Origin of the sequence: Nocardioides sp. URHA0032, from assembly GCF_000620645.1 — a bacterium.
In the GTDB taxonomy this organism is placed as follows: Bacteria; Actinomycetota; Actinomycetes; order Propionibacteriales; family Nocardioidaceae; genus Nocardioides.
On record NZ_KK211159.1, the window covers coordinates 508810 to 564596 of the forward strand.

Consider the following 55787-nt stretch of genomic DNA (forward strand, 5'->3'; position numbering starts at 1 on the left):
CATGTCAGCCAATCTAGGAGGGGGTCGATCCGGGAGCAGGACTGAGAGTGTGGTCACGCGTGTCGTCGGCGTGCGACCCTCGTTACGAATTGAAACACGTTCCATTTGGTGAAGGGGAGGCTCATGGAGCGGCTGTCGGGACTCGATGCGAGCTTCCTGTACCTGGAGACGCCGGCGCAGCTGATGCACGTCTGCGGCGTCATCGTGCTGGACCCGGGGACGATGCCGGAGGGCTACTCCTACCCGGCGTTCCGCGACGAGCTCGAGCGGCGGGTCCGCGACGTCCCGGAGTTCACCCGCAAGCTGCGCCGGGTGCCGATGGGCATCGACCACCCGGTCTGGGTGCAGGACAGCCACTTCGACATCGACCGCCACGTGCACCGGCTCGCGCTGCCGTCCCCGGGCGGGTACGCCGAGCTGGTGGAGCTCACCGGCCACCTCGCCGGCCTGCCCCTGGACCGCTCGGCGCCGTTGTGGGAGATGTGGGTGATCGAGGGCTACCAGGACGACAAGGTCGTGGTGTTCTCCAAGATGCACCACGCGACCGTCGACGGCGTCTCCGGCTCGAACCTGATCTCGCACCTCTGCAGCCTGGAGCCGGACGCCGACCCGATGGTGTCCGCCGAGCCGCGGTCCGCCGGCCACGAGCCGGGCCACGCCGAGCTGTTCGGCCGCGGAGTGCTGGGCCTGCTGACCCGGCCGCTCGCCGCCGTACGCCTCGTCGCCCCGTCGGCGCAGCTGGTCACGAAGACGCTCGGCCGGGCCCGGGCGGGCACCGCGATGGCGGCCCCCTTCTCGGCGCCGCGCACGTCGTTCAACGGCACGATCACCGGGCACCGCGCGATCGCGCTGGCCGACATGTCGCTCGACGACATCCGGCAGATCAAGAACGCCACCGGCACCACCGTCAACGACGTGGTGCTCTCCGTCGCCGGCGGCGCGCTGCGCGCGTACCTCGAGGATCGCGACGAGCTGCCCTCGCACTCGCTGCTGGCGACCGTGCCGGTCTCGGTGCGCGAGCAGTCGCAGCGCTCCGGCGGCGCCAACAAGGTCTCGGCCCTGTTCGCCAAGCTCGGCACCGACACCGAGGACCCGCTCGAGCGGCTGCGAGACCTCGCCGAGCGCAACAAGTTCGCCAAGGAGCACCACTCCGCGATCAGCGCCGACTCGCTCCAGGACTGGGCGGAGTTCGCCGCGCCCCGGACCTTCGGCCTCGCGGTGCGCACGTACGCCAGCCTGAAGATGCCCGAGTGGCACCCGGTCGTGCACAACCTGGTGATCTCCAACGTCCCGGGCCCGCCGGTGCCGCTCTACTTCATGGGGGCCCGGATCGAGGCGCTCTACCCGCTGGGCCCGGTGTTCCACGGCGCAGGCCTCAACGTCACCGTCATGTCGAACAACGGCCGGGTGCACGTCGGGATCATCGCCTGCAAGGAGTCGGTGCCCGCCGTCGACGACCTGGTGCAGCGGTTCCCGGCCGAGCTCGCCGCGCTCAAGGCCGCCGTGGTCGCCGCGGACACCCCGACGCCGATCCGGCGGGCCCGCAGGTCCGGTGCGAAGAAGGCGGCCGCCGCGAAGGCGTGAGCTCAGGCCGACTCGGAGGAGGACGGGGGTGAGGGGCTCCGGCGCCGGAAGTCGCGGCGCCGGGCGTTGACGGTGCCGACGGCCTCGACCAGGGCCGGTACGAACAGCCCGGACTCCAGCACGCACGCGGCATGACCGGCCGGGATGTCGTGGATGGTCGCCCCGGGGATCCGGCGCGCGAGCCCGACCTGGTTCTCCGCCGGGAGCACCTTGTCCTTGAGCGTCACCACGACCGCCGTGGGGACGTCGATGCGGTGCAGCCAGGGGCGCGAGTGGTGCCGCCCCAGGGCGGCCACCGCCTGGCCGACCGCCCAGGGCGAGGTGCTGCGGAACTCCTCCACCGCCCAGTCGTGGATGTCCAGCGGTGCGATGCCGAGGGTGCGGTTCGTGGCCCGGCCCGCGGCCCGCGCGGCGCGCGCCGCCGTGCGGTTGCGGGACAGCCCGCGCGTAGCGAGCATCGTGAGCTCCATGCTCGCGTGGAAGCTCCGCTCGGCGACCGTGGAGCGGAACCGGTCCGTGGTCGCGCACAGCACCAGCCCCCCGATCCGGTCCGGGTGCTGGCGCCAGACCCGCTGCGCGACGATCGAGCCCATCGAGAAGCCGGCCACGATCGGCTCGGACAGCCCGAGCTCGTCGATCAGGGCGGCCACGTCGTCGGCACAGTCGACGAGCGAGAACTCGGGCGACTGGATGCCGCGGCCGTGCCAGCGCTGATCCATGGTGACGACGCGGAAGCGCTGCGAGAGCGCCTCGATGGACGGGAACCAGGTGAGCAGACCGGTGCAGCCGACCGCGTGCAGCAGCACGACGGCGGGGGAGTCGGGGCTCGGCCCGGGGGTGTCGGTCACGAAGGTCGACCCGCGCCCCGGGAGGTCGATCATCCGCCCCTGGGGGATCCGCACGTACGGCACGTACACGCGGCTCTTGAGGAGGCCACGCGGGGACAGCATCAGGAGCCTTCTCACTCTCGACGGGCATACGGTTCTGGAGTAGAACAGGTTACAGTTTCGCACGGCAGGTATCCGAACTGCGGCAGGAGATGCTGGTGACCGACGAAGTCGAGGCCGTCCGCTCGGTCGTGCGCGAGGTCCTGGGCCGCGCCACCGACGACGCCGAGGCGACCTGGGCGGCGCTCGGCGCTGCCGGGCTGCTCGCCCTCCCGGTCCCGGAGGCACAGGGGGGCGAGGGGCTCGGGCTGGCCGAGGTCGCCGTGCTGCTCCGCGAGAGCGGTCAGCAGGCGCGGCCGCTCCCGATCTGGGAGACGCTCTGCTGCGGCGTGCTGGCCCTCGCCGCGGCTGCCTCCGAGGACCAGCGGGCCGCGCTGCTGCCCGGCGTGGCCGCGGGCGAGACGCTGCTGACGCCGGCGCTGCGCGACGTGGCGGGCGGGAGCACGACGTACGCCGACGGCACCGTGCGCGGCCGCAAGATCGGGGTCACGTACGCCGACCGCGCGGCCCGGCTGCTGGTGACCGCGTCCTCGGCGGACGGCCCCGTGGTCGCGCTCGTCGACCCGCACGGTCCCGGCGTCGAGCTGCTGGAGTCGATGTCGAGTCTCGGCACGCCGCAGCACACGGTCGTGCTCGACGGCGCGCCGGCCGAGCCGCTGCCGGGAGCGAACGCCGCGCGGGTGCTCGAGGAGCTCGCCGCCGCCGGCCTCTGCCTGACCGCCGCCGGCCTGGTCGCCGGGGCGCGCGACCTCACTGCGACGTACATCAAGGGCCGCACGCAGTTCGGCCGGGCGCTGGCGGAGTTCCAGGCCGTGGCGATGCAGATCGCGGACGTCTACATCGCCTCGCGGACCGTCGACCTGGCCGCGGAGAACGCCGCCTGGCGGATCACGAACGGCCTGGACGTCACCGACGACCTCGCGGTCGCGGCGTACTGGGTGTGCCACGAGGCGCCGGGCGCGATGCGCACCTGCCACCACCTGCACGGCGGCATGGGCGTCGACATCACCTACCCGATGTCGCGCTACTTCTCGTGGGTCACCGACATCGTGCACGCGCTCGACATCCGCCCGGAGGAGGTGCAGGTCGAGGACCCCACCACCAAGAACCTCGAGCTCACCGAGTCCCAGCGCGCGCTCAAGGCCGAGCTGCGCGCGTACTTCACCGGCCTCGCGGACGAGAACGAGCACCGCGACATGGCGCTCGACCGGCACGGCGAGACCTACCAGCGCGTCGTCCGCCAGATGGGGGAGGACGGCTGGATGGGCATCGGCTGGCCGAAGGAGTACGGCGGCCACGGGCTCGGCGAGATCGAGCAGACGATCTTCGCGAACGAGGCCCAGCGCGCCGACGTGCACCTGCCGGCGGTGACGCTGCAGACCGTCGGCCCGACGCTGATCCGGTACGGCACCGAGAAGCAGAAGGACCTGTTCCTGAAGCGGATCCTGGCCGGGGACGTGCACTTCGCGATCGGCTACTCGGAGCCGGACGCCGGCACCGACCTCGCGTCGCTGCGGACCACCGCCAGGCGCGATGGTGACCACTACGTGGTCAACGGGCAGAAGCTGTGGACCACCGGCGGCCACCAGGCCGACTACCTGTGGCTCGCGGTGCGCACCGACCCGGACGCCCCGAAGCACCGGGGCATCTCGATCCTGATCGTCGACACCACGGACCCGGGCTACTCACACACCCCGATCATCACCGCCGACGGGTCGCACCACGTCAACGCGACGTACTTCAACGACGTACGTGTCCCCGTCGACATGCTGGTCGGTGAGGAGAACCAGGGCTGGAAGCTGATCACCACCCAGCTCAACCACGAGCGCGTGATGCTCGGCCCGGCCGGCCGGCTCGAGGGCCTGCGGGACCGGGTGGCGGAGTGGGCCACCAAGGCGGGGGTCGTCGACCGGCCCGACGTACGCCGAACGATGGGCGGGGTGACGGCGGTGTTCCGCGTCAACGAGCTGCTCAACTGGGAGGTCGCGCGAGCCGCCGCGGTGGGCGAGATCTCCGTGGGCGACGCGTCGTCCTCGAAGGTGTTCGCGGCCGACCAGGTCCAGCACCTCGCGGCCGACCTGGCCGGCATCGTGCACCGGTACGGCGACCCGTCGGACGAGGAGACCGACCAGCTGATGAGATACCTGGACGGGCAGGCCAAGCGGAACCTCGTCCTCACCTTCGGTGGCGGCGTGCAGGAGGTGCAGCGCGAGCTGATCGCGATGTTCGGCATGGGCCTGCCGCGGGTGCCCCGATGAGTGGCGACGCGAGCACGGACCGGCACCGGCGGATCATGGCCGAGGCCGAGCGGATCAAGGCGCTCGGCGAGGCCTCGGAGTCGATGGCACCGTACGAGGTGAACCAGCCGACGATCGGCACCTGGCTGGACGCGATGGGCTACGAGAACGACCGGTTCCGCAAGGGCGAGGCGCCGCCGTCGATGGCGCAGGTGTGGACGATGCCCGGGCTCGGGCGCCGTCGTCCCGACGACGACCCGCTGAGCCGGATGATGGAGGTGCTGACCGCCGAGGGCTACACCGCAGTGCTCGGCACCAACTGCGAGCAGACCTACGAGCGCTACCTGCGCGTGGGCGAGGAGCTCCGGGTCACCACGGCGCTCGACTCGGTGGCCGGGCCGAAGAGCACCGCGATGGGCGAGGGCTACTTCGTGACGTCGCGGAACGCCTGGTACGTCCGCCATCAGGACGGGCAGACCGAGAAGGTCGCCTCGATGCTGTTCCGGGTGCTCAAGTTCGTCCCGAGGGAGAAGGCATGACCGCCGGCGTCATCCGGCCCATGATCGGGCAGGACTCCCGGTTCTTCTGGGAGGGGACGGCGCTCGGCGAGCTGCGGATCCAGACCTGCAACGCGTGTGGCCTGCTCCGCTTCCCGCCGGGGCCGGCCTGCCCGTCGTGCGGCGCCCTGGACCGCGGCCACGTGGTGGCCGCCGGCACCGGCACGGTCTTCTCGTACGTCGTGCACCGGCACCCGCCCGTCCCGGGCAAGGAGCTGCCGATCGTGATCGCGCTGATCGACCTCGACGAGGGCGTGCGGATGGTCGGCGAGGTCGTGGACGTGGCCGACGACGAGATCGAGATCGGGATGCCGCTGCGGGTGGACTACCGGCGCATCGACGACGAGCTGACGCTGCCCGTGTGGAGGAGAGCATGAAGGTGGGCGAGACGATCCCCGAGTGGTCGCTGCCGATGACCCCGACGACGATCGTGAGCACCGCGATCGCGACGCGGGACTGGCAGGACGTCCACCACGACCGCGACGTCGCGCAGGCGGCCGGGTCGAAGGACATCTTCATGAACATCCTGACCACCAACGGCCTGGTCGAGAAGTACGTCGTCGACTGGGCCGGCCCGGACACCGAGCTCAAGGGCATCGCGATCCGGCTCGGGGCGCCCGCGCACCCCTACGACACCCTGACGTTCAGCGGCACCGTCGACTCCGTCGAGGACGGGATCGCGACGATCTCGGTCGTCGGCCGGGTCTCGCTCGGCGACCACGTCACCGGGACCGTGCAGGTGGCGGTGTGAGCCTCTACCGCAGGGCCGCGATCGCCGGTATCGGCGCGACCGAGTTCTCCAAGGAGTCCGGCCGCTCCGAGCTCCAGCTCTCCGTCGAGGCGGTGCAGCACGCGCTGGCCGACTGCGGGCTGACGCCCGCGGACGTCGACGGGTTCACGACGTTCACCATGGACACCTCCTCGGAGATCGCGGTCGCCCGCGAGCTCGGCTGCGGCGAGCTGCGGTTCTTCAGCCGGATCAACTTCGGCGGCGGCGGCGCGTGCGCGACCGTGCAGCAGGCCGCGATGGCGGTCGCCACCGGCGTGGCCGACTGCGTGGTGGCGTACCGCGGCTTCAACGAGCGGTCCGGCTCGCGCTTCGGCCAGTTCTCGGTCGCGGCGGCGACCCAGGTGAACACCAACGGCCTCGACAACGCCTGGACCTATCCGATGGGCCTCGGGACCCCGGCCGCGACGGTCGCCATGCAGGCGCGGCGCTACCTGCACGAGTACGGCGCCACCTCGGAGGACTTCGGCCGCGTGGCCGTGGCCGACCGGAGGCACGCCGCCACGAACCCGAACGCGTTCTTCTACGGCAAGCCGATCACGATCGAGGACCACCAGGCCTCGCGGATGATCGTCGACCCGCTGCACCTGCTCGACTGCTGCCAGGAGAGCGACGGCGCGGTCGCGCTGGTGATCGTCTCGGCCGAGCGCGCCCGCGACCTCGCCCGGAAGCCGGCGTACGTCTCGGCGGCGGCCCAGGGCAGCGGCGTGGACCAGTTCGTGATGACGTCGTACTACCGCGACGACATCGGCATCCCGGAGATGGGCGTCGTCGGGCGCGAGCTGTGGCGGCAGAGCGGACTCGGCCCCGACGACATGCAGATGGCGATCCTCTACGACCACTTCACGCCGTACGTCCTCATGCAGCTCGAGGAGCTCGGCTTCTGCGGCCGCGGCGAGGCGCCCGGCTTCGTCGCCGACGGCGCCATCGAGATCGGCGGCAAGCTCCCGCTGAACACCCATGGCGGCCAGCTCGGGGAGGCCTACATCCACGGCATGAACGGCATCGCCGAGGCCGTCCGCCAGGTCCGCGGCACCTCGGTCAACCCGGTCCGCAACGTCGAGCACGTCCTCATCACCGCCGGCACGGGCGTCCCCACCTCGGGCCTGGTGCTGTCCGCCTGACCGGGTCGTCCGCCTCTGGGCGGTGAATACGCCGCCCTCAGGCGGACGACCCGAAGCCCGGACCCGCGTCGACCAGGCGTTCCACGTCCGCGAGGTCCAGGTCGAAGGGACCCACCCGGGTGAGGACCCAGGACGCGCCGCTGTCCAGCCACGGCTCGTGGTCCTGGTCGGCGCGCAGGTCGACGACCAGGTCGTACGGCGCTCCCGGCACCTGGTCGGCCACCGTCGTCACGTCGGCCGGCGAGCCGAGCCCGATCACGAAGAACCCGTCGTACGCCGCGGCCCGGCGCATCGGAGCGGCGTTCGGGAACCGGCCCGCGAGCCAGATGGGCACCCGCGGCGCCGGGAGGAACCGCACGTCGCGCGCGACGTAGTGGGGACCCTCGTGGGCCACCTGTCCACCCGACAGGAGATCGGTGAGCACCGCGAGGCCGTCGTCGAGCATCTCACCGCGGACCCGCGGCGAGGCCTCGTCGCCGAACGCGCTGAACTCGCCCACCCAGTCGTCGCCGAGGCCGAGCCCGAGGACGAACCGGCCCTCGGAGAGCACGGCGAGCGAGGCCGCCTGGCGGGCCAGGACCTGCGGCCGCCGGCGGGCCAGGGGAGTGACCATCGGGCCGAACAGGACCGACGAGGTGCGCATGGCCACGGCCGCGCAGCAGGTCCACACGTCCGCGATGGCCGACACGCGCTCGCCGTACTGCAGGTGGTCCCAGAGGAAGAACCCCTCCCAGCCCGCCGCCTCGGCACGAGCCGCGAGATCGCCGACCACCCGCGGGTCGGCGAGGGCGTCGAACGGCGCGACGAACAGTCCGCGGCGGATCACGAGAGCTTCTCGCCGAAGAACGCCAGTACGCGGTCGACCGCCTCCTGGGAGCGGTGCTCGGTGACGGTCGAGTGACCCCTGCCCTCCAGTTCGACCCGGATGAACGCGTCACCGATCTCCCGGGTGAGGGTGTCGAAGCGGGTCCCGACCGCGGGGTCCTTCCGGTAGCGCAGCCCGAGGACCTCGCAGCCGCCGGCGGCCCGCGAGCGTACGGCGGCCAGGTCGCCGGCCGACAGGTTCAGGTCGGCCGCGCGGCGGCGGCCCACGGCGAACGGCAGCGACGGCTGCGCCAGCACCGGCGCCGCCACGGAGGTGTCGACCATCATCGCGAGCGCGAACCCCCCGGTGAAGCACATCCCGAGGGCGCCCACGCCGGGTCCGCCGAGCTCCTCGTGGAGCGAGCGGGCCAGGCTGCGCAGCCAGACCGCGACCGGCGATGTCTCGCCACGGGCCATCGTGGTGAACTCGCGGCTGACGCACGTCCGCGGCAGGACCTTGAGCACGTTGACCGCCGTCATCGGCGCCTCGGGCGTGCCGAGCAGCTGCGGCATCACCACCGTGTAGCCGGCCGCGACCACCTCCTCGCCGAACCCGATGACGCCCGGCGTCAGTCCCGGCATCTCGTGGATCACGATCACGCCCGGGCCGGTCCCCTTGCGGTACGTCGGGTGCGTGGTCCCGTCGTCGCTGTGGGTGCCGTGCGTCCAGCTCGACAGGAGGCTCATGGGGACGAGTATGTCGGGCCGCGATGAGTTCGCGGCTCCGCCCGGATCACAGGAGACGAGGGCAGCAGCAGAGGCTGCCCCTTCCGGGAGGACACCATGCTCGACGCTCGACACCGCCGGTGGGTCATCGTGCTCACCTCGATCGGTTCCTTCATGGCCGCGATCGACACCCTCGTGGTCGCGACGGCCATCCCGACCATCCGGGGCGACCTGCACGCGTCGCTGCCGCAGCTCGAGTGGACCGTCAACGCCTACAACCTCAGCCTCGCCGTCCTCCTGGTCCCCGCCGCCGTCCTCGGCGACCGGCTCGGCCGGGCGCGCTGCTACGCGGCCGGCATCGGCCTGTTCGCCCTGGCCTCGCTCGGCTGCGCGGTCGCGGACGGAGCGGGCGTGCTGATCGCGATGCGCGCGTTCCAGGGCGCCGGTGGTGCGCTGGTGCTGACGCTCGGGCTCGCCCTGCTGACCGGCGCCTTCCCGGCGGAACGGCGCGGCCAGGCGGTCGGCCTGTACAGCGCGGTCACCGGCATCGCGGTCGCGTGCGGGCCGTTGCTCGGCGGCCTGGTGGTCGGCGGCCTCGACTGGCACTGGATCTTCTGGGTCAACGTCCCGATCGGGCTGGTCGCCGTACCGCTGGTGCTGCGGTACGTGCCGGAGGTACGGGTGCCGGACAGCACCCTCGACGTCCCGGGCGCGGCGCTGCTCGGTGCCGGCTGCTTCGCGCTGGTCTGGGCGCTGGTCCGCAGCGCGACCGAGGGCTGGAGCGCGCCCGAGGTGCTCGGGATCACCGGCACCGGCGTGGTCCTGCTCGGGTCCTTCGCGGCCTGGGAACGCCGGGCCGCGCACCCGCTCATCCCCGCGGCCCTGCTGACCAGGCGCGGCTTCTCCGCCGGCAACGTCGCCGCGTTCCTGACGTTGGCCTCGCTGTTCTCCGCAGTCTTCTTCTACGGGCAGCTGCTCCAGTTCGGGTACGGCGACAGCGCCCTCGAGGCAGGTGCGCGGCTGATGGCGTGGACCGGGACGTTCATCGTCGTGGCGCCGTTCGCCGGGGCACTGGCGGACCGGATCGGGGAGCGGCCACTGCTCGCGACGGGGCTCGCGATCCAGTCGCTCGCGATGCTGTGGTTCGCCACCACGGTCACCGCCGGCGGCGACTACCTCGATGCGCTCGGGCCGTTCGTGGTCGGCGGCATCGGCGTCTCGATGGCGGTTCCGTGCGGCCAGAGCGCGGTCGTCGGGTCGGTCGAGGACCGGGACGTCGGCACGGCGTCCGGGGTGAACGCCACGATGCGCGAGCTCGGTGGCGTGTTCGGCGTGGCGCTCACCGTGGCGGTGTTCGGGGCGTACGGCGGCTACGGGTCGCCGCAGGACTTCGTGGACGGCTTCCGGCCGGCCCTGCTGACCGCGGCGGGACTCTCGGCCCTGGGCGCGCTCACCGGGCTCGCCCTGCCCGCCCGCCGACGGTCCGTCGTCCCGGCGGTCGTGGCGGTGGCGTCATGAGCCGGATCATGGTGCGGTACCGGGTCCGGCCCGACGCCGCCGCGGAGAACGAGCGGCTCATCGGCGAGGTGTTCGAGGAGCTGGCCGCCGAGCAGCCCGAGGGGTTCACCTACCAGTCGATGGTGCTCTCCGACGGCGTGACGTTCGTGCACGTCGTCGACGGCGACAGCGCGGCGCTGCCGACCTCGGCGGCGTTCCAGCGGTTCGCGTCGACTGTCGGCGATCGGTGCGAGGATCCTCCCCAGCAGACATCGGTCCGGATCGTCGGCAGCTACGAGGGGAGGACGGCGTGACCGCCATCGACACCACGACGTTCGACGAGCTCGTCGCACCGCTGCGCCCCGGCCTGCTGCTGCACTGCTACCGGATGCTCGCGTCGTCCCACGACGCCGAGGACGCCGTGCAGGAGACGTTGCTGCGCGCGTGGCGGAGCATCGACCGGTTCGAGGGCCGCAGCGCCCTCAACACCTGGCTGGTCACCATCGCCACGAACGTCTGCCTCCGCGAGATCGAGCGCCGGGGCCGCCGGCTCCGGCCGGTGGACCTCTCGCCCGCGGGAGACCCCGTGGCCGGCCTCGGCGCGCCCCTCACCGAGACGGTCTGGCTCGACCCGCTCCCGGCGGCCGGGCTCACCTGGTCGGCGACCCCGGCCGACGCGGTCTACGAGCAGAAGGAGGCGGTCGAGCTCGCGTTCGTCGCCGCGCTCCAGCACCTCCTGCCGCTGCAGCGCGCCGTGCTCGTGATGCGCGACGTCCTGGCGATGTCGGCTGCCGAGGTCGCCACGGCGCTCGAGACGTCGACGGCCGCGGTCAACAGCGCGCTCCAGCGCGCCCGGGCCGGGATGCAGGAGCGGCTGCCGGACCGCAGCCAGCAGCGCGTGCTCCGCGACCTCGGCGACGAGACCGTCCGGGCCAGGGTCGGGGCGTTCGTGGCGGCGTGGGAGCGCGCGGACGTCGACGCCGTGGTGGCGCTGCTCGCCGACGACGCCGTGATCACGATGCCGCCGTACGCCGAGTGGTACGCCGGCCGGGAGGATCTCCGCTGGTTCCTCTCGCACGTCCCGCTGCAGCCGGGCCGCCGGTGGTCGTGCACGCCGACCCTCGCCAACGGGCAGGTCGCCGTCGAGAAGCGGCTCTGGGACGACGGGATCGGCGCGCTCCTCTCGCACAGCGTCAACGTGCTGACGTTCGACGACCGTGGCGACATCCTGCGGATCGACGCGTTCCTGGACCCGGAGCTGGTGCGCTGAGGACGGTCACTCGCCGACCAGGGTCGCCACGTGGTCGGGCACGTAGGTCGCCTGGTCGCGTGGCGGCCGTTCGTACCCGGTGCCCGGCGGCCGCTCCGGCACCTCGATCTCCGGCTGGTCGACCTGGGTGTAGGGGATCGTGGAGAGGAGGTGGGCGATCATGTTCAGCCGCGCCTCCTTCTTCACGTCGCCCTCGACGACGTACCACGGCGCCTCCGGGATGTCGGTGTGCGTCATCATCTCGTCCTTGGCGCGCGAGTAGTCCTCCCAGTGGGTGATCGACTCGAGGTCGGTCGTGGAGAGCTTCCAGCGGCGCATCGGGTCGTCGATCCGGCCTCGGAACCGTCGCTGCTGCTCCTCGTCGCTGACCGAGAACCAGTACTTCCGCAGCATGATCCCGTCCTCGACGAGGAGCCGCTCGAAGGTCGGGCACTGGTGCAGGAACCGCCGGTGCTCCTCGGGCGTGCAGAAGCCGAGCACGTGCTCGACGCCGGCGCGGTTGTACCAGGACCGGTCGAACAGCACGACCTCGCCGCGGGCCGGGAGCTGCTCGACGTACCGCTGGAAGTACCACTGCCCGCGCTGCCGCTCGCTCGGCGTCGGGAGCGCCGCGATGCGGACGACCCGCGGGTTCAGGTACTGCGTGATCCGCTTGATCGCCCCACCCTTGCCGGCGGCGTCGCGGCCCTCGAAGACCACGACCACGCGCTCGCCCTCGGCGCGCACCCACTCCTGGACCTCGACCAGCTCCTGCTGGAGCCGGAACAGCTCGGCCTCGTAGGCCGCCGACCCCAGGCGCTTGCGCTGCTTGCCCATGGGGCAGCCTAGGCACGTGACCGACCTCCCCGTGCTCGATCCCGAGGAGCAGCGGGTCCTGGGCAGCCTGCTGGAGAAGCAGCTGACCGTCCCCGCGACGTACCCGCTCACCCTCAACGCGCTGCGGACGGCGTGCAACCAGAGCAACAACCGGGACCCGGTCACGGAGTACGACGAGCAGACCGTCGAGCAGGTCGGTCGCCGGCTCAAGGACCGCGGGCTGGTCCGGATCGTGTGGTCGGCCAGCGGCCGGCGCACGCTGAAGTACCACCAGGTCCTCGACGAGGTGCTCGACCTGGCCGAGGACGAGCGCGCCCTGGTCACGGTGCTGCTGCTGCGCGGTCCCCAGGCGCCGGGCGAGCTGCGCACCCGCACGGACCGGCTGCACGCCTTCGCCGACCGGACGGCCGTCGAGGAGACGCTGGGCCGGATGGGCGCTCGTGGCCTGGTCCGCGAGCTGCCCCGGCGCGGCGGCGACCGCGACAGCCGCTGGACGCACCTGCTCGGTGCGGACCCCGCGCCCGAGGAGCCGAGTTCCACGGTGGAGGTCGCGCGAGGCGTGGAGCGGGACGACCGCGTCCGGGCCTCCTACGACGCGGTCGCGACGGCGTACGCCGACAGCCTGCTCACCGAGCTCGCCGGGCTGCCGTTCGAGACCTGGCTGCTGGACCGGGTCGCCGCGCACGCCGACGGCGGCCCCGTCGTCGAGGTCGGCTGCGGGCCCGGGCACGTGACGGCGTACCTCGCCGCGGCCGGCGCCGCCGCGATGGGCATCGACCTGTCGCCGGGGATGGTCGCCGAGGCCCGGCGCCGGTTCCCCGACGGCACCTACGAGGTCGGTGACCTGCGCACGCTGATGCGGCCGACGACGGCGGCCGGCTGGGCGGCCGTGCTCGGCTGGTACTCGCTGATCCACCTGGCACCGTCCGAGCTCCCGGCCGCGATCGAGGCGCTGGCCCGGCCGCTCGACGCAGGCGGCTGGCTGGTGCTCGCGATGCACGCCGGCACCGAGGTGCGCCACCACGACGAGTGGTTCGACGCCCCGATCGACCTGGACTTCGTCCACCACCAGGAGGACGAGGTCGTCGCGCTGGTGCGGGCGGCCGGCCTGGTCGACGTCGAGTGGTACCGCCGGGGCGCCCTCGAGCACCGCGGGGAGACCTCGAACCGCCTCTACGTCCTCGCCCGCAAACGTTGAGACGGTCAGGCGAGGGTGAGCAGGACGTCGGCGAGGACGGGGGCGCCGTCGCGGTCACCGCCGGCGACGCTCGCGGCGGCCAGGATCCGGCCGTCCTCGCACCAGCCGCGGACCCGGATGGTCTCGCCGGGGTAGACGACGCCGGCGAACTTCACGCCGAAGCCACCGACCCGCGCGGCGTCACCGTCGAGCAGCGTGTCGGTGAGCGTGTGGAGCACGATGCCGTACGAGCAGAGCCCGTGCAGGATCGGCGCCGGGAACCCGGCGGACTTCGCGAAGTCCGGGTCGGCGTGCAGGGGGTTGCGGTCACCGCACAGCCGGTAGAGCAGCGCCTGCTGGGGGAGTACGTCGTACGTCGTGTCGACGTCCGGGTCCCGATCGGGCAGCTCGAGCGGCGTCGCGCTGCCGCGGTCGCCGCCCCACCCGCCCTCGCCGCGCACGAAGATCGAGGAGCGCGTGGTCCACAGCCGCTCACCGGAGGGCGCGGTGGCGACGCCCTCCTGCCAGATGACAGCGGCCCTGCCCTTGTCCCAGATCTCGCTGATCCGGGTGGTCACGCTGGCGGCTCCCGACGTCGGCGGCGGCGCCTCGACGGAGATCGACTGGGAGCCGTGCACGACCTGGGCGAGGTTGATGTCGCACCCCGGCAGGTCCAGCGGCGGCGGGTCGGTCATGTGGAAGGTCGGCGCGACCACGCCGAAGGACGGCAGCACCTGCAGCGCCGGACCCTCCAGCGTGTACGAGAGGTCGGTGGCGCCGATCGCGAGGTGGTAGAGCAGCACGTCGCTCTCGGTCCAGGAGAACTCGGTCGTGCCGAGCTCGGCGCCGATCGCGACGTCCGGGTCGATGGGCATCAGGCGCTCTCCTGCGAGATGGTCTCGGCGGCCAGGTAGCCGAAGGTCAGGGCGGGACCGATGGTGGCGCCGGGGCCGGCGTACGTGCGGCCCATGACGGCCGACGAGCAGTTCCCGGCGGCGTACAGCCCCGCGATCACCGAGCCGTCCGGCCGGAGCACCCGCGCCCGCTCGTCGGTGACGAGGCCACCCTTGGTGCCGAGGTCGCCGGGCACGATCCTCACGGCGTAGAACGGCCCGTCGTCGATGGGGTGCAGTGACGGGTTCGGCTTCACGGTGGGGTCGGAGTAGTACTTGTCGTACGCCGACTCCCCGCGGTGGAAGTCCTCGTCGATCCCGGCCCTCGCGAAGCCGTTGAAGCGGGTCACCGTCTCGGTGAGCGCGCCGGGCGGCAGGTCGATCTGCTCGGCGAGCTCCTCGAGCGTCGCGGCCTTCCTCACGGTGCCGTTCTTGTACCAGCGGCCGGGGAAGGGCTGGCGCGGCGAGAGCCCGGCGAACAGGTAGCGGTTGCGGTAGCGCTGGTCGATGACCATCCAGGCAGGCACATGGCCGACGCCGGTGGCCTCGCCCCTGTAGATCTCGTGCACCGCCTCGACGTACGGCAGCGCCTCGTTCATGAACCGCCGGCCGGCCTGGTTGACGATGATCGACCCGGGCAGGTTGCGCTCGGCCAGGCAGAACCACGGGCCGGACGGCAGCGGGATCGTCGGCCCCCACCAGGCGTCGTCCATCAGGTCGACCTGCGCACCCGCGGCGATGCCGGCGAGGACGCCGCCGCCGGTGTTGAACTGCGAGCCGGTCGTCCAGTCGACGGAGGTGGGCTGCGGCTGGTACTTCTCGCGCATCTCGAGGTTCTTCTCGAAGCCGCCGCTGCCGAGGATCACCCCGCGGCGGGCGCGGACCACGACCTCGGCGCCGTCGCGCCGCACGCGTACGCCGACCACCCGACCGTCCTCGAGGACGAGGTCCAGGAGCTCGGTGTCGTAGTGGACGGGTACGCCGGCGTCCATCAGGCCCTTGCGCAGGCCGATCGCGATCGCGTTGCCCATCGCGAACATCTTCTGGCCGCGGACCAGGCTCACGACCCGCCGGACCAGCACCTTGAGCATCGTCAGCGGGCCGCGGACGGTGCGCAGCCCCAGGCTGATCTTCCGGTAGTCGGCCTGCGTCACGATCAGGTTCGCCGGCGCCTTGGTGTACTGCGGATGCAGCCGCTCCAGCTCCTCGCCGAGGAACCGGGCATCCATCGGGATCGGCTCCGCCGACCGGCCCGCGGCGCGGCCGCCGGGCGCCTCCGGGTGGTAGTCGGCGTACTGCGGGACCCAGGTGAACCGCAGCGGCGTCCGCTCCTTGATGAAGTCCAGGACCTCGGGGCCGCGGTCGAGGTAGGTGTCGCGCCGGACCTTCGGGACGACGTCGCCGACGATCGAGTCGAGGTAGAGCCTCGAGAGCTCCGGGTCGTCGCCCTGCCCGGCGGCTCTCAGCGCGTAGTTGTTGGGGATCCAGACGCCCCCACCGCTGCGTGCGGTCGACCCGCCGAAGTACGAGCTCTTCTCGAGGAGGACGGTGTCGAGGCCGCGCGCGGCGGCCGCGAGCGCGGCCGTCATGCCGGCACCGCCGGCGCCGACGACCACAACGTCGACGCTCTCCGATTCCCGGGGAGGAAGGGGGGTCGTCATGGCCAGAAACTGTAACAGGTTCTACTATCGTCACGTGACGTCCCAGGACTCGATCTCCGCCGCCGTGCGGCGTCTCTCGGAGGCGCAGGCGACCCGCATGCCGTGTGCTCCGGTGCGTGACCTGATCGGCACCGACGACCTCGACGCGGCGTACGCCGTGCAACAGGGTCTCGTGCAGGCGCGGATCGCCGGGGGAGCGCGCGTCGTCGGCCGCAAGATCGGCGCGACCTCGGAGGCCGTGCAGACCCAGCTCGGCGTCGACCAGCCGGACTTCGGCTACCTTCTCGACGACATGGACGTCTCCCCCCGGGACGGCCGGAGCGGCCCGATCTCGATGCGCACGCTCCTGCAGCCCCGGGTGGAGGCCGAGGTCGCGTTCGTGCTGGCGCGTGACATCGACGACGAGGACATCACGCTGGACGTGGTGCGGGACGCGGTGGACGTCGCGCTGCCGGCGTTGGAGATCGTCGACTCGCGGATCGCCGACTGGCGGATCGGCTTCACCGACACGGTGGCCGACAACGCGTCCAGCGGGCTGTTCGTCGTCGGCGCCGACGGGCAGAAGCTGGATGACCTGGAGCCCCGCGACGTCACGATGTCGCTGACCATCAACGGCGAGGAGCGCTCGGCCGGCACCGGCGCCGCGTGCCTGGGTGACCCGCTCGAGGCGCTGCGCTGGCTCGCCGTGCAGGCCCAGCGGTTCGGCGACCCGCTGCGCGCCGGCCACCTGATCCTGTCCGGGGCCCTGGGCCCGTTCGTGCCGTTCGCCCCGGGGGACCGGGTCGAGGCGACCATCAGCGGCTTCGCGCCGCTCCGCGTCACCTTCGAGGAGTGACTGGATGTCCAAGAAGACAGCTGCCATCGTCGGACCCGGCAACATCGGCACCGACCTGATGTACAAGCTCCTCAGGTCCGAGCTGATCGAGCCACGCTGGATGATCGGTGTCGACCCGTCCAGCGAAGGCCTGCGGCTGGCGACCGGGGAGGGGCTCGAGGCCAGCCACGAGGGCGTCGACTGGCTGCTCAAGCAGGACGAGCTGCCGGACCTGATCTTCGAGGCGACCTCGGCGTACGTGCACCGCGAGTACGCGCCGCGCTACGAGGAGGCCGGCATCCGGGCCGTCGACCTGACGCCGGCTGCCGTCGGTCCGGCCGTGATCCCGCCGGTGAACGGCGAGGAGCACGTCGGCGCGATGAACGTCAACATGATCACCTGCGGCGGCCAGGCGACGATCCCGATGGTCGCGGCCGTCTCCCGGGCCGCCACCGTGTCGTACGCCGAGATCGTCGCCTCGGTCTCGTCGGTCTCCGCCGGGCCGGGGACCCGCGCCAACATCGACGAGTTCACGCGAACGACCGCGGCCGGCGTCCAGTCGATCGGGGGCGCCCAGCAGGGCAAGGCGATCATCATCCTCAACCCCGCCGAGCCGCCGATGATCATGCGCGACACGATCTTCTGCGCCGTACCACCGGACGCCGACCGGGACGCGATCGTGGCGTCGGTCGTCGCGATGGAGAAGGCCGTGCAGGAGTACGTGCCGGGCTACCGGCTGCTGCAGGAGCCGCAGATCGACGACCCGTCGCCCGCGACCCGCGGCCAGACCAAGGTGTCGATCTTCGTGGAGGTGGAGGGCGCCGGCGACTACCTGCCGCCGTACTCCGGCAACCTGGACATCATGACCGCCGCCGCCACGCAGGTCGGCGAGAACATTGCGAGGGCGATCGCATGACCGACATCAACGCACTCACCCGCACCTGGTCCGGCACCCACGGCACCGAGCCGTGGGGCGCGCTCGACCTGCGACTGACCGACACGTGCCTGCGCGACGGGTCGCACCACAAGCGACACCAGTTCACCGCGCAGGAGTGCCATGACATCGTCGAGGCGCTCGACGCCTCCGGCGTGCCGGTCATCGAGGTCACGCACGGCGACGGCCTCGGCGGCTCGTCGTTCAACTACGGCTTCTCCAGGACGTGGGAGCAGGAGCTGATCCGGATCGCGGCCGAGACCGCGAAGCGCGCGAAGATCGCGTTCCTGATGCTGCCCGGTGTCGGCACCAAGGACGACATCCGTGCGGCCCAGGAGAACGGCGGCCAGATCTGCCGGATCGCCACCCACTGCACCGAGGCGGACGTCTCGATCCAGCACTTCGGGCTGGCGCGTGAGCTCGGGCTGGAGACCGTCGGCTTCCTGATGATGAGCCACACCCAGCCGCCCGAGGTGCTCGCGAAGCAGGCCCGGATCATGGTCGACGCGGGCTGCCAGTGCGTGTACGTCGTCGACTCCGCCGGCGCGCTGATCATGGAGCAGACCGCGGACCGGGTCGCCGCGCTGGTCGCCGAGATCGGCGACGTGGCCGACGTGGGCTTCCACGGCCACGAGAACCTCGGCCTCGGCGTCGCCAACACGATCATCGCGGCCCGCGCGGGCGCGACCCAGATCGACGGCTCTGTCCGCCGCTTCGGCGCCGGTGCCGGCAACACGCCGCTCGAGGCGTTCATCGGCGTCTGCGACAAGCTCGGCTGGGAGACCGGCGTGGACTTCCTCCAGATCGTCGACGCCTCCGAGGACGTCATCAAGCCGGCGATGCCCGAGGAGTGCCAGCTGGACCGGATGACGCTGATGATGGGGTACGCCGGGGTCTACTCCTCGTTCCTCAAGCACGCCGGCAACGCCGCCGACCGGTACGGCGTCTCCGGCGCGAAGATCCTGCTCGAGGCCGGCCGCCGCAAGCTGATCGGCGGCCAGGAGGACCAGCTCATCGACATCGCGCTGATGCTCAAGGCCGATCAGGAGAAGGAAGCGGCGAACTCCACGGCGTGAGGAGACGTCTCGCCCGGTTGTCGCGCCGCGACCGGTGCCTGCGACCCTGAGGGCGTGACCCCGACCGGGCTGCGGCCCACCACCCGATGGCTGTGGCCGCTCATCGCCGATCTCGCGTGCGTGCTCGCCCTCGCGCTCGGCGGCAAGAGCTCGCACGAGGCGAGTGACTCCGACTGGGTCGTGCTCGTCATCGTGTGGCCCTTCGCACTGGCCGTCGGCCTGGCGCACGTGGTGCTGGCCCGGCGTGGCCGTCCCGCGGGTCCGCTCTGGCCCGAGGGGGTCCTGGTCCTCGCGGTCACCTACGGGCTCGGCATGCTCCTGCGTGGACTCTCCGGCCGCGGTCTCGCTCCCGGCTTCCTCGTCGTGGCTGCGGTGTTCCTCGCGGTGACGATGCTGGGTTGGCGGGTCGTGGTCGGGCTCGTCGTGCGACGCGGTCGTGTGACGTAGGAGCTTGCGCCCGAACCCTGCCGCGACCGGCGGGCCCGGGTGTTGCCAGCGAGCTCGCGTCCCTCACCAGGGCGTTTCGCTCTGCGCGTGCGGCGGGCACACTGGATGCCCGATCACGAGGCACCTCGTGTGCCCCGACAGTGGAGCGTCCACATGTCCGCCCCAGCGCCTCCTCCCACTCCGGCTCCCGCTCCGGTGGGTCCGCCGACCGTGCCACCGGTCGCGCTGCGGACGTACACGGCGATCCGCATGGGCGTGGTCGTCGTCATCGTCGCCTTGGCGTTCGCGGTGTGGCGGGAGATCGTGAACGACCCCGAGGGGTGCGTCCAGCGATCATTGAGCGCGTACTACTACACACCGGTCCGGCCGGTGTTCGCCGGCGCGCTGATCGTGATCGGGTTCTCGATGGCAGTCATGTGGGGCAAGACGTTCCTCGAGGACGCGGCGTTGAACCTCGCGGGGCTGCTGCTGACCTTCGTGGCGCTGAATCCCACGTTGGACGCGGCCTACTGCAACATCGATGAGGCGACGGCGGGAGGGACGGCTCCCCACAGCGACGAGACCCACAAGATCACGCCCAGCGAGCTGATCGATGCCAACGCTTCCACCATCAGCCGCGGAGTCTTCACCCTCCTCGTCGCGCTGACTGCGCTCCTGATCGTGATTGCGATCGCCGGCGAGGTGGTGCGTCGCCGGGCGGAACGGGACGCCAGGGCCTTCCCGTCGGGCCTCGTGAAGAACTACCGGATCACGTGGGTGCTGGCTGCCTCGGCCGTTGTCGTGTACTGGGTGCTGTTCCTGGACGCCAACAACCGGCTCTCCTTCTCGGCGGACGGACCGACCGGCACGGCGAACGAGGGCAGCTGGTTCTACCACGGCGCGCACGGATGGTCGGCGAACATCGCGGTCATGCTCGTCTTCATCGCGGTGGTGGCAGCCGCTCGGGAGAAGCTGCCTCCGGCTCCGGCCCAGCCGTCCTCACCCTGGTGGCACGTCTGGGTCTGGCTGATCCGAGCGGCGAAGTTCGCCTGGCGGAACAAGAATCCGCTGACCTGGGAGGTCTGGTCGAACACGTGGGCGTGGATGTACACGACGTGTGCGATCGCGATGGCGGTCGTCGCCGTCGTGGTGAAGGCCGGCGACAAGCTCGGTCTGTTCTCGTGGTGGCCGTGGGTCGATGAGCACGCCACGTTCGTCGTGGAAGCGATCCTGATCACCCTCATCGGCGTGTTCTGGATGATCCAGACGTTCGATCGGCGGAGGGAAGGAGCTCCTCGGTACTGACCGACCCTGCGGACGCGCGATGGAGGGCGAGGGGCAGGAACTCGCCTCGCGGTCGCCGTACCCGGGCGACCCAACTCGTCGACGATGCCGCCCGGTCTCAGCGCCGCGTCTGATTCTCGCCAGCATCCGCCGCGTCCGCTTGATGGGCTTGCTCCACGTGGCCGCTCGACACGACGGTCGCGAAGCCATGGAGAGAGGACCTGATCGTGAAGATCGCGCTCGTCACCGGCGCCAACCGAGGGATCGGTCTGGCTGCCGCTCGGCGGCTCGCACGCGAATGCGGCCACGTGATCCTTGCCGCCCGGAAGGCCGACGCCGCTTCCGAGGCGGCAGATCGGCTGGTGCGTGAGGGGTTCTCATCGAGCGGCATCACCATGGACGTCACCGACCGGGCGTCTGTGCGTGCTGCCGCTGTTGAGGTCTCCGAGCGGTTCGGGCATCTCGACGTGCTGGTCAACAACGCGGGGATCCTGCCCGAGGCAACCAACCCGGAGCCGCAGGAGGTGCTCGACCTGGCGATGTTCGAGCAGACCTACCCGGGCCGCGACCCTCAGCACCGACGACCCGACCGGAACGTTCATCGACGCCAACGGGCGCGTGAAGTGGTGAGACCACGCCGGCGTCTGGTCAGCCGCCATCCGTGCCCGTCCCCCCGGCGTGCTGTTCCGCGGCGGACGTCAGGCGTCCGCCTGCGGGTCAGTACTCGCCCTTGATCACGAAGAACGAGCCCCGGATCGTGCCGGCCAGCTTCGACTTCTGGCGGGCGAACTTGAACCGGTCCGCGAGCTCCTCGGGGACCTCCATGCCGTCGGAGAGCTTGAACCCGACGGCGCGCTTGCCACCGTCGGCGACCGTGTACATCACGTTGATCGAGAGGCCGGACCGGTAGAAGACGTAGGCCATCCGGATGCCGTCGACCTCGAAGGCCGTCGCCTCGAGCGGGGGTGAGCTGATGACGAGGTCGCGCTCCTCGGCGAGGATCCGGTGCACGTACTCGACGACCTCGGCCGCCTCGTCCGCCGGCTCGACGGTGAAGACGTGGTCGTACTTGTTCTTGAAGTACCGCGCCTCGTTGGCCCGCAGGCCGGCGAGGGCATCGGCGACCGGGGACGACTCCAGCCCGGTCGTGGAGACATCCACGAAGTCGACGACGTAGCTCATGGCGCCACGCTAGTGGCTAGCGTGGGCGGCGTGACGGGTTGGACACGACGGGCGGTCCTCGGCGCGGGCGCCGTCGGGGCGCTGTCGGCGTGCTCGTCGGACGGCGACCGTCCGTCGCCGTCGCCCACCCCGAGCGGGTCCTCGCCGACGACGAGCGGCAAGATCCGCTGGGGCCGCCTCGAGCGGTCGGTCCGGGGCACGCTCACGCGCCCAGGTGACCCGGCGTACGACCAGGTCCGCCTGCTCCAGAACCCCCGGTACGACGGCGAGCACCCGCTCGCGGTCCTCTCGGTGGCGTCGGAGCAGGACGTCGCCACGGGCCTGATCTTCGCGCGTGACCACGACGTCCCGGTCGCGCTGAGGTCGGGCGGGCACAGCTACCCCGGCTGGTCCGGCGGCGGTTCGCCGCGCGCTCTCGTGCTCGACTGCCGGCCGCTCGACCAGGTGCAGCTGGACGGGGCGACGGCCACCGTCGGGGCGGGTGCCGCGCTCGCGCACGTCTACGAGGAGATCGGCCGGCGGGGGCGGGCGATCGCGGCCGGCTCCTGCGCGACGGTCGGCATCGCTGGGCTGACGCTCGGCGGCGGGGTAGGCGTGCTCACCCGCGCCCTCGGGCTCGCCTGCGACGCGGTCACCTCGATGCGGGTGGTGACCGCGGACGGGAAGCTGCGCACCGCCACCGCCGACGAGGAGCCCGACCTGTTCTGGGCGCTGCGCGGCGGCGGCGGGGGACACCTCGGCATGGTCACGTCGTTCGTCCTCGACACGGTCGCCGCGCCGACGATCAGCTCGACGTTCCTCTCCTGGCCGTTCCCGGCCGCGGCGCAGGTCGTCGAGGCGTGGCAGCAGTGGGCGCCGACGGCCGACGACCGGCTCTGGTCGACCCTGAAGATGCTGGGCGGCGCCACGCACCCGGGCGAGCCGACGCTGCTTCTCTCGGGCACCTGGACGGGACCCACGGCCGAGCTCGACGGCCAGCTCGCCGGCCTTCTCGACCACGTGCCGAGCCCGAGCGTCCGCTCCGACCATGTCCGCGGCTACCTCGAGGCGATGCAGGCGTACGCCGGCTCGGGGGAGCGCGAGTCGCTCGCGGCCACCTCGCACGTGATGTACGACGCGCTCGACGACGACGGGATCGCGGACCTGCTGGACCAGGTGCGGGCCGCGCAGTCCTCCGGCCTGAAGGAGGCCGGCATCTCGATGGACGCGCTGGGCGGCAAGGTCGCCGACCTGGCGCCGGCGGACACGGCGTTCGTGCACCGCCGGGCACTCGCGACGGTGCAGTACACGGCGACGTTCCCGCCCGGCAGTCCGAGGTCCGCCGACGACTACGTGCGCGGCTTCCGTGCGGCGATGCTGCCGCACTGGGGCAACCACGCCTACGTCAACTACGCCGACCCGACGATCGAGGACTACCTGACGGCGTACTTCGGTGCGAACGCCGACCGGCTCACCCGGGTGCGCGGGCAGTACGACCCGGACGGCTTCTTCACCCAGCCCCAGGGCTTCTAGCCGGCGAGCGCGGCGAGGTCGCGCCACCACGAGAGCCGGTTCGGCCGCCCGTCGTAGTCCTTGCGCTGGTTCGCCCCGCTCACGCCGGGCAGGACGAACACCTGGGCCGGGCCGAGGAACCAGTCGGCCGGGCCCAGCCCGGGACGCCGTACGCCGAGCGCCCGGGCCGCCTCGTGAGCGACCGTCTTGCTGGTGAACGCGAGCCAGTCGGGCCGCCAGCCCTCCAGCTTCTCCACGAGCGCGTCGATCTCGACCCAGCGCGGGTCCCAGTGCCCGACCAGGTCGGTCAGGCCCAGGCCCAGCTCGGCGACCCGGGCGTCCTCGTCGGGCCGCAGCCGCCGCGGCGCCAGGCCACTCAGGTGCAGCGACTCCCAGAAGCTGTTGCCGGGAGTCTCGTAGTAGTGGTCGCGCAGCCTGGTGCTCTCCGCGCCCGCCAGCCCGCAGAAGACGATGCGCGGCTCGGGCGCCACGATGTCGGGCAGGACCTCCACCCGGACAGCGTCTCAACCGGACCAAGGGCGTGGGTACGCCGGCACCGGTCAGGCCGGGTACGCGCCCGTCGCCAGGAGCCACGCGCGGGGATCGGTGTCGTCCTCGTAGATGCTGCCGCCGAAGGGATGCACTTCGAAGTGGAGGTGGCAACCGGTGGCGTTGCCCTCCTGGCCGACCCGGCCGATGGGGGCGCCCGACACGACGGGTTGGCCGTCGGCGACCTCGAGAGCCTGCAGGTGGGCGTACCAGGTGGTGAGCGACCCGGTCGCCGTGCTGACCATCACGAGCCAACGACCCGACCAGGCCTGGTCGGTGCGGACCATCACGGTCCCGCCGTTGGCGGCGACGACGAGCGAGCCGCAGGCCGCGGCGAGGTCGTCACCGGTGTGGGTGGACTGCCAGCGACCGCTCCGGGCTCCGAAGTTGTCGAGGTCTCGGAACGGCGTGCCTGGCGCGAGGGGGAACGTGATCGCCCCGCGGTACCCGTCGGCGAGGGCGTCGCGCACGACGCGGTCCTCGCGTGCGAGCTCCGCGAGCTCCGACTGCGCCGAGCGCACCTCCAGGAGGACGGACCGGTGCGCCCGGTCCGCCGCGGCCAGCGCCTCGCGGGCGGCTCCCAGTCGCCCGTCCGCCTCCCGCGCCGCCACGTCGAAGGCGAGCTCGGCGACCGCGAGCTCATCCCGGGACCGGTCCGCGGCCTCGACGGCGGCGACCTGGCTGCGGCCGAGCTCCTCCAGGCGGGTCAGGTCCTCGAGGACGCTCGCGTCGTCCGCGGTCAGCGCTGCCGCGACCGGCGCGAGCTGCGTCATCGTGTAGCTGCCGGTGAGCGCCGAGACGAGGACGTCGCGGTCATGACGGTACTGCTGCTGAGCGGCACCCAGGGCAGCCCGCGCCGCCCGCAGCTGCGCGTCGGCCGCGCGTGCCGCGGCGCCGGCCGCCCACGCGGCCTCCTGCGCCGCGTCGTACGCCGTCGTGCGGTCTCGCAGCCGGGTGGCGAGGTCGGCCAACCGTTGCCGGGCGGCGGCCGTGCCCGCGCTGTCGGTCGGGTGGGGTCGCAGGAGGCGGGGGGAGACGTGCCAGGTGGCCGCGGCCGCGACCGTGCGGGCCAGGACCTGTGCCTGTCTCCGGTCGGCCGAGCGGGAGGCGGCCGGGACCAGCGCCGTCATGCTGTCGGCCGGTGCCAGCTGGAGTGCGATCCGCTGGGCGTGCGCGGGCCCGGCCGCCGCCCCCACCGTCACGACGGCGACGACGGCCGCACCTGCACACACGCGCGCCGCGGCGCGCTTCCCCCGATTCCCCACGCTGGACAGCGAACGGCGTCGGCGCCGCCGCTGGTGGTTGCGCCCGGGGCGTCTCCCCAAAATTGGTGGTGCGGAAGGACCCGATCACCCCCTCTGGTCCAGTCCACCCCGGGCCGAGCCCGACGAGGCCCCGCGTCTGGCCCGAAACGAGAACGTGTTCTAGTATCGACCTGTCCGTACACGTGACAGGAGATGCGATGTCCCAGGCTGTTCTCGACGGCGTCCGTGATCTGCTCCCCGGTATCCGGGAGCGGGCCGACGAGGCCGAGCGACTTCGCGTGGTTCCCGAGGCCTCGATCAAGGAGCTGGAGGAGGTCGGGTTCTTCCGGCTGCTCCAGCCGCGCCGCTTCGGCGGCCACGAGGCCGACCCCGTCGACTTCTACACCGCCGTCCGCGACATCGCGGGCGCCTGCGGCTCGACCGGCTGGGTCTCCAGCGTGGTGGGCGTGCACCCGTGGCAGGTCGCGCTGTTCGCCGACGAGGCGCAGCAGGCCGTCTGGGGTGCCGACACCACGACCCGGCTGAGCTCGTCGTACGCGCCGACCGGCAAGGCGGTGCTGACCGAAGGCGGCTACACGCTCTCCGGCAAGTGGAGCTTCTCGTCCGGCTGCGACCATTGCAGCTGGGTGCTGCTGGGCGGGCTGGTGTTCAACGCGGACGGCAACGTCGTGGACTTCAAGACCTTCATGGTGCCGCGCGAGAACTACACGATCGTGGACGTCTGGAACGTCGTCGGCCTGGCCGGCACCGGCTCGAACGACATCGTGGTCGAGGACGTGTTCGTGCCGGAGGCCTTCACGCTGTCGATGAGCGACACCGGCCGGTGCTTCGGCCCGGGCCAGGAGCAGAACACCTCCGACCTGTACAAGCTGCCGTTCCACTCGATCTTCACGGGCACCATCACCACGCCGATCATCGGCATGGCGGCGGGCGCGTACGCCGAGCACGTCGACATGCAGCAGAAGCGCGTGCGGGCGGCGTACCTCGGTGAGAAGGCGTCGCTCGACCCGTTCGCGGCGGTCCGGATCGCGAAGGCGTCCTCCGAGATCGACGCCGCGTGGGCGCTGCTGGTCAACAACATCCGCGAGGAGCAGGCCTGCGTCGCGCGCGGCGAGAAGATCCCGCTGCAGCTGCGGCTCAAGGTGCGCCGCGACCAGGTGCTCGGCACCCAGCGCGCGATCGACGCGATCGACTCGCTCTTCGAGGCGTCCGGCGGCCGGGCGCTCGCGACCGGCTCCTACCTCCAGCGGGCCTGGCGCGACGCGCACGCCGGCCGGGTGCACGCCGCGAACGACCCGGAGCGGGCGTTGCAGATGTACGGCGCCCACGAGTTCGGGCACAAGGTCGACCCGGGGATGTACTGAGTTGGCCGACATGGTGACGATCACCAAGGAGAGCGTCCGGCGATCCGCCAACGCGAAGGACATCACGCTCACCTACTACGAGGCCGGCCCCGCGTCGACGGAGCCGACCGGCCCGGGCGGTGGACTGCCACTCGTCATGCTGCACGGCGGTGGGCCGGGGGCATCGGCGTGGTCGAACTTCGGCAGCGCGCTGCCGACGTTCGCCGCGTCGTTCCGGACCCTGCTCGTGGACCAGCCCGGCTTCGGCGGCTCCGACAAGCCGCCGGTCGTCGGCAACTTCTACCGCCACGCCGCCGACCACGTGGTCGCGCTGCTCGACGAGCTCGGCATCGAGCGCGTCCACCTGCTCGGCAACAGCCTCGGCGGCGGTACGGCGATGCGCCTGGCGCTCACCTACCCCGACCGCGTCGGCCGGCTGATCCTGATGGGCCCGGGCGGCCTGTCGCTCAACCTGTTCCACGCCGACCCGACCGAGGGCGTGCAGCGGCTGATGGACTTCGCCGCCGAGCCGACCCGCGAGAACCTCCGCGCGTTCATCTCGACCATGGTCGTCAACCAGGAGCTGGTGACCGACGAGCTGGTCGAGGAGCGGTTCGCGGACGCGACGGCGCCCGGCGCGCAGGACGCGATGCGCTCGATGGGCATGTCGTTCTGGAACCCGGACACCGCCGAGGACGGCATGCTGTGGCGCGAGGCGCACCACCTGCGCAAGCACACGCTGCTCACCTGGGGCCGCGAGGACCGGGTCAACCCGCTCGACGGGGCCTTCACCGCGCTCAAGCTGATCCCCAAGGCGCAGCTGCATGTCTTCCCCAACTGCGGGCACTGGGCGCAGATCGAGGCGGCGGATGAGTTCGCCGAGATCTCCACCGCGTTCCTGGCCCGCCATGTCGAGAGGAGCCGCGCGTGAGCATCGACGTCAAGTCCATGGGCTATGTCCGGGTCGCCAGCACGGACCTCGCGCAGTGGGAGACCTTCGCCGGCAAGGTCCTGGGGCTGGCGAAGGGCCGCGGGCCGAACCCTGACCACCAGTACTGGCGGATCGACGAGGTCTCCGCGCGACTGGTCGTCGTACCGTCCGACGTCGACCAGCTCGACTGCGTGGGCTGGGAGCTCGCCGACCACCGCGCCCTGCAGGAGGCGCGGGAGCACCTCCAGAAGGCCGGCGTCGACTTCGAGGAGGGCACGAAGGAGGAGCTCGACGAGCGCCGCGTCCAGGAGCTGATCCGCTTCTCCGACCCGTTCGACAACGTCTTCGAGCTGTTCCACGGCATCACCTACGAGTCGCGGCCGGTCGTCACGCCGTACGCCGCCACGTTCGTCACCGGCGACCAGGGCATGGGCCACATCGTGCTCCCGGTCCTCGACGACGTGGAGGCGCTCCGCTTCTACACCGACGTGCTGGGCTTCCGGCTGCGTGACTCGATGAGCATGCCGGGGGAGTTCGTCGGCAAGGAGCCGGGCTCGAAGGTCTGGCTGCGGTTCCTCGGCGTGAACCCGCGGCACCACTCGCTGGCGTTCCTGCCGATGCCGAACCCGGCCAAGTGCGTGCACATCATGCTCGAGGTCGACGAGCTCGACCACGTCGGTCGAGCGCTGGAGCGGGTGCGCAAGCACCAGGCGCCGCTGTCGGCGACCCTGGGGCGGCACATGAACGACGAGATGGTCTCGTTCTACGTGAAGTCGCCGGGCGGCTTCGACGTCGAGTTCGGCACCGACGGCCTCACCGTCGACGACGCGCGCTGGGTGGCGCGGGAGTCGACCGCGGTGTCGTACTGGGGCCACGACTTCGGTGCTGGAGCCCAGTGACTTCCGACGCGGTGGAAGACTGACGTCATGGCCTCGGACCGTGGAGCTTCGGACGATGAGATCCCCGACGGGATGAGCCCGGACGCGCGGGAGACCTGGCCGAGCCCCGAGCTGATCAACTCCTGGCTGGGCGACCAGGACATCGACTTCGAGTTCCGTCCGGGTGAGGACGTCGCTGTCCACGACGACCCCGAGCACGTCGCCGCCGCGCGGCGCTTCCGCGACGTCCTGGGCCGGTTCGCCTCGGGCGTCACCGTCGTCACCGGTACGTCGGGCGGCGAGCCGGTCGGCCTGACCTGCCAGTCGTTCTCCAGCGTGTCGCTCGAGCCCCCGCTGGTGGTCTTCATCCCGGCGAAGTCCTCGCGGGCATGGCCGCTGATCCAGCGCTCGGGCAAGTTCTGCGTGAGCTTCCTGGCCGCCGACCAGGCCGAGCTGTCGAACACGATGGCCAGCCGCGGCGTCGACAAGTTCGCCGACGTGAAGTGGACCCCGTCGCCGGAGACCGGCTCGCCGATGCTGGACGGCGCGCTCGCCCGGGTCGACTGCACCATCCACGCGGTGCACGAGGCCGGCGACCACTACGTCGTGATCGGGCGGGTCGTGGACCTCGCGATCCAGGACGACGGCGACCGGGACCCGCTGCTGTTCTACCGCGGCGAGTACCGGACCACCGGTCCGCGTTGAGGCGGCTGTTCGCCGTCGAGTGACGTGAGATGGCTCCAAAACGGGCCGTTCTCCAGCCTTTTCGCGTCACTCGACGACCCCGGCGCAGCCGGGCACTGGTTCCGGGTCAGGCGAGCGCGTCCAGCAGGAGCGTGGTGACCTCGTCCGGCCGCTCGAGGTTGGGCAGGTGACCCGCCCACGGCAGCACGGTGCGGCGCGCGTCAGGAAGTCTCTGCGCAAGAGCGTCGGCCACCAGCGCGAAGTAGTCGAGGTCACGAGCCCCGCTGACGACGTACGCCGGCATGGTGGCCCGCGTCAGGTCGATGGGGGGACCCGGCTCGCTGGGCACGTCGTCGCCGGCAGCGAGCTGGACCTCGAACGCGGTGCGCTGCATCTCGCGGACCAGCGTCCGCGTCGCGGTGCTCGCCTCCGGCCCGAGGAAGGTCTCGACGTTGAGCTCCACCGCACCGGTGACGTCACCCGCCTCCAGCAGCGCCTCCTCGCGCTCGGCGAACGCCCGCGCCGCCGGTGTCGGGTCGACGTCGTCGGCATCAGCGCACAGCAGCACCAGCCGGCTGACTCGGCCCGGCCATGCCGAGGCAACCTGCTGGGCGATCACGCCGCCGGCCGAGGAGCCGACCAGGGCCGCCTCCTCGATACCGAGCTCGTCGAGCAGGCCGATGACGTCCTCGGCGTCGGAGTAGGCGGCAGACGGTTCCGTGGGCAGCGGGCTTCGGCCCCAGCCGCGCCGGTCGTAGCGGACCACGCGGTGGTGGCTGGCGAGCGCCTCCCACTGCGGATCCCACTGCCGCAGATCGGTGACGCCGGAGTGGAGGAGGAGGACGGTCGGGCCCCGGCCCGCGGTCTGGTGGTGAAGAGGGCTCATTGCCGAGAGCATCTCGGACAACGCGCTCCCTCGGCCACTCGTTTAGACCCGGTCAGTACGACGGCAGCCGGTCCGCGTCGCTCTTGGCGAACCCCGTCCACGTCGTACGACGCGGGTTGGCGACGGTGGCCGGTGCCTGCTCCTGGCGGTCGCCGACGCCGTCGAAGTGCGGCTCGAGGTGCAGGTCGAGGTCCGACGGGTTGGTCATGAAGGTCGTCATGGCGACGACGCTAGGAGTGACGGGTGTGACTGAGGAGGTTTCCGCCCGAACCGGGCCGATCGGTCCAGAGCGGTCGGTAACGAGTGGTCCACGAGACGTGCACAGCCCCGGAACAGCCCTTGACTACGGGCGCCAGTCGCGCCCGAACCAGCGCCGTACCCGGTCCGTCCCGAACGCCGCCTTGTCCGCCGCGAGCGCCCGACTGGGGCCTTCCAGCGCGCCGGTCGGCGCCTGCCCGCTCAGGAACGTCACGTCGACCTTGCCGACCTCGCCGCCGCCGAACTCCAGGTAGCAGATGCCGTGGCCGTCGTACGTCGCCGCGGACGACTCGCCGCGCGCCCGGGCGACCAGCTGGGCCGCCACCACTGCCGCCTGGCCCTCCGCGAACACACCCGCCTTCGGCGTGCCGACGCTGGTGACGTCGCCGACGGCGTACACGTCCTCGAAGCGGGTCCGCAGGGTCGAGGGGTCGACCGGGATCCAGCCGTCCTCGGTGAGCCCGGCCGCGACCACGACGTCGGGAGCGCGGTGCACGGGGACGCCGAGGAACAGGTCGAACGCGAGCTCGGCGCCGTCGGCGAGGACGGCCACCCGGCGCTGGGGGTCGAGCGAGCGCACCGTCGCGCCCGGGTGCCAGGCGATGCCGCGCTCGGCGAACTCCGCCAGCAGCGCGGCCGAGGCGGACGGCGACGGCGGGATCGGCGCGCCGAGTGGCATCGCGAGCGAGACGGTCGAGACGTCCAGCAGGCCGCGCCGGCGGAGGTGGTCGTGGACCAGGAGCGCCGTCTCGCTCGGCGCCGGCGGGCACTTGAACGGCGTGGACGTGACGGCGACGACCACGCGCCCGCCGGGGAAGGCGTCGATGACGTGGCGGAGCGCGAACGCCCCGGCGACCGTGTAGAACTCGTGGCCGGCCTCGAGCAGCCCGGGCGTCGCCTCGGGGTGCAGGTCCGCGCCGAGCGCGACGACCAGGACGTCGCCGTCCAGCGAGCCGGCGTCGGTCTCGACGCGGCGGGTGACCGGGTCGATCGACGTGACGGTGGCCTGGACGAACCGGACGCCGTTCGGGACCCGGTCGGCGTAGCGGTGCACGACGTGCTCGGCGGTCGCCCGGCCGAACATCACGTCGAGCTTGGAGTACCCGAAGACGAAGCCGTCGGCCCGGTCGACGAGGGTCACCTCGACGGCAGCGCCGAGCGCCCCGTCGAGTGCCGTGGCCAGCTCGAGCCCACCGAAGCCGGCCCCCAGGATGAGGACACGCATGACTGGACGCTAGTGGTCGCGACGGTGCGGCGCAGGCGCTTCGGCGACGTTGACGGTCGGGGTCCCGCCGCCGACCCGGGCGATCACGGCGAGCGACGGCTCGCCGGCCGGGTTGCTCTCGCGATGGACCGTGTACGCCGGCACGTGCACGAAGTCGCCCGCGACCGCGTCCAGGTAGCCCTCGTGGCCCTCGAACTCGAAGCGCAGGACCCCGCGCACGACGTACAGGCTCGACTCGTTGCGGTCGTGGTGGTGCCAGCCGGACACCGCACCGGGCGCCGTCTCGACCTGCCCGGCCCACAGCAACGGCAGCTCGAACGCGCGCTCGCGGTCCATGCCCGGCGTCGGGTCGGCCGGCACCAGGTCCGCGGGACCGAGGACGCGCACCGGCCGGGGGAGCTCGAGACCCATGGCCTCAGAGTGTCACGCGGGCGCGGTGCTCGCGGGGCGATCCGTACAGCTGGCCGAGGGCGTGCGCGCGCTTGAAGACCAGGTGCGCGTCGTGCTCCCAGGTGATCGCGATGCCGCCGTGCAGCTGGATGGTCTCGCCGGCGATCGTGGCGAGCGCCTCGCAGCAGTAGGACTTCGCGACGTGGGCGAGCTCCTCGGCGTCGTCGGCGTGCGTCGCGACGGCGTATGACCCCGCCCAGGACGCCGACCGCGACATCTCGGCCAGCACCAGCATGTCCGCCATCCGGTGCTTGAGCGCCTGGAAGGACCCGATCGGCCGGCCGAACTGCACCCGCTCCTGCGAGTAGGCCACCGTCATGTCGAGGGCGCGCGCCGCGCACCCGGCGGCCAGCGCGGCACAGCCGACCGCACCGACCAGGCGCGCCCGGTCGCGGGCCGCCGGGCCGTCACCGATCCGGGTGCTCGTGCCGCCCGTCACCGTCGCGAGACGGATCGTCTGGTCCATGCTCGGGACCCAGGCGCGCTCGGCGTCCTCGACCTCGAAGAGCCCGTCGTCCGTGGCGACCACGACGATGCTCGCGAGGTCACCGTCCAGCACGGGGCCGGCATCGTCCAGGGCTCCGTCGACGAGCGCCGCGACCTCGCCGGCCGCGATGCGGGGGAGCAGCCGGGCCTTCGCGTCGTCGTCCGCGCCGGCCAGCAGCGCCTCCGCGGTCACCACCGAGCTGAGCAGCGGCGACGGGACGAGCGAGCGGCCGATCTCCTCCAGCACGACGGCCGCCTCGAAGAGCGAGGCGCCGAAGCCGTCGTGCTCCTCCGGGACGGCGAGGGCGGCCACCCCGATCTGGTCGCACAGCGTCTGCCAGAGCTCCTCGTCGTACCGCTCGACCCGGGGGTCGCCGCGCCTGTCGAGCAGCGAACGCACCGTCGAGGCCAGCTCCTGCTGCTCCTCCGAGAGCGCGAACTCCATCAGAGCAGCCCTGCCAGGACCCGGCCGCGGTGGTACGCCGGGGTGCCCCAGGCCGTCACCAGCGCGCGCACCTTGGTCAGCCAGATGCTCAGGTCGAACTCCTGGGTGTAGCCGATCGCGCCGTGCACCTGCAGCCCCGTGCGGGACGCGAGGTACGCCGCGTCCCCCGCTGACACCTTCGCGGCCGAGGCCGGCACCTCGCCGAGCGCCGCGCCCAGCACGAGCGGACGGGCGAAGTCGAGGGCGATGCGGACGTCTGCGAGCGCGTGCTTGATCGCCTGGTAGGACCCGATCTCGCGGCCGAACTGCTTGCGCTGCTGCACGTACGTCACCGAGTCCGCGAGGATCCGCTCGCCGGCGCCGAGCAGCTGGGCCGCGGTCGCGAGCACGGCCAGGTCGAAGGCCTCCTCGTGCACCTCGCCGTCGCCGCTGACGGGGAACAGGTGCCGGGTGCGGTCGACCGAGCCGACCCGCTCGCCGACGGACGTCGCGGGCGACGAGCCGACGTACACCCGGTCGGCGACGTCGGCGTCGAGCGCGTACGGCACGTGTGGCGGCAGTGCCACGGTGGCCACCCCGTCGACCTCGCGCCCCAGCGCCACCGGGAGGTACGCCGCGGACTCGACCCACGGGCCGGGCACGGCGTGCCGGCCGAGTGCTTCGAACGCCAGGCAGACCTCGACCGGCGTCGCGTCGGTCGCGAGCGAGGTGACGCCGAGGTCGGCCAGCCGGGCCCAGAGCTTCAGGCCCGGGCCGTGGTCGTCCTCCGCCCACGCCCGCGCGGCGCCGACCGGGTCGGCTGCGGAGAGCAGGCTCTCGAGCGCGGCGGCGAAGTCGCGCTGGTCGTCGTCGAGCTCGAACCTCACCCGCGCACCTCCCGAGGCAGGCCGAGGATCCGCTCGGCGACGATGTTGCGCTGGACCTCGTTGGTGCCCGCGTAGATCGGCCCGGAGAGCGAGAACGTGTAGCCGTCGAGCCACCTCGACCCGACCTCGGCCTCCGGCCCGAGCAGGTCGAGCGCGGTCTCGTGAAGGGCGACGTCCAGCTCGGACCAGAACACCTTGTTGACCGAGCCGGCGGCGCCCATGTCGCCGCCTCCGGCCAGGCGGGTGACCGTCCCCCAGGTGTAGAGGCGGTAGGCCTGCGCACCGAGCCAGGCGTCGACGACACCGTCCCTGAACGCCGGGTCGGGGCGCTCGCGGTAGAGGTCGACCAGGCGGTCGGCGGCGGCGCAGAAGCGGCCGGGGGAGCGCAGCGACAGCCCGCGTTCGTTGCCGGCCGTCGACATCGCGACCCGCCACCCGTCGCCGGGGGCGCCGAGCACGTCGGCGTCGGGCACGAACACGTCCTCGAAGAAGATCTCCGCGAACCCGGCCTCGCCGTCGAGCTGGGCGATCGGGCGGACGGTGATGCCGTCGGCGTCGAGGGGGAAGAGGAAGTACGTCAGGCCGTGGTGCCGCTGGGCCTCCGGGTCCGAGCGGAACAGCCCGAACCCCCAGTGCGCGAACGTCGCCCGGGAGGACCAGGTCTTCTGGCCGTTGAGCACCCAGCCGCCGCGTTCGTCGTCGCGACGTGCGGTCGAGCGGAGCGAGGCGAGGTCGGACCCGGCCTCGGGCTCGGACCAGCACTGCGCCCAGACCTGCTCCCCGGTCGCCATCGACGGCAGGAACCGGTCCTGCTGGTCCGGGGTGCCGTGGTCGAAGAGGATCGGCGAGAGCAGGAAGATGCCGTTCTGGCTCACCCGGCCGGGCGCACCGGCGCGGTAGTACTCCTCCTCGAACACCACCCACTCGACCAGCGACGCCTCACGGCCGTGGTGCGCCTCGGGCCACGACACCACCGACCACCGGGCATCGGCGAGCTTGCGCTCCCACGCCTGGTGGGCGAGGAAGCCCTCGGCGGTGTCCATCGAGGGCAGCGGCTCGCCCGGCACGTTGGCCGCGAGCCACTCGCGTGCCTCGGCCTGGAAGGCGAGCTCCGACTCGCTCAGCGTCAGGTCCATCCCGGTCAGGCTTCCTTCTCCGTGTTCGGTGGTCGAGTAGCCGCCGAGGGACGAGGAGGCGTATCGAGACCCCTCAGCTCCGTCTTCAGCACCTTGCCGGACAGGTTCCGTGGCAGCGCGTCGACCAGCTCGACGTGCCGCGGCACCTTGAAGTTCGCCAGCCGCTGCCTCGCGAAGGCGATGACGTCGTCGGCGGAGACCGACCCGACGACGTACGCCATGCCGACCTCGCCCATCCGCTCGTCGGGCACGCCGACCACGGCGACGTCGCTCACGCCGTCCATCCGGGCGAGCGCCTGCTCGACCTCGGCGGGGTACACGTTGAATCCGCCGGAGATGTACATGTCCTTGAGCCGGTCGGTGATGGTGAGGTTGCCGTCCTCGTCGAGCACGCCCACGTCGCCGGTGTGCAGCCAGCCGTCCCCGTCGATCGCCTCGGCGGTCGCCTCCGGGTCGTCGAGGTAGCCGAGCATCACGAACTCGCCGCGGACCAGGAGCTCGCCGTTCTCGGCGATGCTCGTCTCCATGCCGGGGATCGCGCGCCCGCAGGTGGTCGCGACCGTCTCGGCGGAGTCACCCTCGCGGCACATGGTCACGACCACCGCCTCGGTCATGCCGAAGGCCGTCACGACCTGGTCGATCGCGAGCTCCTCCCGCATCCGCTCGATGAGCACGACGGGGACGACGGCGGCGCCGGTGACCGCGAGGCGCAGCGACGAGAGGTCGCGCTCGGTGCGTCCGGGAGCGGCGAGCAGGGACTGGTAGATCGTCGGCGCGCCGGGCAGCACCGTGATCCGCTCGGCCTCGATCAGCCGCATCGTCTCGTCGAGGTCGAAGGTCGCGAGCGGGTAGAGCGTCGCGCCGGTGAGCAGGCCGGTGACGATGCCGACCTTGTAGCCGAAGGAGTGGAAGAACGGGTTGACCACCAGGTACCGGTCGTCGCTGGTCACGCCCCCGAGAGAGCCCCAGGCATCCGCGACGCCGACCGTCTGCCGGTGCGCGGACATCGCACCCTTGGGGCGACCGGTCGTGCCCGAGGTGAACAGGATGTCGGCGACGTCATCGGGCGAGACCGCAGCCGCCACGGTGTCGATGTCTCCCGCCTCCGCCTCGACCGACGAGAGGTGCGCGATGTCGACGACCTCGCGCACGGTGGCGAGGTCGCTGGCGGCGCGCAGGTCGGCACCCTGGGTGCGCCCCAGGAAGCCGTCGGCGACCACCACGAGGACCGCGCCGGTGCGGTCCGCGAGGTCGGCGACCTCGTGCCCGGTGTACCGGGAGTTGGCAGGCACCAGCGTGCCGCCGGCGTACGACACGGCGAGCGCGGCCACCACCCAGTCGACGCTGTTCGGCGCCCAGACGACGACGCGGCCGCCCGGGGCGAGGCCGCGGAGCCGGTAGCCGGCCGCGGTGCGGCGCACCCGCTCGAGGAGCCCGGTGAACGAGAGCGACGCCCCGGCCTCGACGTACGCCGCCTCGTCGCCGAAGCGTGCCGCGGCAGCACGGAGCACCCCGGGGACCGTGGTCCTCATGTCACCTCCGCAGGCCAACCAAGCAATTGCTTGGTAGAGTATCACCCGTGGACCTGACCTACTCCGAGGAGGACCAGGCCTTCCGCGCCGAGGTGCGGGGCTGGCTCGAGGAGCACCTGACCGGCGACTGGGCCGCGCTGCGCGGCCTCGGCGGTGCCGGTCGCGACCACGAGGCCCACGACGAGCGGCTCGCGTGGAACCGGCTGCTCGCGGAGCACGGCTGGACGTGCGTCGGCTGGCCGGAGGAGCACGGCGGCCGCGGGCTGAGCCTGGTCCAGCAGATGGTCTTCCACGAGGAGTACGCACGTGCGGATGCGCCGGTGCGGGTCAACCACCTCGGCGAGGAGCTGCTCGGGCCGACGCTGATGGCGTTCGGCACCGAGGAGCAGCAGCAGCGCTTCCTGCCCGAGATCGTGGCGGTCGAGGAGCTGTGGGCCCAGGGCTACTCCGAGCCGAACGCCGGCTCCGATCTGGCCAACGTGCAGACCAAGGCCCGGCTCGAGGGCTCCCCGGACGACGGGGAGTGGGTCGTCGACGGCCAGAAGGTGTGGACGTCGAACGCGCACCTCAGCCAGTGGGCGTTCGTCCTGTGCCGCACCGAGCCGGGCAGCCAGCGCCACCACGGGTTGTCGTTCCTGCTGGTGCCGCTCGACCAGGACGGCGTCGAGGTCCGACCCATCGAGCAGCTCACCGGCGGCTCGGAGTTCAACGAGGTGTTCTTCACCGGCGCGCGGACGCGGGCCGACCTGGTCGTGGGCGAGCCGGGGGAGGGCTGGCAGGTCGCGATGGCGCTGCTCGGCTTCGAGCGGGGTGTCTCGGTGCTCGCCCAGGTGGTGGGCTTCACCCGCGAGCTCGCGGGCGTCGTCGACCTCGCCAGGGACAACGGCGCGATCGACGACGCCCTGTTCCGCGACCGGCTCGCGGAGCTCCGGGTCGAGCTCGACGTGATGCGCTTCCAGGCGCTGCGCGGGCTCTCCACGGACGGCGGCGGCGGGGCGTCGATCTTCAAGCTGGTCTGGGCGAACTGGCACAAGCGGCTCGGGGAGGTCGCGATGGACGTCCTCGGCGCCGAGGGCTTGACCGCGGGTGCGCCGTACGAGCTGGACCGCTGGCAGCGACTCTTCCTGTTCTCGCGCTCCGACACCATCTACGGCGGCAGCGACGAGGTGCAGCGCAACATCCTCGCCGAGCGGGTGCTCGGGCTGCCCCGCGAACCCAAGGGAACCCCAGCCACCAGAGAGGCACGCGGATGACCGCTCCTACCTACGTTCCCGGCCACGACCTGCTCGCCGGCAAGGTGGTCGCCGTGACCGCGGGCGCCGGCGCGGGCATAGGCGCGTCCGTGGTACGGCGGGCGCTCGAGGAGGGCGCGAAGGCCGTGGTCTTCAGCGACACCCACGAGCGCCGGCTCGCGGAGGCGGAGGCGAGCCTGGCCGAGGAGTTCGGCACGGACCGGGTGCGGCAGCTGGTCTGCGACGTCACCGACGAGGTCCAGCTCTCCGCGTTCCTCGACGTCGCGGACGAGCTCGGCGGGCTCGACGTGATGGTCAACAACGCCGGCCTCGGCGGCACCGCCAGCATCCTGGAGATGACCGACGACCAGTGGTCGAAGGTCCTCGACATCACGCTCACCGGCACGTTCCGCTGCATCCGGGCCGCCGGGCAGCGGATGGTCGCCGCCGGCAAGCCGGGCGTGATCGTCAACAACGCCTCGGTGATCGGCTGGCGGGCCCAGGAGGGCCAGGCGCACTACGCCGCGGCGAAGGCCGGCGTGATGGCGCTGACCCGGTGTGCGGCGATGGACCTCGCGCCGCACGGGATCCGCGTCAACGCCGTGTCCCCGAGCCTGGCGATGCACCCCTTCCTCGCCAAGGTCACCTCCGACGAGCTGCTCGACGAGCTCAAGGCGCGCGAGGCGTTCGGCCGGGCGGCGGAGCCGTGGGAGGTCGCGAACGTGATGGTGTTCCTGGCGAGCGACTACTCGTCGTACCTCACCGGTGAGGTAGTCTCCGTGAGCAGCCAGCATGCCTGAGCCGGCGCCGGCCACGCGTCGGGAGGAGCTGCTCAGGATCGCGGCCGGACTCTTCGCGGAGAAGGGCTACAAGTTCACCACGGTCCGCGACATCGCCGACGCCGCCGGCATCCTGTCCGGGAGCCTGTACCACCACTTCGACTCCAAGGAGTCGATGGTCGACGAGATCCTCCGCACCTTCCAGGAGGAGCTCTTCGGGCAGTACGACGAGATCCTCGCCGGCGACCTGGACCCGCTCGCGAAGCTCGAGCAGGCGGTGCTGGTCTCGTTCGACGCGATCGACCAGCACCGCGACGAGGTGGCGATCTACCAGAACGACGCGGCCCACCTGCTGACCTTCGACCGGTTCGCCTACCTCGGCGAGCGGAACCGGCAGTCCCGGGAGGTCTGGCTGACGCTGCTGCAGAACGGCATCGACGCCGGCGTGCTGCGCGACGACCTCGACCTCGAGCTCACCTACCGCTTCATCCGCGACACCGTCTGGGTCGCGGTCTCCTGGTACCGACCGGGCGGCCGCCGCACCCACACCGAGATCGCGCGGCAGTACCTGTCCATCCTGCTCGAAGGGATCCACCGTGCCTAGCTCGACCAACGAGGCCTACATCGTCGACGCCGTCCGGACCCCGGTCGGCAAGCGCGGCGGCGCCCTCGCCGGCGTGCACTCCGCCGACCTCGCCGCCCACACGATCTCCGCACTGGTCCGCCGCACCGGGGTCGACCCGGGCGCCGTGGACGACGTGATCCTCGGCTGCTGCGACACCATCGGCTCGCAGGCCGGCGACGTCGCCCGCACGGCCTGGCTGGTCGCCGGCCTGCCCGACCACGTGCCCGGCGTGACGATCGACCGGCAGTGCGGGTCCTCGCAGCAGGCCGTGCACTTCGCCGCCCAGGGCGTCATGTCCGGCACCCAGGACCTCGTGGTCGCCGGCGGGGTCCAGAACATGAGCGCGATCCCGATCTCGGCGGCCATGCTGGTGGGGCAGCGGTACGGGTTCTCCACGCCGTTCGCCGAGTCGCCCGGCTGGCAGGAGCGGTACGGCGACCAGGAGGTCAGCCAGTTCCGCTCCGCCGAGATGATCGCGGAGAGGTGGGACATCTCCCGGCAGGAGATGGAGTCCTTCGCGCTCGCCTCGCACGACCGGGCGCGGGCCGCGATCGCCGCGGGCCGTTTCAAGGACGAGATCGCTCCTCTCGCCCTCCCCGACGGGCAGGTCTTCGACACCGACCAGTGCCCGCGCGAGACCTCGATGGAGAAGATGGCCGGCCTCGAGCCGCTCGCCCCTGGTGGCCGGATCACCGCGGCGGTCGCCTCGCAGATCTGCGACGCCTCCTCGGCGATGCTGATCGCATCCCGGGCCGCCGTGCGCGACCACGGCCTGACGCCGCGAGCCCGCATCCACCACCTGTCGGTGCGCGGCGACGACCCGGTCTGGATGCTCACCGGGCCGATCCGGGCGACCAGGCATGCGCTGGACCGGTCGGGGCTCACGATCGAGGACATCGACCTGTTCGAGTGCAACGAGGCGTTCGCCTCGGTCGTGATCGCCTGGATGCGCGAGACCGGAGCCCCGCACGACAAGGTCAACGTGAACGGCGGCGGCATCGCGCTCGGGCACCCGATCGGGGCCACCGGCACCCGCCTGATGACCACCCTGCTCAACGAGCTCGAGCGCACCGGCGGGCGCTACGGCCTCCAGACGATGTGCGAGGGCGGCGGCCAGGCCAACGTGACCATCCTGGAACGTCTCTGACCCCGTTCGGGCACGCCGGAACGTTCCGGGAAACCCTGCGACAGTTGCACGTCTTCGCACTGCACATTTCCGCACGACTTCGCTGTTGACGCGATGTTCGGGCGCGGGCGACAGTTCGCGAGGTTCGTGTCTCGGGCGGTACCACACCTGAACCCTCTGCGACGTCGAGCCATCTCATCGGGGGCTCCACCACGAGCCCGACCTCAAGGAGTGTCAGTGAAACGACTCGTCGCGGGGGGCTTCACCACAGCCCTCGTCTCGGCGTTGGCAGTCGTCTCGGTGCCCAGCGGCGCCGACGCATCAGCCACGACCGGATCCACCCAGAGTGCTCCAGCAGTGAAGTCCGTGCAGGCCCACGGCTCGGCGAAGAAGCAGGCCGCCGATACGGCGCGCAAGCTCGTCGCCTCGCCGCCGGCCGTCCTCAGGGCCACCTCGCACGACGCCTTCGTCGCGCGACCGGTGCAGTCCTCCCACGGCCTGCAGTACGTGCCGTACGACCGCACCTACCGCGGCCTGCCGGTCGTCGGCGGCGACTTCGTCGTCGTCACCGACTCCGCCGGCCGCCTGCTGGAGACCAGCGTCGCCCAGACCCGGGCGGTGCAGCTGTCCTCGACCACGCCGCACGTCGCGAAGGGCGCCGCGCGCCGGACCGCGCTGCGGCAGGTGACGCACGGCGGGTACGACGGTGCGACCCGCCTCGTCGTCCTGCAGCGCGGCAGCTCCGCGCTCGCGTGGGAGACGACCGTCGTCGGCTCGCGCGCGGGAGAGGCGTCCCGGCTGAGCGTGTACGTCGACGCGGTCTCCGGCCGCGTCCTGCACCGCGTCGAGCACGTCATGGAGGGCACCGGCAACGGCGCCTGGGAGGGCACCGTCAGCATCCCGACGTCCGGGTCCGGCTCGTCGTACTCGATGACCAACTCCAACGCCGCCACGATGAAGTGCCAGAACGCGTCCGGCAGCGTGACGTTCACCGGCACCGACGACAGCTGGGGCAACGGCGACCCGACCAACCGCGAGACCGGCTGCGTCGACGCCTTCTACAGCGCGGAGAAGGAGCGCCAGATGCTGTCGTCGTGGCTCGGCCGCAACGGCATGGACGGCTCCGGCGGCTGGGTGCCGATCCGAGTCGGCCTCAACGACGTGAACGCCTACTACGACGGCACCCAGGTCCAGGTCGGCCACACCCAGACCGGTGGCAAGTGGATCGGCTCCGTCGACGTGGTGGCCCACGAGTTCGGCCACGGCGTCGACGACCACACCCCGGGCGGCATCTCGGGGAACGGCACCCAGGAGTTCGTCGCCGACACCTTCGGCGCCGCGACCGAGTGGTACGCCAACAACCCGGCCGACGCCCCCGACTACACGGTCGGCGAGGAGGTCAACCTGGTCGGCAACGGCCCGATCCGCTACATGTACAACCCGTCCCTCGCGGGCGACGCCAACTGCTACTCGTCGTCCACGCCCACCAGCGAGGTCCACTCGGCCGCCGGCCCGGGCAACCACTGGTTCTACCTGCTCGCGGAGGGCACCAGCCCGACCGACGGCCAGCCGACCAGCCCGACCTGCAACAGCACGTCGGTCACCGGCGTGGGCATCCAGAAGGCCATCACCATCATGTACAACGCGATGCTGATGAAGACCTCGACGTCGTCGTACCTGAAGTACCGGACCTGGACGCTCACCGCGGCCAAGAACCTGTACCCCGGCTCGTGCACGGAGTTCAACGCCGTCAAGGTCGCCTGGAACGCCGTCAGCGTCCCCGCGCAGACCGGTGACCCGACCTGCTCCACCTCCGGCGGGAACACGGTGACCGTCACCAACCCGGGCAGCCAGACCGGCACCGTGGGCACGGCGAAGACCCTGCAGATCTCGGCGTCCGACTCGGCGTCGGGCCAGACCCTGACCTACTCGGCCACCGGTCTGCCGGCCGGCCTGTCGATCAACGCCTCGACCGGCCTGATCTCGGGCACCCCGACCACGGCAGGTACCTACTCGTCGACGGTCAGCGCGAAGGACACCACGAACGCCACCGGCTCGGCCACGTTCACGTGGACGATCTCCGGGACCGGCGGCGGCGGCTCCTGCACCGGCCAGAAGCTGCTCAACCCGGGCTTCGAGTCGGGGGCGGCCTCGTGGACCGCGACGTCCGGCGTGATCACGACCGACAGCGGCGAGCCGGCGCACGCCGGCAGCTACAAGGCGTGGCTGGACGGCTACGGGACCACCCACACCGACACGCTGAGCCAGTCGGTCACGATCCCGTCCGGGTGCAGCGCGACGCTGTCGTTCTACCTCCACATCGACTCCGCGGAGACGACGACCTCGACGGCGTACGACAAGCTCACCGTCAAGGCCGGGTCGACGACGCTGGCGACGTACTCCAACCTCAACAAGGCCTCGGGCTATGTCCTGAAGTCGCTCAACGTGTCGTCGCTGGCGGGCCAGACGGTCTCGATCAGCTTCTCCGGCGCGGAGGACAGCTCGCTGCAGACCAGCTTCGTCATCGACGACACAGCTCTGACGCTGGGCTGATGCTGGGCTGAACCACACGGGTCGGCGTGGGTCCTCGGGGGCCCACGCCGATCTGCGTCCTACCGCAGGACGAGCACCAGCCCGACGATGCCGGGGACGGTGCCGAGCAGCAGCCAGGGAGAGAGGAACCTCTTCTGGTGGATCGCGCGGAACACCGCGATCGACAGGACGCCGAACGCCGCGGCGATGACGTTGAGGCCGATCCGCGCGCTGGGCCGGTCCTCGTCGATGTAGACCGCCGCGATCACGATGCCGACCGAGAGATGGATGATCGTGGTGAACGCCAGCGCCGAGAGCACCCACTTCTGGACCGGCTCGAGGTGCATCGGGCCCGAGTCGCCCGCCTTGCGGACCTCGCGCTGCGGGTTGGCGGGGTCCATCAGGTGCCGGCGGCGCTTCTGCTCCTTCTGCTCGGTCACGACCCCATTCTCTCAGGTGGCCGACGGCGGTCGACGGCGGGAGGGAAAACCCGGGTGCGCCGCGAGGGACGCGGGGTCATGCTCGGGTCATGGACATCCACGAGGTCGCGTGGTCGGACGAGGAGGGCGTACGCCGGTTCGCGGCCGTCAAGGAGGCCGTGCGCGCGGCCGACGCGCCCTGGGAGCACCCGGTCCTGGCCCGCCAGACGGCCGGCGTCCTGCGCTACGGCTGGGACGGGGAGCCGGCCGGGTCGTTCCTCGTGTCGGTGGACGGCGTCGACGTGGCGACGGGTGAGTACGAGACCACGTCGTACGACAACCAGCACCTCGCCTGGCTCGGCATCGACGTCCACCCCGCACACCGGCGCCGCGGGCACGGGGACGCGGTGCTCGCGTTCCTCCTGGACCGCGCGCGTGCGGAGGGCCGGACCTCCGTGGGCGGCAACACGTGGGACGCCGCGGGGCCTCGGGCGTTCGCGGCCCGGCACGGCTTCGCGATGAAGTCCGTCGAGGTGAACCGCCGCCAGCACCTGGCCAGGGTCGACCGCGTCGAGCTGGACCGGCTGCACGCGGACGCGCTCCGCCACGCGCGCGACTACGAGCTCCTGCGCCGGGTCGGCGCGACCCCGGCCGCCGAGCTGCCGGCGCTCGCCGACATGACGGCCGCGATCAACGACGCGCCGACCGACGACCTCGACATCGAGGACGAGGTGTTCCCGCCCGAGCGGGTCGCGGCGTACGAGGAAGCCCAGCTGAGCGTGGGAAAGACGCTGCTCCGGGTGTACGCGCGGCACCGGGTCACCGGTGAGCTCGCCGGCCAGACGGTCGTCGTCGTGGAGGGCGAGCGTCCCGAGGTCGCCCACCAGCACGACACGTCGGTGGTGCGGGCGCACCGTGGCCACCGGCTCGGTGTGCTCCTGAAGACAGAGATGCTGCACTGGCTCGCCGAGGAGCAACCGCAGGTCGAGACCGTCGACACCTGGAACGCGGAGTCGAACGACCACATGATCAGCGTCAACCAGGCGCTCGGCTACGAGATCATCGGCCGCGGCCTCGCGTGGCAGCGGCCCCTCTGACGGACCGGCCTACCAGGTCCGGTGGACCGGGCCGTGCCCGGTGCCCAGGAGCTGGCGGAGGAAGTCGATCTCTCGCCGGACCTCGTGGGGGAGGGTGAGACCCGCCGCGGTCAAGACGTCCTCGAGCCGTTCGAGCGACGCGAGCAGGACGACCTGGGCGGCGCGGATCTCCTGGGTGTTGCCGATCCCGCTGCGGGCGGCGTCGACGTCGGACCGCGCCCGGCGGACGGCCGCATGCAGCTCGCGGAGCCGCGCGGGATCGACTCCGGATCCTGAGGACCCCGCCGATCCCACGCCGCTCTCACGTCCGCCGGTGCTCGTGCGTCAGACGCCGCGGACGTTCTCGGCCTGGGGGCCCTTGGGGCCCTGGGTGACGTCGAACTCGACGCGCTGGTTCTCCTGGAGCGACTTGAAGCCCTGGCCGGAGATGGCGGTGTGGTGGACGAAGACGTCGGGGCCGCCGGCGTCCTGGGCGATGAAGCCGAATCCCTTGTCGTCGTTGAACCACTTGACGGTGCCCTGAGCCATGATCTGTTTCCTTGGTGTCTAGCTGTGGGGAGCGAGGTGCCCCGCACACGAGCTGAAGACATCCACACTGCCCCTGATGTCCAGCGAGACCGAAGACCAAGTACCACGAAGATGTGCCGTCGCCTGCGGCGACGGGGGAGGCGAATCGCCTACCCTCCAACACGCTCAACCTAGCACGGGGCGGCCCTTCGACCCGCGTCGCCGGCGGTTAGGCTGCGGCTCGTCCGACGGTTCTGCAAGGGTTCTGGGACAGGGGTGCTGATGATCGGGCTGCCGGCTCACGGGTTCGTGCTGCTGTCCATGCCGAAGTGCGCCTCGACGTCACTGGTGCACTCGCTCCAGGCACGGGCGGAGCTGGTGCTGCGGGTCAACCCGCGGCTCAAGCACATGAACTGCCGCTCGTTCCACAACCTGATCGTCCCGGTGCTCAACAACGGTGGCTACCAGCGCGCCGACTACGAGCTGGTCTCGCTGTTCCGCGAGCCCGTCACGTGGCTCGAGTCGTGGTGGCGCTACCGCCAGCGCCCGGCGCTGGCCCGGGAGGACGCCGCCAAGTTCACCGGCGAGATCTCGTTCGAGGAGTTCGTCGGGCGGTACGTCGACAACGACCCGCGGCCCGGCACGCTGCGCGGCCGGCCGGCGAAGTTCATCGCGATGAGCGACGGCCTCGACATCGGCGTGGACCGGCTCTTCGCGCTGGAGCAGCCGGAGGTGTGGAAGCGCTGGATCAACGAGAAGGTCGGCGGCGGGGTCGACATCCAGGTGGACAACCGGTCGAGGGTGCGCAGCGAGCCCGAGCTGAGCAGCATCCTCCGGGCGCGGCTCGACGAGTTCTTCCGGCCCGAGCTGGAGATCTACGAGCGGCTCCGGACCACGGGCGAGTGGGCGCCGCCGCGCGGCTACGTGCCCGGTGCGTCCAGCGCGTAGGAGGCGGCCCGCCGCAGGTCGTCCGCGGCCCCGGTGACGACCCGGTCGATCAGCTCCTCGCACGTCGGCAGGTCGTCGATGAGACCGACCACCTGGCCGCTGGCGAGGACTCCGGCGGACGTGTCCCCGTCGACGAGCCCGGCCTTGAGCATCATCGGCGTGTTCGCGGCCAGTGCGAGCTGGCCGAGAGTGCGGCCCTGCGCCTTCTTCATCGCGCGGCCGTCCCGGGCCAGGCCCAGCCACGACATCCCGCTGGTCCTCTTGAACTCCAGCGTCCGGCGCATCGTCGGGCCCATCCGCCGTACGGCGCTGGTCTCCTCGAGCTCGTCGACCAGCTCGGTGCGCAGCATCCGGTGCGGCATCCCGTCCACCTTGGCGGTCACGACCGTGTCGGTCAGCCCGCGCTCGATGTAGACCTGCTTGACCGCGTCGGGCACGGCCGAGTCCTGGGTCAGCAGGAAGCGGGTGCCCATGCCGACCCCGGCGGCGCCGTACGACAGCGCGGCCGCGAGGCCGCGCCCGTCGAAGAAGCCGCCAGCCGCCACGACCGGGATGTCGACGGCATCGAGCACCGTGGGCAGCAGCAGCGTGGTCGGCACCGGGCCGGTGTGTCCGCCGCCCTCGCCGCCCTGCACCATCACCGCGTCCGCCCCCCACGAGGCGACCTTGACCGCGTGCTTCGCGGCCCCGATCGAGGGCATGACGACGATGCCGTGCTCCTTCAGCGTCGCGATCAGCTCGGGCTTCGGCGCGAGCGCGAACGACGCGACCCTCACGCCGTGCTCGATGAGCAGCCGGCACCGGTCCGGGGCGTCCGCTGCGTCGGCACGGAGGTTGACGCCGAACGGCTGGTCCGTGCGGGCCTTGACCTCGACGATCGCCTGCTCGAGCTCCTCGAAGGTCATGGTGGCGCTGGCGAGGATGCCGAGCCCGCCGGCGTTCGCGGTGCCGCTGACCAGGCGCGGGCCGGAGACCCAGCCCATGCCGGTCTGCACGACCGGGTGCCGGACCCCGACCAGGTCGGTGAACGGCGTGCGCAGCAGCTGCTCAATCAACGTCCGGCACCTCCTTGAAGCGCAGGCCCTTCGGGTCGAGCACCTCGCGGATCAGGATCAGCTCCTCCGTCGTCGGCGCGCGGGTGGTCGGCACGTCGGCCGGCACGTCCAGCTCGAACCCGGTCGCCGCGCGCACCTCGTCGACGGTGACGCCGGGGTGCACGCTGAGCAGACGGAGCGTGTCGCCGGCGCCCTCCACGTCGAACACCGCCAGGTTGCTGACCACCCGGTGGATGTCGTTGAAGCGCGCGGCCGCCGGTCCGGCCTCCTTCGCGAGCCTCGGGCCCACGCCGGAGACGATGTCGACGCGCTCGACGAAGACGCGGGGCGAGTGCCTGGACACCCAGTACGACGTGCGGTTGTTGACCGTGTTGCCCGGCGCGCCGCGCGAGCCGAGGAGCTGGCGCTTCGGCTGCTTCCAGTCACCGATCGCCGAGATGTTCTGGTTGCCGTGCCGGTCCACCTGGGTGGCGCCCATCATCACGTGCCGCTTGCCGTGGGCGACCACGTCGAAGACGTTGCGGAACGGGATCCAGCCTTCGACGACGTCGGCCCTGGCGAAGAGGGGCGGCACGCCGGCGAGGAACAGGGACTCGCCGTCGGAGATCACCAGGTCGGGGTTGCTGGTCAGCTTCGCCAGCCGCACGCCGAGCATCGGCAGCATCCCCATCGGGCTGGCGAAGATCTCGCCGTCGTCCTGGAACGCGTCCGCGATCGCCGCGGCGCAGACGTCGGCACGGGTGACGTCGCTCATGATTCCTCCCCGAACGCTCGGACGGCGGCCTGGTAGGCGGCCTCGTCCCCTTGCAGGAACCGGGTGCTGAAGGCCGCCCACTCCTCGTCCGAGCCGGACGCGGCGGCGGCGTACGCCCGCTGGAACCTCTCGTCGCGCTCGTAGTCCGGTGTGCAGGTCGTGAAGTGCGCGCCGTTCGGCGTCTCGACGACACCGCTGACCATCATCCGGCTGAGCAGCAGCCGCTGGACCGGTGTGTCGACGGTCAGGCCGGCGGTGTCGACCACCTGCTCCACCGAGAGATAGGCCCTGTCGGCGGCCATGCAGAACAGGTCGTCGAAGTACGGGTCCGGGCCGAGGTACGTCGCGTTGCCGTGCTGGTCGGCGCGGTTGAGGTGCACCAGCGCCACGTCGAGGTGCAGCGCCGGTACGGCCACGAGCTCCTCGTGCTGGTCGTCGGGGCCGGCGTAGGGACTGGTGATCGTCCTGATCCACGGCTGGTTGACGAGCACGTCCGAGCCGAGGCCGGCGCGCATCGGCAGGAACGGCAGCCGCTGGGCGGCCGCGCGGAGGCCGGTCTGGAACATGCCCTCGTCGAGCTCGACCACCTCGGGGATGGTGCCCTCCTGGCGCGCCTTCTGGAAGTTCGGCTCGAGCGGCACCGAGTCGAGCGAGACGAAGGCGAAGACCAGCCTGCGGATCTTGCCGGCGCGGGCGAGCAGCCCGACGTCGGCGCCGCCCCAGCTGACGATCGTCAGGTCCTTCAGGTCGCTGCGCAGGATCGCCCGGACCAGCGCCATCGGCTTGCGTCGCGGCCCCCACCCGCCGATGCCGATGGTCATGCCGTCCGTCAGCTCACCGACGACCTCGTCGATCGTCATGCGCTTGTCGCGTGGCCCCTTCGTCACTGCGAGCCCTTCCTCTTGGCGGCCTTGTCCGTCCCCGCGAACTCGTCGCGGAGCTCGTCGCTGACACCGGCGAGGTTGAGCTCCATGGTGAAGCCCTGCTCGAACCGGTAGCTCTTGTTCACGTCGATCGGGTCGATGCCGTTGAGGCACTCCTTGGCGGCGCGGATCACCCGGGTGTCGTGCGTGGCGATCTCGCCGGCCACCGCCAGCGCGGCCTCGTCGAGGTCGGCCCGCGGGACGACCTCGAGGACCGAGCCGAACTGCACGAGGTCGGCCGCCCTGATCGTGCGAGCGGTGAAGTAGAGCGTGCGCATCATGTGCTGCGGCACCAGGCGCGCCATGTGCGTCGCGGCACCCAGCGCGCCCTGCTTGACCTCGGGTACGCCGAAGTACGCGTCGTCGCTCGCGACCACGCAGTCCGCGTTGCCGACCAGGCCGACGCCGCCCCCGAGGCAGAAGCCGTGGACTGCGGCGACGACCGGGACCGCGCATTCGTAGACCGCCTTGAAGGCCGCGAAGCAGCCCTTGTTGGCGCCGATCAGGGCGTCGAACCCCGGGGTGTCCTGCATCTCCTTGATGTCGACGCCCGCGTTGAACCCGCGGCCCTCGGCGCGCAGGACCACGACGTGCGTGCCGGCGTCGGCCCCGGCCTCGTCGAGCGCGGCGGCCACGTCGTGCCAGCCCTGGACGGTGAGCGCGTTCACGGGAGGCGCGTCCATCGTCACCACCCGGATCCCGTCCGGGCGCAGTTCGGAAGTGATCGACACGTTGGCTCCTTACCAAGCAAGTGCTTGGTAGGCTATCAGCATGACGCTCGCCGTGGACCTCACCGGACGGGTTGCGCTCGTCACGGGCGGCACCCGCGGGATCGGCCTGGGCATCACCCGGGCCCTGCTGGCCGCGGACGCGACGGTGGTGACCTGCTCGCGCTCGGACACCGACCCGGTGCCGGGTACGTCGCACCGGGTGTGCGACGTGCGGGACGCCGACGCCGTCCACGAGCTGGTGGAGTCGCTCGACCGGCTCGACATCCTGGTCAACAACGCCGGGGGAGCGCCCGCGTCGGACGCGGCGACCGCGTCGCCGCGCTTCCACGAGAAGATCGTGGGCCTCAACCTGCTCGCCCCGCTGCTCTGCGCACAGGCCGCCAACGCGGTGATGCAGCAGCAGGACTCCGGTGGCGCGATCGTGAACATCTCCTCGATCTCGGCGAGCCGGCCGGCTCCGACGATCGCGGCGTACGCCGCCGCCAAGGCCGGCCTCGACTCACTCACCGCGTCGCTCGCGATGGAGTGGGCGCCGAAGGTGCGGGTCAACGCGATCGACGTGGGCCTGTGCCGGACCGAGCAGACCGGCGACCACTACGGCGACGACGGATCGGTCGCCGCGATCGAGCGGACCATCCCGCTCGGCCGGATGGCGCGGCCTGAGGAGGTCGGGAACCTGGCGGCGTTCCTGGCGAGCGACCTGGCGTCGTACGTCTCGGGGGCGACCGTGGCCTGTCACGGCGGGGGAGAGACGCCCGCCTTCCTGTTGGTGCAGAAGTGGCCGGAGATGAAGGGACTGTCATGAGCAAGCTTCTCGAGGGTCGCGTCGCGATCGTCACCGGCGCCGGCCGCGGCATCGGCCGCGCGCACGCGCTCGAGCTCGCCCGGCACGGCGCGGCCGTGGTCGTGAACGACTACGGCGTCTCGATCTCGGGCGAGGGCACGGGTGAGACGCCCGCGGAGTCCGTCGTCTCGGAGATCGAGGCGCTCGGCGGCCGGGCGGTCGTGAACACCGCCGACGTCGCCGACTTCGAGCAGGCGGCCGCGATGGTCCGGCAGGCGATCGACACGTACGGCGGCCTCGACGTCCTCGTCAACAACGCCGGGTTCGTGCGCGACCGGATGCTGGTGAACACCTCCGAGCAGGAGTGGGACGCGGTCGTGCGGGTCCACCTCAAGGGCCACTTCGCCCCGCTGCGGCACGCCGGAGCCTACTGGCGCGCGGAGTCCAAGGAGGGCCGCCAGCGCGCCGCCCGGGTCGTCAACACCTCGTCCGGCGCGGGCCTCCAGGGCTCGGTCGGCCAGGCGACGTACTCGGCAGCCAAGGCCGGCATCGCCGGCCTCACCCTCGTGGCCGCCCAGGAGATGGGGCGGTACGGCGTGACCGTCAACGCCATCGCGCCGGTGGCGCGGACCCGGATGACCGAGGGCGCCTTCGACACCTCGGCGATGGCGCTGCCCGAGGACAACTCGCCGATCGTCGCGTGGCTGGCCTCCGAGGAGGCCGGCGACGTCACCGGCCGGGTGATCGAGATCGACGGCAGCACGATCACCGTGGAGACTGGCTGGGCGCACGGACCGGCCCGCGACCTCGGCCGCCGGTGGGAGGCCGCCGAGGTCGGTCCCGCGCTGCGCGACCTCCTCGCCGCCGCCCCCGATCCGGAGCCGGTCTACGGGGCCTGACCGCCTCCCCGGCCGGTCAGCCCAGCGCGTCGGTCCCGCAGCGGCTGAACCACGGGAGCGCACCGAGGCCGGCCCGGACCGTCACGCTCTGCCCGCCGGTACGTCGGTCGCCGCGGCCGTGCAGCAGCCAGCACCCCTGCGGCAGGTAGACCGAGCGCGAGGTCGCGCCCTCGACCACGACGGGCGCGACGAGGACGTCGTCGCCGAGCAGCCACTCCTGGTCCTGGTGCCAGCCCTCGCGGTCATCCGGGTCGGAGAACCAGAGCGGGCGGGTCGGAGGGGCCCCGGTGCGGTCCGCCTCCTTCCACAACCGCGTCAGCAGCGGCCGCGCCTGCAGGTGCAGGTTCGACATCTGCCGGTAGATGCGCACGGTCTCAGGGTCGTACGACCACGGCGTGTGGGTGCCGGACAGCCCGCTGCCGTGCAGCCGGAAGATCGGGCTGAGCGCGGCCCACTCGGCCCAGCGGATGAACAGCTCCTTCGTGGTGGGCGGGGTCGTGTAGTCGAAGTAGCCGCCGATGTCGGTCGCGAAGCCGTACGCGCCGCCGACGGCGCGGCTGAGCATGTCGGTCGTCAGCGACGCGATGCCCGACGCCCGGTCCCACCCGGTGGTCTCGTCCCCCGGGAAGTTGGCGTACTCGTACCGCGCGGAGCCCGGCAGGTCCGTGTAGCCGGCCCGGGTGAAGAACCAGGGCCGCCGGTCGGGGTGGTCGCGGTGGTAGCGCCCGAGCTCTCGCTTGGTGGCCTTGGCGTAGAGGGTGAAGTAGTCGTTGTGGCGGGTGTAGCCGGTCGTCCCGTCGGCGAACTGCATGTCGAACATGACCTGCTCGCCGTAGTCCTGCATGAAGCCGTCGAAGCCGAGGTCGAGGATGCCCCGCACCTGCTGCTGCCACCACGCGACGGCCGCGGGGTTCGTGAAGTCGACGAGCGCGAAGTGTCGCCCGCCGGAGCCCAGGATGTCGTAGGGCTCGCCCGATGCGTCGCGCACGGCGTACCCGGCCTCGACCGGCGCTGAGCCCGGCTCGAGCCACGGCCGGATGTAGGCGAGCGGGTGGATGCCGCGGGCGCGGAGCTTGCGGATCATCGCGGCCTGCGGTGCGCCGTGCACCCAGGTGTGCAGCGCGAGCCCGTGGTTGCTCCCGCCGGGGAAGCCCCAGCCCTCGATGCGGTACGCCGACAACGGCAGGTGGTGCCGGTCGATCTGGACGATGTCGTCGCGGAGCCGGGCCTCGTAGTCGGTGTACGTCTCGCCCTGGTTCTTCACCAGCCGGTCGAGCATGGTGCCCAGCGCCCACGGGGGCGGGAGGTGGTGCCGGCCGGTCAGCGCGGTGAGCGTGTCCACGGCCTCGCGAGGGGCACCGGGGGCGACGACGTAGTCGAGGTGCGGCGCGGACGCGGTGACGTTCCAGGCGTCCTCACGGTCGACGGCGAGCTTGAAGCGCGCGAGCTCGGGCTGGGGGAGCAGGAACCCGTACCGGGTCGTCCAGAACATCGCCTGGGGGTAGTACGCCGCGGAGGGGCCGTTCGGGTACATGCCGGGGTTCTCGGTGGCGGACGGCGTCGCCGCGAGGTTCTCCTGGTTGACGAAGCTCGACAGCACCCGGCCGCGCTGGTCGATCCGGTCGTGCCGGCCGCCGAACCCGAAGAAGCCGTCGTCGGCCGTCGCCTCGAAGGAGTCGCCGAGCATCGCGACGCCGTCGTCGGGCTCCGCGTGCACCCGGACCCGTACGGCGCCGTCGCCCAGCGCGCCGACCACGACCACCAGCTCGCGGCCGGACGGGTCGTTGGTCGACAGCGTGAGCCGGACGTCGTCGCCGACCTGCTCGACGCGCTCGACGTCCTGCGCGGCGTACCAGGTGCCCTCGCGCCGACCCGAGAGGAGGTTCGAGACCCACTCGTCGGAGGGCCGCTGGATCAGAGTCTCGGTGCCGACCATGAAGGACAGCGGCGCGTAGAGCGTCGTCGTGTCCTGCTTGTCGATCCCGGTGGCGGCCGGGTCGGTGGTCAGCGGCTCCGGGATGGTGTCCTGGACCGGGTGCGTGACCTCGCGGAGCACGGTCTGCCCGGTGCCGTCGGTGACGCTGAGCCGGAACGGGTGCTGCTCCACGACCACGCGCGCGCCGCCCGCGTCCACGACGATCGGCTCGTCGACCGCCCGCGGCGGCGGGGCGCCGGTCGCGGAGCCGAGGGGGATCAGGGCGAGGACGACTGCGGTGACGGCGACGGCCGAGCTGGTGCGGGACACGGCCGACACCGTAGGGCTCCGGACGTCGTCTGTCCGGATGTTGCGGGTTAAATCCGCTCGAGAACCGTCCCGGTCGCCATCGCTCCGCCTGCGCACATCGAGATCAGGGCCGTGGAGCCGTCCCTCCGCTCCAGCTCGTGGAGCGCCGTGGTGATCAGCCGGGTGCCGGTCGAGCCGACGGGGTGGCCGAGTGCGATCGCGCCGCCGTTCACGTTGACCCGGTCCAGGTCGACGCGGTGCTGACCGGCCCACGAGAGGACGACGGACGCGAACGCCTCGTTGACCTCGAACAGGTCGAAGTCGCCGATGCCCATGCCGGTGCGGTCAAGCACCCTCTGGGTCGCCTCGATCGGGCCGTCGAGGTGGTAGTACGGGTCCGAGCCCACCAGGCAGTGGGTGACGATCCGGGCCCGGGGCTTCAGGCCGAGGGCGCGGGCCTTCTCCTCGTCCATGATCAGGACCGCGGACGCGCCGTCGCTGATCTGCGAGGAGGTGCCGGCGGTGTGGAGGCCGTCCGGCAGGACCGTCCGGAGGCCGGCCAGTCCCTCGAGGGTCGTGTCGCGCAGGCCCTGGTCGCTGTCGACGAGCCGGGTCTCGCCGGTCGGCGTGCCGTCCTCGCCGAGCACGGGCGCCTCGATCGCGGTGATCTCCCGCTTGAATCGGCCCTCGTCGACGGCGACGCGCGCCTTCTGCTGCGAGGCCAGGCCGAACGCCTCGAGGTCGGCGCGCGAGAGGCCGCGGTTGCGGGCGATCCGGTCCGCGGCCTCGAACTGGTTGGGCATGTCGATGGTCCAGTCGGCGGGCCGCGGGTCGCCGGTGCCGGGGGGCACGTTGGCGCCCAGCGGGATCCGGGACATCGCCTCGACGCCGGCGGCGATGCCGATGTCGATGCTGCCCGCGGCGATCATGTCGTTGACCAGGTGCGCGGCCTGTTGGCCGGAGCCGCACTGGGCGTCGACCATCGTCCCGGCGGTGTGCTGGGCGAGCCCGGCGTGCAGCCAGGCGCGGCGGACCATGCCGTTGGACTGCTCGCCGGCCTGGGTGACGCACCCGGCCACGACCTGGTCGACCTGGCCGGAGTCGAGACCGGCGCGCGCCAGGACCTCGGCCATCGCGTGCCCGATGAGGACGGCCGGGTGCACGCCGGCGAGGTGGCCGTTGCGCTTGCCGAGGGGAGTGCGGACGGCGTCGATGATCACGGGGGTACCCATGGGACAAAACTAGAACACGTTCTCATCCCGGACAACCTTCCCTGACCTACCTTCGGTATGTAACCTGTGCCACTAGAACGTGTTCCAGATCGAGTAGGGAGCTCCCGTGACCGCATCCGACGTCCTTCCCGAGGGATTCGACTTCACCGACCCGGACCTGAACCAGCGGGCGATCCCGCACGACCAGTTCCGGATCGCCCGGCAGAACAGCCCGATCGTCTGGATCGAACAGGCGCCGGAGCAGACCAGCGGGTTCGCGCCGGAGTCGGGGAGCGGCTACTACGCGGTGACCCGCCACGAGGACGTGTCGGCGATCTCGAAGGACAGCAGGAACTGGTCGACGTACGAGAACGGCGCGATCATCCGCTTCCCGGGCGAGATGCTGCGCGAGCAGATCGAGCTCCAGCGCGTGATCCTGATCAACCAGGACCCGCCCGAGCACACGCAGACGCGGGCGATCATCTCCCGCGGCTTCACCCCGCGCTCGATCGCGGAGCTCGAGGACACCATGACGCAGCGCGCGGCGTCGATCGTGAAGGAGGCGGTCGGCCGCGGCACCGGCAACTTCGTCGAGGAGATCGCCGCCGAGCTCCCGCTGCAGGCGATCGCCGACCTGATCGGCGTACCGCAGGAGGACCGCCACAAGCTCTTCGAGTGGTCCAACCAGATGCTCGCCGGCGAGGACCCGGACTACGCGGGCAACAACGACGTCGCGGCAGCGGAGATCCTGGGCTACGCGATGATGCTGGCCGCCGACCGCCAGGCGAACCCGCGCGACGACCTGATCACCAAGCTCATCCAGGCGCACAAGGGCGAGCGCGGCCTGAGCGACGACGAGTTCGGCTACTTCGTGATCCTGCTGGCCGTCGCCGGCAACGAGACCACGCGCAACGCCATCTCGCACGGCATGAACGCATTCCTCGACAACCCCGAGCAGTGGGAGATCTGGAAGCGGGACCGCCCGGCGACCATGGTCGACGAGGTCGTCCGGTGGGGTACGCCGGTCACGGTGTTCCAGCGCACGGCCCTCAACGACGTCGAGGTCGGCGGCCACGAGTTCAAGAAGGGCGAGCGGGCGGCGCTGTTCTACGCCAGCGCGAACTTCGACGACGAGGTCTTCGAGGACCCGTTCACCTTCAACATCCTGCGCGACCCCAACCCGCAGCTCGGGTTCGGTGGCCACGGCGCGCACTACTGCCTGGGCGCCAACCTGGCCCGGCAGGAGATCCGGGTGATCTTCGACGCGCTGGCCGACCACGCGCCGGACATCTCCAAGCTCGCCGACCCGGTGCGGCTGCGCCACTCCTGGATCAACGGCCTCAAGGACCTGCAGGTCAGGTACGCGTAGCGGACCGGTCGGTCAGCACGAGCGGGCCGTCCTCGGTGATGGCGACGGTGTGCTCCATGTGGGCACCCCGGGAGCCGTCCTTGCTGCGGAGCGTCCAGCCGTCGGCGTCGGTGTAGATCTCGTCGGTCGTGTGCAGGAACCACGGCTCGATCGCGATGACCAGGCCTGGTCGGAGCTTGAGGCCGCGGCCCGGCCGGCCGTCGTTCGGCACGTGCGGCTCGCCGTGCATGGTGCGGCCGACGCCGTGCCCGCCGAACTGCAGGTTCACGCCGAGCCCCGCCGACCGCGCGACCTCCCCGATCGCGGCGGAGATGTCGCCGAGCCGGTGGCCCGGGCGCGCCTGCGCGATCC

The 55787-nt window shown here is 71.8% G+C and carries 59 protein-coding genes (2 of these 59 only partly in view); 31 read left to right on the forward strand and 28 right to left on the reverse strand.

What is annotated here, in order from left to right:
• Positions 1–3 carry the 5' end (the start) of an alpha/beta hydrolase gene (locus N538_RS0116155; protein WP_028638140.1) on the reverse strand. 1269 nt of this gene lie to the left of the window's left edge, so the window shows 3 of its 1272 coding nt (coding positions 1–3); it begins with the start codon at positions 1–3; its stop codon lies off the left edge, out of view.
• A 120-nt stretch (positions 4–123) separates the two neighbouring features.
• Between N538_RS0116155 and N538_RS25875 the strand changes: the two genes are divergently transcribed.
• Entirely contained in the window at positions 124–1584 is a 1461-nt protein-coding gene (locus N538_RS25875) for a WS/DGAT/MGAT family O-acyltransferase (protein WP_036570773.1), read from the forward strand.
• Positions 1585–1586: 2 nt separating this feature from the next.
• Here N538_RS25875 and N538_RS0116165 read toward each other — a convergent pair whose 3' ends face one another.
• Positions 1587–2534 carry an alpha/beta fold hydrolase gene (locus N538_RS0116165; RefSeq protein WP_028638141.1) on the reverse strand — a complete coding sequence of 316 codons (948 nt, stop codon included), beginning with the start codon at positions 2532–2534 and terminating at the stop codon, positions 1587–1589.
• A gap of 89 nt (positions 2535–2623) precedes the next feature.
• Between N538_RS0116165 and N538_RS0116170 the strand changes: the two genes are divergently transcribed.
• The 5 genes from N538_RS0116170 to N538_RS0116190 are packed head-to-tail and all read left to right on the forward strand — an operon-like array spanning position 2624 to position 7236.
• On the forward strand, positions 2624–4789 hold the full coding sequence (locus N538_RS0116170) for an acyl-CoA dehydrogenase (protein ID WP_036570774.1): 2166 nt from the start codon (positions 2624–2626) through the stop codon (positions 4787–4789).
• Entirely contained in the window at positions 4786–5307 is a 522-nt protein-coding gene (locus tag N538_RS29090) for an FAS1-like dehydratase domain-containing protein (RefSeq protein WP_028638143.1), read from the forward strand. Before N538_RS0116170 ends, N538_RS29090 begins: the two co-directional genes overlap by 4 nt.
• On the forward strand, positions 5304–5702 hold the full coding sequence (locus N538_RS29095; RefSeq protein WP_028638144.1) for a Zn-ribbon domain-containing OB-fold protein: 399 nt from the start codon (positions 5304–5306) through the stop codon (positions 5700–5702). The genes N538_RS29090 and N538_RS29095 overlap by 4 nt, the downstream gene beginning before the upstream one ends.
• Positions 5699–6076 carry a MaoC family dehydratase gene (locus N538_RS0116185; RefSeq protein WP_028638145.1) on the forward strand — a complete coding sequence of 126 codons (378 nt, stop codon included), beginning with the start codon at positions 5699–5701 and terminating at the stop codon, positions 6074–6076. The genes N538_RS29095 and N538_RS0116185 overlap by 4 nt, the downstream gene beginning before the upstream one ends.
• On the forward strand, positions 6073–7236 hold the full coding sequence (locus N538_RS0116190; RefSeq protein WP_028638146.1) for a lipid-transfer protein: 1164 nt from the start codon (positions 6073–6075) through the stop codon (positions 7234–7236). The genes N538_RS0116185 and N538_RS0116190 overlap by 4 nt, the downstream gene beginning before the upstream one ends.
• A gap of 37 nt (positions 7237–7273) precedes the next feature.
• On the opposite strand, the gene N538_RS0116195 is transcribed toward N538_RS0116190, so the two are convergent.
• Both N538_RS0116195 and N538_RS0116200 read right to left on the reverse strand, forming a co-directional pair.
• Positions 7274–8062 carry an LLM class flavin-dependent oxidoreductase gene (locus N538_RS0116195; protein WP_051549360.1) on the reverse strand — a complete coding sequence of 263 codons (789 nt, stop codon included), beginning with the start codon at positions 8060–8062 and terminating at the stop codon, positions 7274–7276.
• Positions 8059–8787, reverse strand: a complete 729-nt coding sequence (locus tag N538_RS0116200; protein ID WP_028638148.1) for a dienelactone hydrolase family protein — start codon at positions 8785–8787, stop codon at positions 8059–8061. Before N538_RS0116200 ends, N538_RS0116195 begins: the two co-directional genes overlap by 4 nt.
• A gap of 96 nt (positions 8788–8883) precedes the next feature.
• Here N538_RS0116200 and N538_RS25880 point away from each other — a divergent pair, with 96 nt between their 5' ends.
• The 3 genes from N538_RS25880 to N538_RS0116215 are packed head-to-tail and all read left to right on the forward strand — an operon-like array spanning position 8884 to position 11533.
• Positions 8884–10284 carry an MFS transporter gene (locus N538_RS25880; protein WP_036570777.1) on the forward strand — a complete coding sequence of 467 codons (1401 nt, stop codon included), beginning with the start codon at positions 8884–8886 and terminating at the stop codon, positions 10282–10284.
• The gene (locus N538_RS0116210) at positions 10281–10577 is read left to right on the forward strand and encodes a hypothetical protein (RefSeq protein WP_028638149.1); all 297 of its coding nucleotides are present in this window, start codon (positions 10281–10283) and stop codon (positions 10575–10577) included. Before N538_RS25880 ends, N538_RS0116210 begins: the two co-directional genes overlap by 4 nt.
• A complete protein-coding gene (locus N538_RS0116215; RefSeq protein ID WP_028638150.1) occupies positions 10574–11533 on the forward strand; it encodes an RNA polymerase subunit sigma-70 in 960 nt (319 codons plus the stop codon). The genes N538_RS0116210 and N538_RS0116215 overlap by 4 nt, the downstream gene beginning before the upstream one ends.
• A gap of 6 nt (positions 11534–11539) precedes the next feature.
• Here the strand turns inward: N538_RS0116215 and ppk2 are convergent, their stop codons facing one another.
• A complete protein-coding gene (ppk2, locus tag N538_RS0116220; RefSeq protein WP_028638151.1) occupies positions 11540–12349 on the reverse strand; it encodes a polyphosphate kinase 2 in 810 nt (269 codons plus the stop codon).
• Between the two features lie 16 nt (positions 12350–12365).
• Here ppk2 and N538_RS0116225 point away from each other — a divergent pair, with 16 nt between their 5' ends.
• Complete coding sequence (locus N538_RS0116225) at positions 12366–13547, forward strand: DUF480 domain-containing protein (protein WP_028638152.1); 1182 nt, start codon at positions 12366–12368, stop codon at positions 13545–13547.
• A gap of 5 nt (positions 13548–13552) precedes the next feature.
• Here the strand turns inward: N538_RS0116225 and N538_RS0116230 are convergent, their stop codons facing one another.
• Entirely contained in the window at positions 13553–14401 is an 849-nt protein-coding gene (locus N538_RS0116230) for a MaoC family dehydratase (RefSeq protein WP_028638153.1), read from the reverse strand.
• Complete coding sequence (gene kstD / locus N538_RS0116235) at positions 14401–16080, reverse strand: 3-oxosteroid 1-dehydrogenase (protein ID WP_036570782.1); 1680 nt, start codon at positions 16078–16080, stop codon at positions 14401–14403. The genes N538_RS0116230 and kstD overlap by 1 nt, the downstream gene beginning before the upstream one ends.
• 34 nt (positions 16081–16114) lie before the next feature.
• Between kstD and N538_RS0116240 the strand changes: the two genes are divergently transcribed.
• The 6 genes from N538_RS0116240 to N538_RS28060 all read left to right on the forward strand — a co-directional run bounded on the left by N538_RS0116240 (position 16115) and on the right by N538_RS28060 (position 21348).
• Complete coding sequence (locus tag N538_RS0116240; RefSeq protein ID WP_028638155.1) at positions 16115–16915, forward strand: 2-keto-4-pentenoate hydratase; 801 nt, start codon at positions 16115–16117, stop codon at positions 16913–16915.
• A gap of 4 nt (positions 16916–16919) precedes the next feature.
• On the forward strand, positions 16920–17810 hold the full coding sequence (locus N538_RS0116245) for an acetaldehyde dehydrogenase (acetylating) (RefSeq protein ID WP_028638156.1): 891 nt from the start codon (positions 16920–16922) through the stop codon (positions 17808–17810).
• Positions 17807–18904, forward strand: coding sequence for a 4-hydroxy-2-oxovalerate aldolase (gene dmpG / locus N538_RS0116250; RefSeq protein WP_081790526.1), 1098 nt, complete (start codon positions 17807–17809; stop codon positions 18902–18904). Before N538_RS0116245 ends, dmpG begins: the two co-directional genes overlap by 4 nt.
• Positions 18905–18958: 54 nt before the next feature.
• A complete protein-coding gene (locus N538_RS0116255) occupies positions 18959–19351 on the forward strand; it encodes a DUF3054 domain-containing protein (protein ID WP_051549363.1) in 393 nt (130 codons plus the stop codon).
• A 195-nt stretch (positions 19352–19546) separates the two neighbouring features.
• Positions 19547–20635, forward strand: coding sequence for a hypothetical protein (locus N538_RS0116260; protein ID WP_155992154.1), 1089 nt, complete (start codon positions 19547–19549; stop codon positions 20633–20635).
• A 206-nt stretch (positions 20636–20841) separates the two neighbouring features.
• Positions 20842–21348: an SDR family NAD(P)-dependent oxidoreductase gene (locus tag N538_RS28060; protein ID WP_197025366.1), complete on the forward strand. Its 507-nt coding sequence runs from the start codon at positions 20842–20844 to the stop codon at positions 21346–21348.
• On the opposite strand, the gene N538_RS0116275 is transcribed toward N538_RS28060, so the two are convergent.
• Complete coding sequence (locus N538_RS0116275; protein ID WP_028638161.1) at positions 21332–21796, reverse strand: hypothetical protein; 465 nt, start codon at positions 21794–21796, stop codon at positions 21332–21334. The two genes, N538_RS28060 and N538_RS0116275, sit on opposite strands and share 17 nt — an antisense overlap.
• 30 nt (positions 21797–21826) lie before the next feature.
• On the opposite strand from N538_RS0116275, the gene N538_RS0116280 reads away from it, so the two are divergent.
• Entirely contained in the window at positions 21827–23308 is a 1482-nt protein-coding gene (locus N538_RS0116280; protein ID WP_028638162.1) for an FAD-binding oxidoreductase, read from the forward strand.
• Here N538_RS0116280 and N538_RS25885 read toward each other — a convergent pair.
• The gene (locus N538_RS25885) at positions 23305–23799 is read right to left on the reverse strand and encodes a mismatch-specific DNA-glycosylase (protein WP_051549365.1); all 495 of its coding nucleotides are present in this window, start codon (positions 23797–23799) and stop codon (positions 23305–23307) included. The genes N538_RS0116280 and N538_RS25885 overlap by 4 nt on opposite strands.
• Positions 23800–23847: 48 nt before the next feature.
• Entirely contained in the window at positions 23848–25101 is a 1254-nt protein-coding gene (locus N538_RS0116290; RefSeq protein WP_155992158.1) for a M23 family metallopeptidase, read from the reverse strand.
• 197 nt (positions 25102–25298) lie between these two features.
• Between N538_RS0116290 and hsaA the strand changes: the two genes are divergently transcribed.
• From hsaA to N538_RS0116310, 4 genes are read left to right on the forward strand one after another with little or no spacing between them, the layout of a single operon-like run.
• Positions 25299–26465, forward strand: coding sequence for a 3-hydroxy-9,10-secoandrosta-1,3,5(10)-triene-9,17-dione monooxygenase oxygenase subunit (hsaA, locus tag N538_RS0116295; RefSeq protein ID WP_028638164.1), 1167 nt, complete (start codon positions 25299–25301; stop codon positions 26463–26465).
• Positions 26466–26475: 10 nt separating this feature from the next.
• Positions 26476–27375, forward strand: coding sequence for a 4,5:9,10-diseco-3-hydroxy-5,9,17-trioxoandrosta-1(10),2-diene-4-oate hydrolase (hsaD, locus tag N538_RS0116300; protein WP_028638165.1), 900 nt, complete (start codon positions 26476–26478; stop codon positions 27373–27375).
• Positions 27372–28274 carry an iron-dependent extradiol dioxygenase HsaC gene (gene hsaC, locus N538_RS0116305; protein WP_155992160.1) on the forward strand — a complete coding sequence of 301 codons (903 nt, stop codon included), beginning with the start codon at positions 27372–27374 and terminating at the stop codon, positions 28272–28274. The genes hsaD and hsaC overlap by 4 nt, the downstream gene beginning before the upstream one ends.
• A gap of 27 nt (positions 28275–28301) precedes the next feature.
• Complete coding sequence (locus N538_RS0116310; protein WP_231496246.1) at positions 28302–28958, forward strand: flavin reductase family protein; 657 nt, start codon at positions 28302–28304, stop codon at positions 28956–28958.
• Positions 28959–29064: 106 nt separating this feature from the next.
• On the opposite strand, the gene N538_RS0116315 is transcribed toward N538_RS0116310, so the two are convergent.
• The 8 genes from N538_RS0116315 to N538_RS25895 form a co-directional block, all read right to left on the reverse strand.
• A complete protein-coding gene (locus N538_RS0116315) occupies positions 29065–29823 on the reverse strand; it encodes an alpha/beta fold hydrolase (protein ID WP_028638168.1) in 759 nt (252 codons plus the stop codon).
• Positions 29824–29875: 52 nt separating this feature from the next.
• The gene (locus tag N538_RS28590) at positions 29876–30043 is read right to left on the reverse strand and encodes a hypothetical protein (protein WP_155992162.1); all 168 of its coding nucleotides are present in this window, start codon (positions 30041–30043) and stop codon (positions 29876–29878) included.
• 123 nt (positions 30044–30166) lie between these two features.
• On the reverse strand, positions 30167–31306 hold the full coding sequence (locus N538_RS0116325) for an NAD(P)/FAD-dependent oxidoreductase (protein ID WP_028638169.1): 1140 nt from the start codon (positions 31304–31306) through the stop codon (positions 30167–30169).
• A 9-nt stretch (positions 31307–31315) separates the two neighbouring features.
• Entirely contained in the window at positions 31316–31717 is a 402-nt protein-coding gene (locus N538_RS25890; protein WP_036570785.1) for a cupin domain-containing protein, read from the reverse strand.
• A 4-nt stretch (positions 31718–31721) separates the two neighbouring features.
• Complete coding sequence (locus N538_RS0116335) at positions 31722–32687, reverse strand: acyl-CoA dehydrogenase family protein (protein WP_028638170.1); 966 nt, start codon at positions 32685–32687, stop codon at positions 31722–31724.
• Entirely contained in the window at positions 32687–33553 is an 867-nt protein-coding gene (locus N538_RS0116340; RefSeq protein ID WP_028638171.1) for an acyl-CoA dehydrogenase family protein, read from the reverse strand. The genes N538_RS0116335 and N538_RS0116340 overlap by 1 nt, the downstream gene beginning before the upstream one ends.
• The gene (locus N538_RS0116345) at positions 33550–34689 is read right to left on the reverse strand and encodes an acyl-CoA dehydrogenase family protein (RefSeq protein WP_028638172.1); all 1140 of its coding nucleotides are present in this window, start codon (positions 34687–34689) and stop codon (positions 33550–33552) included. The genes N538_RS0116340 and N538_RS0116345 overlap by 4 nt, the downstream gene beginning before the upstream one ends.
• A gap of 5 nt (positions 34690–34694) precedes the next feature.
• The gene (locus N538_RS25895; protein ID WP_051549366.1) at positions 34695–36221 is read right to left on the reverse strand and encodes a FadD3 family acyl-CoA ligase; all 1527 of its coding nucleotides are present in this window, start codon (positions 36219–36221) and stop codon (positions 34695–34697) included.
• A 47-nt stretch (positions 36222–36268) separates the two neighbouring features.
• On the opposite strand from N538_RS25895, the gene N538_RS0116355 reads away from it, so the two are divergent.
• The 5 genes from N538_RS0116355 (at position 36269) to N538_RS0116375 (ending at position 42536) form a co-directional block, all read left to right on the forward strand.
• Positions 36269–37474: an acyl-CoA dehydrogenase family protein gene (locus N538_RS0116355; protein ID WP_028638173.1), complete on the forward strand. Its 1206-nt coding sequence runs from the start codon at positions 36269–36271 to the stop codon at positions 37472–37474.
• Complete coding sequence (locus N538_RS0116360) at positions 37471–38253, forward strand: SDR family oxidoreductase (RefSeq protein ID WP_028638174.1); 783 nt, start codon at positions 37471–37473, stop codon at positions 38251–38253. The genes N538_RS0116355 and N538_RS0116360 overlap by 4 nt, the downstream gene beginning before the upstream one ends.
• Positions 38246–38836, forward strand: a complete 591-nt coding sequence (locus N538_RS0116365) for a TetR/AcrR family transcriptional regulator (protein ID WP_028638175.1) — start codon at positions 38246–38248, stop codon at positions 38834–38836. The genes N538_RS0116360 and N538_RS0116365 overlap by 8 nt, the downstream gene beginning before the upstream one ends.
• Positions 38829–40004: an acetyl-CoA C-acetyltransferase gene (locus N538_RS0116370; protein ID WP_036570788.1), complete on the forward strand. Its 1176-nt coding sequence runs from the start codon at positions 38829–38831 to the stop codon at positions 40002–40004. Before N538_RS0116365 ends, N538_RS0116370 begins: the two co-directional genes overlap by 8 nt.
• Positions 40005–40340: 336 nt before the next feature.
• Positions 40341–42536 (forward strand): M4 family metallopeptidase, encoded by a 2196-nt coding sequence (locus N538_RS0116375; RefSeq protein ID WP_231496247.1) that lies wholly within the window; start codon positions 40341–40343, stop codon positions 42534–42536.
• Between the two features lie 59 nt (positions 42537–42595).
• On the opposite strand, the gene N538_RS0116380 is transcribed toward N538_RS0116375, so the two are convergent.
• A complete protein-coding gene (locus N538_RS0116380; protein ID WP_028638178.1) occupies positions 42596–42955 on the reverse strand; it encodes a hypothetical protein in 360 nt (119 codons plus the stop codon).
• Between the two features lie 89 nt (positions 42956–43044).
• On the opposite strand from N538_RS0116380, the gene N538_RS25900 reads away from it, so the two are divergent.
• A complete protein-coding gene (locus N538_RS25900) occupies positions 43045–44031 on the forward strand; it encodes a GNAT family N-acetyltransferase (protein ID WP_051549367.1) in 987 nt (328 codons plus the stop codon).
• Positions 44032–44040: 9 nt separating this feature from the next.
• Here N538_RS25900 and N538_RS0116390 read toward each other — a convergent pair whose 3' ends face one another.
• Positions 44041–44325 carry a hypothetical protein gene (locus N538_RS0116390; RefSeq protein WP_028638179.1) on the reverse strand — a complete coding sequence of 95 codons (285 nt, stop codon included), beginning with the start codon at positions 44323–44325 and terminating at the stop codon, positions 44041–44043.
• 30 nt (positions 44326–44355) lie between these two features.
• Positions 44356–44559, reverse strand: coding sequence for a cold-shock protein (locus tag N538_RS0116395; protein ID WP_028638180.1), 204 nt, complete (start codon positions 44557–44559; stop codon positions 44356–44358).
• 261 nt (positions 44560–44820) lie between these two features.
• On the opposite strand from N538_RS0116395, the gene N538_RS25905 reads away from it, so the two are divergent.
• Positions 44821–45486 (forward strand): hypothetical protein, encoded by a 666-nt coding sequence (locus tag N538_RS25905; RefSeq protein ID WP_155992164.1) that lies wholly within the window; start codon positions 44821–44823, stop codon positions 45484–45486.
• On the opposite strand, the gene N538_RS0116405 is transcribed toward N538_RS25905, so the two are convergent.
• The 4 genes from N538_RS0116405 to N538_RS0116420 are packed head-to-tail and all read right to left on the reverse strand — an operon-like array spanning position 45459 to position 48949.
• Positions 45459–46541 carry an NAD(P)H-dependent flavin oxidoreductase gene (locus tag N538_RS0116405; RefSeq protein ID WP_028638181.1) on the reverse strand — a complete coding sequence of 361 codons (1083 nt, stop codon included), beginning with the start codon at positions 46539–46541 and terminating at the stop codon, positions 45459–45461. The two genes, N538_RS25905 and N538_RS0116405, sit on opposite strands and share 28 nt — an antisense overlap.
• The gene (locus N538_RS0116410) at positions 46534–47295 is read right to left on the reverse strand and encodes a CoA-transferase subunit beta (RefSeq protein WP_028638182.1); all 762 of its coding nucleotides are present in this window, start codon (positions 47293–47295) and stop codon (positions 46534–46536) included. The genes N538_RS0116405 and N538_RS0116410 overlap by 8 nt, the downstream gene beginning before the upstream one ends.
• On the reverse strand, positions 47292–48155 hold the full coding sequence (locus N538_RS0116415; protein WP_036571123.1) for a CoA transferase subunit A: 864 nt from the start codon (positions 48153–48155) through the stop codon (positions 47292–47294). The genes N538_RS0116410 and N538_RS0116415 overlap by 4 nt, the downstream gene beginning before the upstream one ends.
• 23 nt (positions 48156–48178) lie before the next feature.
• Entirely contained in the window at positions 48179–48949 is a 771-nt protein-coding gene (locus tag N538_RS0116420; RefSeq protein ID WP_028638184.1) for an enoyl-CoA hydratase family protein, read from the reverse strand.
• A 40-nt stretch (positions 48950–48989) separates the two neighbouring features.
• On the opposite strand from N538_RS0116420, the gene N538_RS25910 reads away from it, so the two are divergent.
• A complete protein-coding gene (locus N538_RS25910; RefSeq protein WP_036570792.1) occupies positions 48990–49754 on the forward strand; it encodes an SDR family oxidoreductase in 765 nt (254 codons plus the stop codon).
• Positions 49751–50632, forward strand: a complete 882-nt coding sequence (locus N538_RS0116430; protein WP_028638185.1) for an SDR family oxidoreductase — start codon at positions 49751–49753, stop codon at positions 50630–50632. Before N538_RS25910 ends, N538_RS0116430 begins: the two co-directional genes overlap by 4 nt.
• Positions 50633–50648: 16 nt before the next feature.
• Here N538_RS0116430 and N538_RS0116435 read toward each other — a convergent pair whose 3' ends face one another.
• Positions 50649–52877, reverse strand: a complete 2229-nt coding sequence (locus N538_RS0116435) for a TIM-barrel domain-containing protein (RefSeq protein ID WP_155992166.1) — start codon at positions 52875–52877, stop codon at positions 50649–50651.
• A gap of 47 nt (positions 52878–52924) precedes the next feature.
• Positions 52925–54088 (reverse strand): steroid 3-ketoacyl-CoA thiolase, encoded by a 1164-nt coding sequence (locus tag N538_RS0116440; RefSeq protein WP_028638187.1) that lies wholly within the window; start codon positions 54086–54088, stop codon positions 52925–52927.
• A 106-nt stretch (positions 54089–54194) separates the two neighbouring features.
• On the opposite strand from N538_RS0116440, the gene N538_RS0116445 reads away from it, so the two are divergent.
• Positions 54195–55436 carry a cytochrome P450 gene (locus N538_RS0116445; protein WP_028638188.1) on the forward strand — a complete coding sequence of 414 codons (1242 nt, stop codon included), beginning with the start codon at positions 54195–54197 and terminating at the stop codon, positions 55434–55436.
• Here N538_RS0116445 and map read toward each other — a convergent pair.
• On the reverse strand, positions 55423–55787 hold the 3' portion of the coding sequence (gene map / locus N538_RS0116450; RefSeq protein ID WP_028638189.1) for a type I methionyl aminopeptidase. The gene runs 415 nt beyond the window's last position; only the last 365 of its 780 coding nucleotides appear in the window; its start codon lies off the right edge, out of view; the stop codon is at positions 55423–55425. The genes N538_RS0116445 and map overlap by 14 nt on opposite strands.

Bases quoted from the DNA above. Each gene is read 5' to 3' on its own strand.
- N538_RS0116200 (WP_028638148.1), bottom strand. From the start codon at position 8,787: ATGAGCCTCCTGTCGAGCTGGACGCACGGCACCCACAGCGACGACGGG.
- N538_RS0116430 (WP_028638185.1), top strand. From the start codon at position 49,751: ATGAGCAAGCTTCTCGAGGGTCGCGTCGCGATCGTCACCGGCGCCGGC.
- hsaA (WP_028638164.1), top strand. From the start codon at position 25,299: ATGTCCCAGGCTGTTCTCGACGGCGTCCGTGATCTGCTCCCCGGTATC.
- hsaD (WP_028638165.1), top strand. From the start codon at position 26,476: ATGGTGACGATCACCAAGGAGAGCGTCCGGCGATCCGCCAACGCGAAG.
- kstD (WP_036570782.1), bottom strand. From the start codon at position 16,080: ATGACGACCCCCCTTCCTCCCCGGGAATCGGAGAGCGTCGACGTTGTG.
- N538_RS25895 (WP_051549366.1), bottom strand. From the start codon at position 36,221: ATGAGGACCACGGTCCCCGGGGTGCTCCGTGCTGCCGCGGCACGCTTC.
- N538_RS0116365 (WP_028638175.1), top strand. From the start codon at position 38,246: ATGCCTGAGCCGGCGCCGGCCACGCGTCGGGAGGAGCTGCTCAGGATC.
- N538_RS0116410 (WP_028638182.1), bottom strand. From the start codon at position 47,295: ATGAGCGACGTCACCCGTGCCGACGTCTGCGCCGCGGCGATCGCGGAC.
- N538_RS0116345 (WP_028638172.1), bottom strand. From the start codon at position 34,689: ATGGACCTGACGCTGAGCGAGTCGGAGCTCGCCTTCCAGGCCGAGGCA.
- N538_RS0116415 (WP_036571123.1), bottom strand. From the start codon at position 48,155: ATGACGATCGACGAGGTCGTCGGTGAGCTGACGGACGGCATGACCATC.
- N538_RS0116230 (WP_028638153.1), bottom strand. From the start codon at position 14,401: ATGCCCATCGACCCGGACGTCGCGATCGGCGCCGAGCTCGGCACGACC.
- N538_RS0116165 (WP_028638141.1), bottom strand. From the start codon at position 2,534: ATGCTGTCCCCGCGTGGCCTCCTCAAGAGCCGCGTGTACGTGCCGTAC.
- ppk2 (WP_028638151.1), bottom strand. From the start codon at position 12,349: ATGGGCAAGCAGCGCAAGCGCCTGGGGTCGGCGGCCTACGAGGCCGAG.
- N538_RS0116245 (WP_028638156.1), top strand. From the start codon at position 16,920: ATGTCCAAGAAGACAGCTGCCATCGTCGGACCCGGCAACATCGGCACC.
- N538_RS25910 (WP_036570792.1), top strand. From the start codon at position 48,990: ATGACGCTCGCCGTGGACCTCACCGGACGGGTTGCGCTCGTCACGGGC.
- N538_RS25900 (WP_051549367.1), top strand. From the start codon at position 43,045: ATGGACATCCACGAGGTCGCGTGGTCGGACGAGGAGGGCGTACGCCGG.
- N538_RS0116185 (WP_028638145.1), top strand. From the start codon at position 5,699: ATGAAGGTGGGCGAGACGATCCCCGAGTGGTCGCTGCCGATGACCCCG.
- N538_RS25880 (WP_036570777.1), top strand. From the start codon at position 8,884: ATGCTCGACGCTCGACACCGCCGGTGGGTCATCGTGCTCACCTCGATC.
- N538_RS0116275 (WP_028638161.1), bottom strand. From the start codon at position 21,796: ATGAGCTACGTCGTCGACTTCGTGGATGTCTCCACGACCGGGCTGGAG.
- N538_RS0116395 (WP_028638180.1), bottom strand. From the start codon at position 44,559: ATGGCTCAGGGCACCGTCAAGTGGTTCAACGACGACAAGGGATTCGGC.
- N538_RS25890 (WP_036570785.1), bottom strand. From the start codon at position 31,717: ATGGGTCTCGAGCTCCCCCGGCCGGTGCGCGTCCTCGGTCCCGCGGAC.
- N538_RS0116170 (WP_036570774.1), top strand. From the start codon at position 2,624: ATGCTGGTGACCGACGAAGTCGAGGCCGTCCGCTCGGTCGTGCGCGAG.
- N538_RS29095 (WP_028638144.1), top strand. From the start codon at position 5,304: ATGACCGCCGGCGTCATCCGGCCCATGATCGGGCAGGACTCCCGGTTC.
- N538_RS0116325 (WP_028638169.1), bottom strand. From the start codon at position 31,306: ATGCGTGTCCTCATCCTGGGGGCCGGCTTCGGTGGGCTCGAGCTGGCC.
- N538_RS25905 (WP_155992164.1), top strand. From the start codon at position 44,821: ATGATCGGGCTGCCGGCTCACGGGTTCGTGCTGCTGTCCATGCCGAAG.
- N538_RS0116310 (WP_231496246.1), top strand. From the start codon at position 28,302: ATGGCCTCGGACCGTGGAGCTTCGGACGATGAGATCCCCGACGGGATG.
- N538_RS0116440 (WP_028638187.1), bottom strand. From the start codon at position 54,088: ATGGGTACCCCCGTGATCATCGACGCCGTCCGCACTCCCCTCGGCAAG.
- N538_RS28590 (WP_155992162.1), bottom strand. From the start codon at position 30,043: ATGACGACCTTCATGACCAACCCGTCGGACCTCGACCTGCACCTCGAG.
- N538_RS0116360 (WP_028638174.1), top strand. From the start codon at position 37,471: ATGACCGCTCCTACCTACGTTCCCGGCCACGACCTGCTCGCCGGCAAG.
- N538_RS0116335 (WP_028638170.1), bottom strand. From the start codon at position 32,687: ATGGAGTTCGCGCTCTCGGAGGAGCAGCAGGAGCTGGCCTCGACGGTG.
- N538_RS29090 (WP_028638143.1), top strand. From the start codon at position 4,786: ATGAGTGGCGACGCGAGCACGGACCGGCACCGGCGGATCATGGCCGAG.
- dmpG (WP_081790526.1), top strand. From the start codon at position 17,807: ATGACCGACATCAACGCACTCACCCGCACCTGGTCCGGCACCCACGGC.
- N538_RS25875 (WP_036570773.1), top strand. From the start codon at position 124: ATGGAGCGGCTGTCGGGACTCGATGCGAGCTTCCTGTACCTGGAGACG.
- N538_RS0116315 (WP_028638168.1), bottom strand. From the start codon at position 29,823: ATGAGCCCTCTTCACCACCAGACCGCGGGCCGGGGCCCGACCGTCCTC.
- N538_RS0116210 (WP_028638149.1), top strand. From the start codon at position 10,281: ATGAGCCGGATCATGGTGCGGTACCGGGTCCGGCCCGACGCCGCCGCG.